The organism is Bacillus sp. Root131, assembly GCF_001429475.1.
In the GTDB taxonomy this organism is placed as follows: domain Bacteria; phylum Bacillota; class Bacilli; order Bacillales; family Bacillaceae_G; genus Bacillus_A; species Bacillus_A thuringiensis_S.
On the sequence record NZ_LMJQ01000001.1, the window covers coordinates 418,558 to 476,228 of the forward strand.

Here is a 57,671-nt window from a genome sequence, read left to right on the forward strand (position 1 = left end):
ATTGTCAGCTTAATACTACAGTATGCATATTATAAGCTTTCATGGCAAAAGAAACGAATTACACGATTAGTTAGTTAAATAGAAAAAATGTCTCTAAGTTATTTGACTTAGGGACATTTTTTTGTAGGTGCAGGTTTACAAATAGCTTTTTAAAGTTATATCAAAATGTTGTCTAATGAGTGTTTTATCACTCATATAAAACTCCCACGCTTTTTCTGGTTCACCGATAATCTCAAAGGATTCCTCTGTAATATATAAAGCGCAATTATCCTCCAGTGCAATTCCTTCTATATTCCCTTGATGATTTTGTAAAAAGGAATGGAAGGCGTTCATTCTATTTAATTGATTATAATGTGGACAAAATCTTTTATTAACAATCCCCCATCCGTTACTCTCTATATAACCAGAACCTTCATAATCTGATCGGATACTAGACGTGAACCAACACATAGCACCAGCGCTATAACCAGCAATAAGTGTTCCTTGTTGCAGAGCCAATAATAATTTTTCATCGAGTCTATGTTCTTTCCATTGCGTAAACATGTGAATATAATTCCCGCCACCTAGATAAATTAAATCGGCTGAATGAATCATCTCGTCTATTTCATACTTAGAAGGTGAATCTGTTGTAGTACGTAAAATTTGTACTTCACAATGTAATTGTTTTTCAAACGTGTCTAAAAATAATTTTATATAGCTTTCATCATCATGACTTGCCGTTGGAATAAACAATACTTTTGGATACTGTTTATTTGTTAATTCTATAAGGCGTTCATTAATAGGCAAGTGATTTGAATCTTGTAAATCACCGCCACCAATGACAGCTAATTTCATAGTAAAGCACCACCTAATCATTTTTGTTATATAAAAATTCGATAGAAGAGAGTTACATTCCTTCTGTAATGTAATCAATAATTAGAAAATGTAGCTTAAGTATATCGGAATAGTAAAGAAAACACTGATTATATATATCAGTGAATTAGAAACCATTCATTGATATATAATATTTCATACTAATGTTTCAAAAAATGGAAAAAATATGTTTAAATAGATATAATGAAGTATTAATTCATATTGAATTTATATTTATATTTTAAAAGGAAATCGGAAATAATAGCGATTTTCCAAAACAGTTTTTACTTTTAATAGGAAGTTGTATTACAATATGGTAAAATTATTTCAATATATTTATTTAATATGAAATACAAAGAAGGAGCGTGAAAAAAGTGGATTTTCGATTTGAATTTACAACGAAGCTGAAAGAATACTTAGACGATGAGAAGGATGAAAAAATAATAAAAGATGGGCACAGAGATGTAATTTTTCACTATTTATATGCGTTAGAGACTGAAATTGGCGTTGTTAAAAATCCTAATTTTACTTTTTTTGCATCAGGAAGACGTTCACATATAGTGTTAGAAAATGTTGAATTTAAAACAGAAGTAAATGTAAAAAGTAATATAATTGAAATTACAAAAATAGTGGATAATGTAGCTATTCCGTTAGATACTATCGTAGCGAAAGATCGGGAATTATTTGCACTTGGGCGTAATGAGAAGTTTAGTGTACAAATATTAGAGCAGTATCTTTTTGATACATTTGGAGATAAGTTAGGCTTATAATTAATGGAATGGCGTACGTATTTATAAGTAGTGAATTTTAGTGTATCTCATTCGTGTTTGACCTTTTATTTAATTTGTACTACAATTCGTAGTGTGAAAGGAGTCATACTATGTTTACTCAAAACTATAAATTAAATGAGCACGGGTTAAATCATTTCTTTGGACCGCTTGAAGCGAAAATTATGGAGATTGTTTGGTCTAACAAAGGTATTACGATTAAAGAAGTGCAGCAGAAATTAAGTGAAGAATCGCCTGTGAATTTTAACACTGTTATGACAGTTATGAACAGGTTAGTAGAGAAGTTACACTTAGAAAAACAGATTGTAAAAAGAAGTGGCATATATCGTGCTGTACAAACAAAAGAAGAATTCTTATCCAAGCAAACGAAGAAAATGACACAGGAATTGATGGGGGAATTTGGAGATTTAGTTGTAAATCATATGTTAGATGAGTTAGAGCAGGCTGATCCGACTTTAATAAAAAAGTTAGAAGACAAATTGAGTCAGTTAAAAAAAGAGGATTAATGAAATGAAATGGCAAATGCGTAAAATCGTATTGTTAGCAGTAATTGTTAGTACCCTCTTTTTCAGTATGTTAGTGTATTACGTTACATATCCATTTCTGTTTCAAAATAAGATGTTCTTTCTTTCAAATTTTTGCTTGTTCCAGTTAGAAAAACATATGAAAGAATTATCGCTGATTCGTATTATAATCGCTGGATTATTATTACTTACTATATTAATCGTGTGCAAAAGAATTTGGCGACAATTTTTCTATAGTAAAAAATTACAAAAAGTACTTATCCCTTTCATCCGAAAAGGAAAACAAATATATATATTGCCGACTACGGAAGTTGCGGCATTTACAATTGGATTATTCCGTCCGAAAGTTGTCATGTCGGAAGGTTTGCTTCAGACGTTTTCAGATGAAGAAATTGATGCGATTATTTTCCATGAAGAATATCATCAAAAGAATTGGGATCCGCTAAAATTATTTTGTTTTACGTTATTAGCAGAAGGAATGATGTACATCCCGATATTAAAAGGGTTGTTACAGCGATATCATACGTATCAGGAGCTAGCTGCTGATAAATATGCGATGCAAAAAATGGAATCTTCATTTGAGTTAGGTAGCGCGTTATTAAAATTAATTAAAATAAAGACAATGGAAAATCGATGTGTTACCGCTTCATTTGCAAAAACAGCAATAAATTTACGAATCGAGCAAGTGTTAAATGAAAAGGTTGTTAAGCTTACTATTCCGTTACATACGAATTCGGTATATGTAACAGTAGGTTTATTCTGTATGTCGGTTGTACTTATTGTCGGAGAGTGCATATAGCCTCTTTTTTTTAAGAATAAACACTACTTATTGTAGTGTTTTAGGGGGAATAAAATGAATGCAGCAGATTTAACAATTTGGCTTGTGGCTGGGGCGGGAGTATTGTCATTTATATCACCGTGCTCTTTACCGTTATATCCATCTTATTTATCTTATATTACAGGTGTGTCTATCCAAGATTTAAAAGAAAATCGTGGGATTATGCAAAAATCAGCGATTATACATACCATATTTTTTATGATCGGATTTTCGGTTATATTTTACGCGTTAGGTTTATCGGTAAGCTGGATTGGAATAACATTTTCATCTAACCAAAAATTGATTCAACAAATTGGTGGGATTTTTATTGTTTTAATGGGGCTATTTATGACGGGCTTGTTTCAGCCTAAGTGGCTTATGGCAGAGAAAAAGGTGCAGTATAGAAGTAAATCGACTGGATATATTCGCTCGATTTTAGTCGGTATGACATATGCAGCGGGTTGGACGCCATGTGTTGGACCGATATTTTCAGCTGTACTCATGCTTGGCGCGACGAATCCTGAAGGGGCACTTCTTTATATTACAGCGTATACTCTTGGGTTTGCGGTTCCATTTTTCGTGATGGCATTCTTTATTGGGAAGGTAAAATGGATTGTTACATATGCGAATGTCATGATGAAAATTGGCGGTGGAATGATGATTGTAACAGGTATTTTATTGTATACAAATCAAATGACGAAAATTACAGCATTCTTTATTCGTCTATTCGGTGGATTTACAGGCTTTTAAAAATGAGGAGGAAGAAAAGTGAAGAAACTAATTGCTATTATACTAGTAGGTGCTCTCGTTTGGGCGGGGGTTAACTTTTATAATTCAAAGAAAGAAGAAAAGGAAAGAAAAGCAAAGCAAGCAGAGTTACAAGAGAAAGAAGTATTACCACAAGTAGGTTTTAAAGCACCTGGCATCACATTAAAAGGATTAGACGGAAAGTTGCAGTCGTTAAATGATGCCAAGGGAAAACCGTATATTATTAATTTTTGGGCATCATGGTGTGGGCCGTGTGAAATGGAGGCACCTGACTTAGTTCATATGTATGATAAATATAAAAAGGATGTTGAAATTTTTGCGGTGAATGCAACTGTTAGTGACCCAGTACAAGAAGCAAGCGCATTTGCTAATCGCTATGGGTTTGAGTTTCCTGTTCTACTAGATATGGACGGAGTAGCTGGACTAGATTATAAAGTATTCTCTTTACCGACGACATTTTTTGTTAATAAAGATGGAATCATAGTAGATCATGTACGAGGTGTATTACCACCAGATCAATTAGAAAAGAAATTTAAGAAATTGATTGAGAATTAAAAGGAGATTTCGTGACGATGGAGTGGATCGTGAGGTTACAACCCATATCTCTTATAATTGGAAGTCTATTTGGATTTATGTTGATGAAACGAAAGATGAGGCATCAAAATGTATCATATGAAAAAATGATGGATGCCGTAACAAATGCTTTTCTTATCATCGTATTTGTATGGAAGTTTGCGCCAGTAATTTTAAATCCTGTATGGGCTTTTGGGGCGCCAGTGCAAGCAATATTAGCTGTTGGGAGTATGCAACATATTGTAGTAGGATGCGTAATTGCGAGTGTATACATTGTTTGGAAAAGTAAAAAGGAGCAATTTTCGCTTCGTATTTTACTTGATGTATTGCCTTTTAGTCTGTGTGTGAGTATTATCTTTTATTTTCTATTACATCATGAAGTAGGCGCACAAACGACACTACCATGGGGAATAAAAATATATGAATCTAAACTTTTATATCACCCTATTTTCGTATATGAGATCATCCTTGCTCTTTGTATAATGGGCTTTTTATGGATGAAAAATGAAAGGCTTGGAAATGGAAAGAATATAAGTGTTTTTCTAATTATTGAGGGGTTTGCTCAAATCATTATTTCGCTTGTTAGTGAACAAAATTCGGTTCTGTTTGGTCTATCAGCACAGCAAATAATGAGCTTTTGTATTATTAGTTTAGGGATTTTGTTAGTGTCGAAAAAATAAAAAATAGCCATGTACAGAGAGTATCTGTGTATGGCTATCTTTTATAAGCATATTTCTTCATCATATGCTAAATCATTATATTGTAGAAATCTAAAAACCCCTTTATTAGGGGTTTTTAGATTTCTATAGGTCTGCATGTGTTTCTTGTTTATCTGTATCCCATTTTGGAAGTTGTTTTGCTTGTTGACTTTCAGTAAAATTATTAAATCCAAAAGCAAGTATGCATGTAAAGGTTAAAATAGCTAAACTAATCTTTTTCATTATCTTAGTGCCTCCTTAGTTAATAATTTTTGTTTTGCTTCGTAAGTTTTGAAAAAATATTTTTGAGATTTCTCTATTTTATTCACTTTATGAAATTCTACTGCTAATAATTCGTAATATTCTTGTGCATAATCGTATAATTCTTTACTGTTAAAATATGTAGTGCCTGCAATGATTGCGTTTTCTAAGTCGTCTAGAATACCAGTGTGTTGTGTTTTTAAGATAGTGAAATGGTGTTTATATTCTTGATTATTTAATTCATTACAAATTTCTAAGCCTTTTTGAACCCAATGGTTTGCAAGTTCTTTTTCATTTAAAATAAAATGTTCTTTGGCTTGTAGAAAATTGGCTTTTAGGTGTTTAGGTAATTTGTTTGTAACTATTGTAAGATGTCTAATAGCAAGGGTTGATAGATTTTGAGAAGAGTAGAGCCAACCTAAGTTATTTCGAACTTTTAAGATTAGTGTATCGTCTTTCAGCTTTTGTAAAATATTGATTGCTGAATTATAGTTCTCTTCGGCTTGTTCGAATTGTTTTAAATAAACAGAACATGAGCCTAAAATGTTTTCGCATAGAGCTATTTTAATTTCATAACGTGGATATTTTGAGAAAATCTCTTTAGCTTGATTTGCATAATTGATTGCTGTAAGTGGTTTGTTTGTATGGTGATTAAATATAGCAAATTTATATTTATATTCAGCTTCTTCTAGTTCGCCTGGTACATGTTTTAAAAGGGATTCAGCTTTTTCGTATTCTTTTTTTGCTTCATCATAATTTCCAATAATGGTAGCATGTTCAGCTTTAAAAAAGTGATAATAATAAGTAATAAAGTCTTCAGTTATTGGATTGTCTAAACGAACAATTTGACTAAAAGTATCATACTTAATGTTTGTCCAATCGGTTAGGACCTTATATTTAAAGTTTAGTAGGGAGTAGTAAAGCGATAGATTTTGATCAGCTTCAATTTTATTAATCTGTTTCTCTATTTTTTCTTTTAATTGTTTCGCTTCAATTAATTGCTCCGCTACCATTACTTGATATAAAATGTTTAATTCGTTGACAATCTGTTCATGCCCTTTTAATAACACACTCATTATATATTCCCCCATCCGATAAAAGTATCCTAATTTAATTATTTCTATAATAACAAAATAGAAGAAGTATAAGAGTGATTTTACCATATTTTTCAACAAAATTCTGAAAAATCAATTAATTTTTACGTATTTCTTATTTTTATGTGAATATTACAAGTGCCTCTGGTAGTGGTGGGATGAATCTGACTCATGATACGTTAGCATCAATGGGAGGGATAGTTTCAGTTGTAAATATGTTTTTAGGAGGATTGTTCGGATTGGGTCCAACTGTTAAGTTTTTAACAAAAATTTCACTTTCTTATTTAATAAAAACAGGATAATCCGCATTTTATAAGAACCATCCTGTTTTTATTTATACATTAAAAAATCGGCGGAGTAACAGAAAATAAAACTATCGCGTTTTTTTCAAAATGATTCACCCATTTATGCTTTAAATAAGCAGGTATCTTTACACTGTCACCAGTTTCTAATACGTATTCTTCCTCGTTTAAATATAATGTGATTTTCCCATCTAAGACAAATGCTAATTCTTCTCCTTTATGTTCTAGCACATTTTCTGATGAAGCTGTATTAGGCGGGACGGTCATAATTGCTGTTGCTAAATTTCCAGTGAAATCAGGTGAAAGCATTTCATATGATAAATTATCGATAATCATTTTCTTTCGTTTATGGGAACGTACAATTAAATCGTCTGTATTTGTATCTTCAAGTAAAAAGCTAAATGTTGGAACATCAAGAGCTTTAGCAAGTACTTTTAATGTTTGAATAGAAGGGTTAGCCGACCCACGCTCAATTTGACTTAACATAGATGGTGTAATATCGGCCATCTTTGCTAGTTCTTTACTAGTTAAACCTTTTTCTTTTCTTTGTTTTTCAATTTTTTTACCAATATCTATATTTTCCATAATGAAAATCTCCTCAAGGATTATTAAATTATATTTAAATAAATTAAATTAAAATTAACTAAAGTGAACGATTTGTGTTAAACTATATTAAAATTAATTTAATTATAATTTATTATATGGTGAGCTACAAGGATATAAGGAGGAAACAAAATGAAAGAAATAGGGGCATTACAAGCAGAATACCCATTAGTGAATAAACTTATTGCAACAAAAGAAGTATTTTGGATAAACCCACACATAGAAAAGTATGAAAGGGCAATAAAAGATTCACCACTTAATGAAGAGAATGTAAAAGATGCGGAAGAGAGATTAAAGCGTTTTGCGCCATATATTGCGAAAGTTTTTCCTGAAACGAAAGGGACTAACGGCATAATCGAATCACCTTTAGTAAAAATACCTTCTATGAAAGAAGCTTTAGAGACAAATTACAAGCAACCTATTTTAGGAGAATTATTATTAAAATGTGATAGTCATCTCCCGATATCAGGATCAATTAAAGCTAGAGGTGGCATTTATGAAGTGTTGAAACATGCTGAGCAACTAGCATTGCAGCACGGAATGTTAACAGAAGAAGATGATTATTCCATTTTAGATAGTGATACATGTAGAGAGTTTTTCTCGAAGTATTCAATTGCGGTAGGTTCTACAGGGAATTTAGGACTTAGCATAGGAATTATGAGTGCGAATCTAGGTTTTAATGTAACTGTTCATATGTCAGCAGACGCAAAAGAATGGAAGAAAAGTTTATTAAGAAGTAAAGGTGTAAACGTTATTGAATATGAAGATGATTATAGCAAAGCAGTAGAAGAAGGAAGACGACAGGCAGATGCGGATCCTAGCTGTTATTTTGTAGACGATGAAAACTCACATGATCTATTTTTAGGATACTCAGTAGCAGCATCACGATTACAAAAGCAATTAGAAGAGTTAGAGGTTGTAGTAGATGAAGATCACCCTTTATTTGTTTACCTTCCGTGCGGAGTAGGAGGAGGACCTGGCGGAGTAGCATTCGGTTTAAAGTTATTGTATAAAGACAACGTTCATTGTTTCTTTGCAGAGCCAACACACTCACCATGTATGTTACTCGGCTTAATGACAGGCCTTCATGACAAAATTGCCGTTCAAGATATCGGAATTGATAATGTAACAGATGCGGATGGACTTGCGGTAGGAAGACCGTCTGGATTTGTCGGGAAAACGATGGAACCATTTTTAAGTGGAAATTATACAGTAAACGATGAAGAGTTATATAGATTGTTAAAAGAACTAGCTGATACGGAGAATATTTATTTAGAGCCTTCTGCACTAGCAGGTATGATAGGGCCAGTGAAAGTGTGTAAAGAAGATGAGTATTTACAAAAGCAACAGTTAACAGAGAAAGTGAAAAAAGGTACTCATATTGTGTGGGGAACGGGTGGAAGCATGGTTCCTAAAGATGTAATGAATGAATATTATAGGAAAGGTTTGGAATTAACGATATAAGAAAAATGAGGCTAGTTGTAGCCTCATTTTTTCATGTACATAAAAATCTTTGTTATTTTCACAATAGTTCTTTATAGTATATATAAAGGATAACTAATATTGAATAAATATAACAAAAAAGCTTTATTTTACATAATAAGAGGATGTGTATACGATGTCATTACAGACTAAATATATAGCGGGTATTTCGCTTGGGGTTATGGGTGTCGGCTTTGCGGCTTCTATCCCTTTTCAAGGAACGGTAGCTGGAGAGATTATACAAGGTGGATTTGAAGCTGGATTGGTTGGGGGACTTGCGGATTGGTTTGCAGTTACTGCTTTATTCCGTCATCCGATGGGAATACCAATTCCGCATACAGCTTTGTTACCTAAAAACCGTAAACGGGTAACGAAAGGGCTCATTCATACGTTAGAAAATGAATGGCTAACGAAAGAAAGTATTACGAATAAAGTAAAAGAGATGCAGTTAGCACAAATGGTACTGCAAATTGCTGAGAGAGAAATGCAGTCTGATGCTGTGAAAAAGGGGATTGTAACGATTGCAGAGAAAGCAATTGTAACAATAGATACAGAAAAGTTAGCTGTTATTATTGAAAAAGAATTAAAAACATATTTACATACAATTAATACAAGTAATATTTTACAAGTGCTTGTTGATCAATTAGTTGTGCAAGAATATGATGAAAAGACACTTGATTACATATTAGTGAAGGTAAAAGATTGGACAGCGCAAGATGAAGCTCGTTACCAGCTCGGTAGCTTAGGTATGAAGGCGATGGAAAATATAAAAGTAGATGGATTCTTGCAGTTTACTTTGAAATCATTTATGAATATTGTAGATGAAGATAAAATTGGCGGTATTTTGCAGAAGTTTATCATTAGTAATATTAACAGCTTACAAGAGGCTGATAATAGCACAAGACAACTTATATTAGCGAAGATTCGTCAAGAGATTATCAATGTAAAAGAAAATGAAGCTTTATTACAGGAATTAGAAAATTGGAAAGAAAAGTGGATTGCGAATTGGAATGCTACTGACAAAATAAAAGAGATGCTAGAGCAAGTACAACAAAGAGCAGTTGCTTTTGTAAATAATGAAGAATTTGCTAATCAATATGTTATTCCATTTTTACAAAAACAAATGAATAAAATAAAAGAAGATGAACAGACAGTTCAAAAAATAGAAGATTGGTTACAAAAACAAGTTGTGAATCTTATTGAGAAGAACCATTCGAAAATTGGTAAGCTTGTACAAGAAAACCTTGATAAGTTAGACGATAAAACGTTAATCGAAATGATTGAAAATAATGTCGGTAAAGATTTGCAGTGGATCCGAGTGAACGGGGCGGTTTGCGGATTTATGATTGGATTAGTGTTAGAAGGAATTAAAGCGATTATATAAGAAAAACCTTCCGCAATTGCGGAAGGTTTTTCTTATTTTTCAATAACGCTCATATTTAAATTATAAGTTTTCTCAATATTTAACTTGTGCGTGCCATTTCCAGTTTTAATTGAATTTTTATACCAATGTTCTTGGTTGTTTAATTCTGGATGTTCTTCTGAAGAAGTATTTTCTTTTTTTGTTAAATCTTCTACTTGTTCCCAAGGTGTGCTTCCGTGTGTTTCTTTTTGATTCGTTACTGCTGTTAAAGAAACATCACTCTCTTTTGCAAGATGGACAGACACTCTTGAGCTTTCTTGTACAAACCAATTATTTTGTAATTGACCTGGATAAAGAGATAGTTCGTTATTTGAAGCACGGATTTCCACATTTTTATTTTGTGGAAGAACAAGCGTTGGTTTCACTTGTGGTGCTGAACTAAATAACGTATGTTGAACAGGTAATGATTTTAAATTGATATACATCGTTTCTCCAGCCGTTTGAACTGAAAGGAAATCATCTTGTTTTAAATTGAGTTTTTCATTTGCTTTCGTCGTCATTTCATAAGTTCCCAAAAGGTGAATTTGATTTGTATTATTTCCCTCTATCGTTAGAGGCTGATGCCCTGCATCTACTACAATTTTTTTGATAGATTCAGGTATATCAAATTGTCCGTCTGGAATATTACTCGTTTGTCTCGTTGTGTTAATAGAATGACGAAATTCTTCTAGTAATCCAGTTGATAATAAACAGTAAAAAGCAATTCCGACGCTTCCTAAAACGCCGATAAAGAAAATGCTGAAAATATCATATTTAATAAATGATTGTTCCTTCTTAGAAAATACAAGGTATAGTAAAACTTCAGCTCCAAGTATGATAAGTAAAACTGGCCACCATGCAGTTAGTGTATCTAATACTTGAATTCCTTTTACGACTGAAAATAGTAAAAAGCATCCTAACGATATAATAGAAAGCCCCATTGAGAATGTTCCAACACGCCAAGTCCTCATTCGCTTGTCCCACCTTTGTTTTCTTTATTTCCAAGTAACAATTTAAAGCCGCCGCCAATTAAAAGGAGCGCAACGATAGATGTTTGGAAATAGCGATAATATAGTTCACTAAGATGAATATTAAATATAGTTACAAAATAATCATTCAAAATAGGAAGGACTGTTTGATCTAATAAATAATAAACACCGAGTGTAATTAATCCGATACCAATCCATCTTTGATGATTTATAAAATAATCGATAATGGGTTCGTCTTGTACTCGTTCTTTTCCGTATTTTGCTGTTTGCTGTAAAGCATCAAAAAAGCTATAGAACCAAATGATTGGCACTAAAAATAAAAACGCAGAAAGTCTTAATAAGTCGAGTAAATAAATAGATAGTAAAAAGGCTGCCATAAGCTGAAGACCACGGCGTTGTAAGCCTAAATACATATGACCTGCTCCGGGGAACATCGCTAAAATAGAAGCAAATGTTTTATTTTTCTTTCCTTGCTCGCGGTGCTCTTCAAACTCTTCGAAAATAGTACGATCATCTAATTGCTCGCCACGTTCTTTTTTCTGGAGTTGCTGAACAACGTCAAAGAAATTGTAAATCCATAAAACAGGTAATGTAATAAGGAAGATAAGAAAACTTTCTTGCGATGTTAAAAGTGCAACGAAAATGATCATACTTCCGATTCCTGTGCAAGCTACTAAAAATGTAAGTCCGCGTTGCATAAGTCCTAATTGAAAATGGCCAAGTCCAGGGATGATGGATAAGAGAATGATATAAAATCGTTCGCTCTCTTTAGAGGATTCTATGAATTCTCCGGCAGCTTGTTTTTTCGATTGATTAATAATAGTGATAACTAAATCTAATAAATTGATTGCCCATAACACGACTAGTAAAAATAGAGAAAGAAAAGCAATATCACGGGCTCCTAATGCTATTGTACAAAATGCTGCAAAGATAAATAGAAATACAGCCCCTCCGCTATATAAAATAAACCGTCCAAATTTCTTTAAATATAAATGTCCAAGCCCAGGAATTAGCCCTAATACAAGTGCTAAAAAGGGATTTTTATTCATGCTTTGAACCTCCGTCCTTTTTCGATGTGTCTACCGATTTGTTTACAATTTGTTGTGAGATAGAAGACTCGTTATGTTTTGAAGATTTCTCTAAATTTGATGTCGCTGTAAAAATATACTGAAATAAACCACTTATCATAAAAATAATTGTAGCCGCAGTCGCAATTATGTAGTGAATGATCGTGCGCTTTAGTGAGGTTGTTTTTATATTTTCATTAGACTGTAGTGTTTCAAAATTAATTTGCGTCATAACTTCGTTCGTAAATGAATCATCATTTATCATTGGAAGGTTTTCATGTTGTTCATCAATACTTTCCATATAAAGTGCTAAACAATGATCACATTCATAAAGATGTTCTTCCATAGATTCACGTTCATTGCTTTCTATAAAATCTAATGTATAATTGCGCCAATCTTCTTTTGAATAATGCATCATAGAAACTCTTCCTCCTTCCAATGTTTTTTAATCCATTTTCTTGCCCGATACAGTTTCATTTCGACTGTTTTTACTTCAATGTTTTCCTGTAAAGCAATTTCTTGATAGCTTTTTTCTTGTAAGTAATGTGCGAGAACGACGTCACGGTAATTTTCAGGAAGTTCTCTCAGTTTTTGAGCAATGAGTAATTTCTGCTCTTTCGTCAATAATAAAGCCTCAATATTATGAGAGGACTGTATATTTTCCTCATTTTCTTTACATAAGGAGAGTTCTTCACTTTCTCGAGCTTTCTTCCTCTTATAATCAATAGCGTGATTGGTGGCAATACGTGCCATCCACGTTTTTAATCCGCGAAATTGATAATTTGGGAGAGAGGCGTGAATTTTTACGAATACTTCTTGTGTAACATCTTTCGCATCTTCTTCATGTCTTACAATAGAAAAGATAACTTGAAAAATATAATGACGATATGTTTGCACGAGGATACGAAAAGCATGTTCGCTTCCTTGTTGTGCTTTTTCAATTAATTGTTTTTCCTCAATGGGTCTCTCCCTCCTTTTTGACGCATTCTATTATATAGACGTAAAGAATGATAAGTCACCCTACACATTTTGTAAAAAAAGAATAATATATTTTTTGCAGAAGAGCTAGATGAAAAAAGTGTGAAAAAATGGTAAGCAGAAGTATATAATGAGCAAGTAGGAAATGTTATACGGAGAAAGGATGTGAATGTTAGTAGGAGGAAGGTCCATACTAACAAACATGAAAATTAAAATATTAATAGCAGACGATAATTCTTTTATTAGAGAAGGCATGAAAATTATTTTAAATACATATGAAGAGTTCGAAGTGGTAGATACAGTAAATGATGGAGAAGAAGCTGTAGCATATTGTAAAAAGCATGAAGTTGATATTGCTCTTTTGGATGTTCGTATGCCAAATATGAACGGTGTAGAGGCGACGAAGTTTATTTGTGAAGAGACGAAAACAAAACCGCTTATTTTAACGACGTTTGATGATGATGAATATATTTTGGATGCAGTAAAAAACGGAGCGAAAGGGTATTTATTAAAAAATAACGATCCGGAGCGTATTCGTGATGCAATAAAAGGGGTATATAATGGCCAAACTGTTATGCAAGATGTAGTTCTCGATAAAATTAAGTCCAATTTAATGGAAAGTAAAGAGGAAGAATGTAAAATAGATAAAAGTCTTTTTACTGAAAGAGAGCTTAGTATTATCGCATTAATTGCAAAAGGTTTCTCAAATAAAGAAATTTCGAAACAGCTTTTTATATCTGAAGGAACAATCGCAAATTATATTACATCAGTTTTAGGGAAAACGGGACTTGAACATCGCACACAAATTGCGATTTACTACTTAACAGGGAAAGTAGATTAATGATATGGAATTTTGGTTAACTGTAAGTAAATTAATTGTCTTTATATATATTGTGTTCAGTTACATACATTCAAATGTTACGAACTTACCATGGGTTATATTTGCTTTGCTTTTATATCTTTCTGTAAACGTGCTAATCTCTATATTAAAAAAAGATACGTACAAAAAAATATTGATTTGTATTTCAATTAGTGTAGTTATGTTATTAACATGGAGGGTTCATCCGTTTTTTATTTTGTTTTTACCTTTGAATTTATACGAAATTACATTCCATTACATAGACAAGAATTGGTCACGCTTTGTTATTATGATGCTTCCAATTACAATTACAGATGAAAGCATTCGAATGACTTATGGATTAATTGTTGCATTTTCTTTTCTCGTTTTAACTATGGCAGATCGATATATATCACGTGTAGTAAAGCTTGAATCGCAAAATGATAAGATGCGAAAAGATATGCAACGACTTACGAAAAGCTTACATGAAAATAAAGAGTACATAAGACAATCAGAATACACATTTAAGCTAGAAGAGAGAAATCGGTTATCACAAGAAATTCATGATAAAATTGGTCACTCGATGACAGGTGCATTAATTCAAATGGAAGCTGCAAAGAGATTAATGGGGATAGATAAAGAAAAATCTGCGGAGTTATTACAAAATGCAATTCATATTTCAAAAGATGGAATTGAAAGTATTCGCATTACATTAAAAAATATGAAGCCACCAACTGAGCAAATTGGCATTCACCGTATGAAATTATTCATAGAGGAGTTTGCTAGTAAGCATGATGTAAACATTCCTTTCGTATATAAGGGAAACTTAGATATGATTTCTCCCATTCAGTGGAAAATTATTGGTGAAAATGTTACCGAGGCACTAACAAATGCGATGAAATATGCTGATGCGACAGTTATTTCTATAGATATTCATGTACTTAATAAGATGGTTAAGGTGCAAGTGAAGGATAACGGAAAAGGCGCAGCTCTTGTTAAGAAAGGTCTCGGTATTATGGGGATGGAGGAGCGAACAGCGTCTGTAAATGGGAAAATTATTGTAGATGGAACAAGTGGTTTTTCAGTGACGATGTTGTTGCCGATATAAGAGAATGGGACGAAGATGAACCATCTCATATGAAAAAAGTGAATAATCTCATGTGAAAAGAATGAACTTCTGCACTGAGCAGGTTCATTTTTTTTGTTTATACTAAAAGCAGAGAAACCGAAATAGGGGTGAAATGATGAATACATTAGAAATTAAAAATTTAACGAAAAAATTTGGTGATTTCATCGCGGTAGATAATATGTCTTTATCTATTAAAGAAGGAGAGATATTTGGCTTTTTAGGATCAAATGGTGCTGGTAAAAGTACAACGATAAATATGATTGCTGGGTTGTTAAGAAGTAATGAAGGTGAAATTAGCATATTAGGAAAAAATATAAAAAAACATAATCGATTTGCGAAGATGAATATCGGTATCGTTCCGCAAGATATTGCGATTTATGAAGAGTTAACTGCCTATGAAAATGTGAAATTCTTTGCTGGATTGTACGGTTTAAGAGGAGCAGAGCTAAAAGCAAGAGTAGAGGAAGCGCTTCAGTTTGTGGGGCTTAGTGATAAACATAAAAGTTATCCGAAAAACTTTTCTGGCGGGATGAAACGAAGATTGAATATCGCTTGTGCGATCGCTCATAGACCGAAGTTAATTATTATGGATGAGCCGACAGTGGGAATTGATCCACAGTCAAGAAACTATATTCTCCAGTCTGTTCGAAAATTAAATGAAATGGGAAGTACCATTATTTACACGAGCCACTACATGGAAGAAGTAGAAGAGATTTGTACGAAAATAGCAATTGTAGATCACGGTAAAGTAATTGCAGAAGGTACGAAAGAACAGTTAAAAGCGATTATTACTGATACGAAAGATATTTGGGTTGAAGTGAAGTCAGTAGAAAATTTAGATGTAAAAAAGTTAAAAGAGATAAACGGTGTGAAAGCTGTTCAAATTGAAGAGAACGTAATTAAAGTAAACTCGGATGCAGGAGTAAACAATTTAAATAAAATTATTCAGCACTTCATTAATCATGATATTGAAATTCGTTCGGTAGAGGAGCAGGCCCCGAACTTAGAAACAGTATTCCTTACGTTGACTGGAAGAAACTTACGAGATAAATAAAAGGTAAATGAAGAAAAGGTAAAGGGAGGTTCATCAATTGAACATCTTCAATATTGCAGTTATGCATATTAAAAGAGATTTCAGAGACGTAAGAACTTTAGTTTTTATGTTAGCATTTCCGGTTGTACTTATGCTTGTGTTAGGAACAGCGTTAACGAATGCATTTGATAGCGATAGTCAAGCGATTAAAGATATACAAGTGCTCTACAAAGATGAAGCGAGTAGCACATTTTCTCAATCGTTCGAAGCATTTACGAAAGAAGTCGATAAATCGGGTATTCATTTTAAAAAAGCTTCCGAAGGTATAGATGGGAAAGAAGAAGTGAAGCAAAATAAATATGCTGCTTATGTAGAGTTAAATAAAGATGGTGCAAAATTTTATGGAAGTGACAAAAGTAGTGTTGAGGGAAGTATTGTGGAAGGCATGCTTACAACATTTGTTGATAAGTACAATGTAGCGGCCGAAGTTGCAAAAGTAGATCCTAGTAAGGTGAGCACAGTTTTTTCAAGCGGAAATCATAATGATTATATAAAAGAAACATCTTTACAAGCTGCGAAAAAACCAGGTTCTATGGATTACTACGCGGTTGTAATGACAACGATGATTGCACTATATGCTGCGATGGGAGCGAGTTCTTTAATTCGAGGAGAACGAATACGTAAAACAGGAGATCGTCTCATTGCTGCACCTATAAGTAAGGCTGAAATATTCATTGGAAAAGTACTTGGTAGCCTAGTAGCAAATGCTCTGTGCATATTACTCGTCATGTTATTTAGTAAATTTGTTTTTCAAGCGAATTGGGGCGACCATCTTGGAATCATATTTCTTATTTTATTAACACAAATTTTTCTAGCAATTAGCTTCGGTTTAGGAATTGGATATATTACAAAAACACCGGAATCATCTAGAGCAATTATTATGGTTATTGTGCAATTATCCTCTATTTTTGGTGGTGCATATTTCGTAATAGAAGAAAATTTCGTTACGAATTTATCACCATTAACGTGGGCAAACACAGCTGTTATGAAAATTATTTATGCAAATGATGTAGGAGCAGCACTACCGGTAATATGTTTAAACCTTGGCATTTCAGCACTCTTTTTATTAATTGCAATTATTGCATTACGTAGACGGGAGGGGCTATAGTATGAAAGATATTTTATGGCTCATACAAAAAACGTTATCTGTACTTTTGAAAAATAAAAAAGGGTTATTCATTATTATTAGTTTGCCGATAATTGGAACACTAATCTCCTTCTCGATGTATGGGAATATGGGGCAAGGGACGTTAAATATCGGGGTTATTAATAAAGAAAATCAATCTATAGCAAATGATACGGTGAAATTTTTAGAAGGATTAAATCATGTAAAGGTAAGTAAAATTAAAGAATCTGAAGTAGAAGATAAACTCACTTCCAAAAAACTTGATGGAGTTATTACATTAGATTCTGGTTTTTCAAAAAGTGTTCGAGAAGGGAAACCAAATCATATTGAAATTTCATCGATTAAAGGTGATCAAGTAACAGGATTTATAAAATCATATTTATACAATTATATTGATAATGTAGCAGCTATTAGTAAAGTAGCAGGAACAGATCAAAGTGCATTTGATACTATGTACGCAGGATATCAAAAAGGTTCATTTAAAATGAAAACTGAGACGCTAGAAGATACTTCGAAAAATAAAGATATGACAAACCAAACGATGGGTTACCTTATTATGTTTATGCTATTTTCAGCAGCGAACTTATCAGGTTATATTTTAAAAGAAAAAGAAAATAGAACGTATTTTAGACTCTTATCAACGCCGATAGATGGGAAGAAATTCATATTATCTAATGTCGGGGTAAATATGCTGCTATTAACAGTACAAATTCTGATTACAATCTTATTCCTAACGAATATTTTTCATATAAATATCAATATGCCTTTCATAGTGATGATTGGTGTACTCATGCTATTTGCTTTAATAGCGATTGGAATATCGTTAGTCCTTGTCGCTTTTTCGAAAAACTCAGCATCAGCAAATGCACTGCAAAATATGATTATTGTACCAACATGTTTACTGGCTGGATGTTATTTTCCTTATGACATTATGCCAAAAGCGGTACAAAAAGTAGCTGATTTTCTTCCGCAGAGATGGCTATTAGACACAGTATCAAAACTACAACAAGGAATTCCAATTTCAGATTTGTATTTAAATATTTTAATCTTATTTGCCTTTGCAGTAGCATTCTTCTTAATTGCTATTTATAAGTTTGGAAGAAATAATGATGCGAGAAACTTTGTTTAATATGAAAAGGGTGTGACGTTAAGTCGCATCCTTTTTTGTATGAAGCATGAAATCTAAATTTGAATGACAAAATAGAAAGGTGGAAAGAAAATGAGCGGAAGGAAATCAAAATGATTAAAAAAATATTGCGAGTTACTTCTATTGTAATTACTATTTTCGTTTTTGTTTTAATTTGGATGCATATTGACGTTACGCTCGGAAGAAAAATGGAAGTCGGGAAAAATATGCCGACAGAGTACGCTCCTCATTATAGTGATTTTCAATTATATGTAGAAGGAAAGTCATTTTATAAACAGTTATTTACTGATATAAGAGAGGCGAAGCAATCTATTTACACGTACTTTTTCATTTTGTCGGATGATAAAAGTAGCCATACTTTTTTAAACTTATTAAAAGAGAAGGCGAGAGAAGGAGTAAACGTATATTTATCTGTCGATTTACTTAACGATTTATCATTTGAAAGAAAGGTGAAAAAAGAATTACAGGAAAGTGGCGTGCATTTTACATATAGTAGAAAACAGGAATTACCATTCGGGTTTTATTCCCTACATCATCGTAATCATCGCCGTATTACGACGATTGATGGAGAAATTGGCTATACAGGCGGATTTAATATAGGAGATGAGTACTTGGGGAAAGATAAGCGATTTGGATATTGGCGTGATTATCATGTACGGCTTAAAGGAGAAGGAGCAAAAGATTTAGAGGAGCAATTCGCTTTAGATTGGAAGCGAGATACGAAAGAAGATATAAAGAGAAGTACGAATAAGGCTAGCAAAGGGAATACATTACATACTATGACTAGTTACAATGGCCATTACGTTGCTGAGAAATATATAGAGCTCATAAAACAAGCTCAGCACTCAATTGTAATTGCAACGCCGTATTTTATAGCGAAAAATAAAGAATCTATGAATGCTTTAATCGCGGCGCAAAAGCGTGGTGTTACAGTAAAAATACTTTGGTCATATAAACCAGATCTACCTCTTATAAAAGAAGCGGCGTATCCATACATACGTCAGGCTGTTAATAATGGGATTACTGTATATGGGTATAAAAAAGGAATGTTTCATGGAAAGTTAATGCTGATTGATAATGAGTTAACTGTTATAGGTACAACAAACTTTACTTCGCGTAGCTTCAATATAAATGATGAAATGAATTTTTATATTTATGGTGGTCCTATTGTAGAACAAGTTAATAAGGCGTTAACAGAGGATTTTCATGATTCGAAAGAAATGACGAAAGAGTTTTTTGAAAAGTTATCTTTTTGGGAGCGTTGTAAGGAGAAAGTAGCGGGATTGGTTGACTTCTATTTGTGATGATGAATTAGGAAAGGGTGCCTACAAAAGACACCCTTTTTTGGTGGGAAATCATTATTTTTCATGCACCAGCAATGAAGCATCATCATTAATCAACGTCCCTACATGCTCCCCTAAACAAATTCGTTTCATCACTCCAGGCTCATCAAAGTTAAAGACATGTGCTGGTAAATTGTAGTCTCGGGCAAGCAGTAATGCTGCTTGATCCATGACTTGTATATTTTGTCTAACAACATCATTATAGTTTAGTTTGCTGTACATTTTTGCTGATTTGTTATGCTTTGGATCACTTGTAAAAACGCCGTCGACACCTTGTTTTGCGACTAATATGGCATCACTATTCATTTCAATAGCTCTTTGTACGCTTGGATAATCTGTCGTCACGAACGGTTGCCCGTTTCCGCCTCCAAAGATAACGATATAACCGTTATCTAAATGGTGGACTGCACGCAAACGAATGTATGGTTCAGCTACTGCATTAAATGGAATGGAAGTCATAACGCGCACTTCTCTATTTGTTTTACTTGTTAAAACACCGCGAAGCATTAAGCTGTTAATAATTGTACCTAACGTACCGATATTATCAGCTTCTACGCGATCAATTCCCCATTCTTCAGCTAGATGACCTCTAAAAATGTTACCGCCACCGATGACGATGGATACTTCGATACCTAAATCAACAATGGATAAAATTTCGTTTGCGATATGTTCTAATCGTTTGGAGTTAAAGCTATTTCCAGTTTGATCGGCAAGTGCACCGCCGCTTAATTTAATTAAGACACGTTTATATGGTCTCATAACTATTCCCCCTATATAGATCGCAATAAAAAAGGAACAAAGGCGAATGCCTTTGTTCCTTTTTAAGAAAATGAAAAAGAAAAGAAGAAGATAGGACGAATTTCTTTGTATAGTTTCTCATAACATCCACTCCTTTTCATTTCGATTTTTTTTAAGTATATATCTTTTTGATTATACGAAATAATCTGATTACTTATCAAGTTTATTTTATCGTTTTTTAACAAAATGGTGTCAATGAAAAAAAGAAGAAAAATATTTGAATTTTTTGTGACGAACTTGTAGGTTTTTGTATGATTTTGTAGGTTCGCTTATAAGATGTGTAAGTAGCTTTTATAAATTCAAATTGAAAGCGTTCGCATGAAGGGGATGAACATAAATGAAAAAATTCGGATTGGCAACACAAATTTTTGTAGCGCTTGTTTTAGGGATTGTAGTAGGGGCAGTCTTTTATGGCAATAAAACGGCGATTTCTTATATCACACCAATTGGAGATATATTTATTCACTTAATTAAGATGATTGTAGTACCAATTGTTATTTCAGCATTAATTGTTGCAGTAGCTGGTGTAGGAGATATGAAAAAGCTTGGGAAACTGGGCGGTAAGACAATTCTTTATTTCGAAATTATTACGACAATTGCTATTTTAATGGGATTACTTGCAGCGAATATATTCCAACCAGGTACTGGTGTTGATATGAGTAATTTACAGCAAAGTGATATTTCTTCTTATAAACAAACTGCAGATGCAACCGAGAAGAAAGGTTTTGCTGAGACAATTGTTCACATTGTACCGAAAAACGTATTTGAATCGATTGCACAAGGTGACCTATTACCGATTATATTCTTCTCAGTATTATTCGGCTTAGGAGTTGCGGCAATTGGGGAAAAAGGAAAGCCTGTCTTTAACTTTTTTGAAGGCGTACTCGAAGCCATGTTTTGGGTTACAAATCAAGTGATGAAATTTGCACCATTTGGTGTATTCGCATTAATTGCCGTTACGGTTGCAAAATTTGGTGTAGCGACATTACTTCCGCTAGGAAAACTAGTGCTAGCTGTATACGTAACTGTTATACTATTCGTTGTGATTGTATTAGGTATTAATGCACGAATGGTTGGCGTAAACATTTTTACATTAATGAAAATTTTAAAAGAAGAACTGATTCTTTCGTTTACGACAGCAAGTTCAGAAGCTGTTTTACCTAATATAATGAGAAAAATGGAAGAGTTCGGTTGTCCAAAGGCAGTTGCCTCTTTCGTAATTCCGACAGGTTATACATTTAACTTGACTGGATCGGCTATTTATCAAGCGTTAGCGGCATTGTTTGTTGCACAAATGTACGGTGTGCACATGTCATTAACGGAGCAAATAACGTTATTATTCGTTCTCATGTTAACATCCAAAGGTATGGCGGGAGTTCCAGGTGCATCGTTCGTTGTTGTATTAGCAACGTTAGGTTCAATGGGGTTACCACTAGAAGGTATCGCGTTAATTGCGGGAATTGACCGCATTTTAGATATGATTCGCTCATCTGTCAATGTATTAGGAAATGCATTAGCGGCCATTGTTATGTCGAAGTGGGAAGGCGAATTCGATAATGAGAAAGCAAAACAATATGTAGAAACAGTCAAAGAAACAAAAGCAGCATAAGAAATCGTTAAGGAGTGAATAATCATGGCAACATTAACTGAAGTTAAAAATGGTGTTCGAATTGAAAAAGATTTTTTAGGTGAAAAAGAAGTGCCAAACTATGCATACTACGGCGTACAAACAATGCGTGCAGTAGAAAACTTCCCAATTACAGGATACAAAATCCATGAAGGCTTAATTAAAGCATTCGCAATTGTAAAAAAGGCTGCAGCGCTTGCTAATACAGATGTAGGAAGATTGGAATTGAACAAGGGCGGCGCGATCGCAGAAGCCGCTCAAGAAATTCTTGATGGAAAATGGCATGATCATTTCATCGTAGATCCAATCCAAGGCGGAGCAGGTACTTCAATGAATATGAATGCAAATGAAGTCATGGCCAATCGTGCTCTTGAATTATTAGGAATGGAAAAGGGAGACTATCATTATATTAGTCCAAATAGTCATGTAAACATGGCGCAATCAACAAACGATGCATTCCCAACGGCGATTCATATTGCAACATTAAATGCATTAGAAGGCTTATTACAAACGATGGGTTATATGCACGATGTATTTGAATTAAAAGCAGAGCAGTTCGATCATGTTATTAAAATGGGTCGTACACATTTACAAGACGCTGTGCCAATTCGTCTTGGACAAGAATTTAAAGCATATTCTCGCGTACTTGAACGTGATATGAAACGNAAGGCTTATTACAAACGATGGGTTATATGCACGATATATTTGAATTAAAAGCAGAGCAGTTCGATCATGTTATTAAAATGGGTCGTACACATTTACAAGACGCTGTGCCAATTCGTCTTGGACAAGAATTTAAAGCATATTCTCGCGTACTTGAACGTGATATGAAACGTATCAAGCAATCACGTCAACATCTATATGAAGTAAATATGGGAGCAACTGCAGTTGGTACAGGCTTAAATGCAGATCCAGAATATATTGAAGCAGTTGTAAAACATTTAGCTACAATTAGTGAACTACCACTTGTTGGTGCAGAAGACTTAGTAGATGCAACGCAAAATACGGATGCATACACAGAAGTATCAGCAGCACTGAAAGTATGTATGATGAATATGTCTAAAATTGCGAATGACCTTCGCTTAATGGCATCAGGTCCACGTGTTGGCTTAGCGGAAATTATGTTGCCTGCTCGTCAACCAGGTTCATCTATTATGCCAGGGAAAGTAAACCCTGTTATGCCAGAAGTAATTAATCAAATTGCGTTCCAAGTAATTGGTAACGACCATACAATTTGCCTTGCTTCAGAAGCAGGACAGTTAGAATTAAACGTTATGGAACCAGTACTTGTTTTCAACTTACTTCAATCTATTAGCATTATGAATAACGGTTTCCGTGCCTTTACAGATAATTGCTTAAAAGGAATTGAAGCGAATGAAGATCGCTTAAAAGAGTATGTTGAGAAGAGTGTAGGAATTATTACAGCCGTGAACCCTCATATCGGTTATGAAGCAGCAGCTCGCGTTGCGAAAGAAGCAATTGCAACAGGTCAATCCGTTCGAGAACTTTGTGTGAAAAACGGTGTACTGTCACAAGAAGACTTAGAGTTAATTCTAGATCCATTCGAAATGACGCACCCAGGGATTGCAGGAGCAACTCTTTTAAAGAAAAATTAAAAGAAGAGGGGGGACAATCCCCTCTTTTTTGTTTACAATATAGAAATGCTATATATGAATAGAGGTAGGGATGTTATGAGTAAGTTTACAGTAGCTTCTAATGGTTCATTAGAAACGACATTAAGAGGAGTAGAAGTATTATCGACACCACTTTTAAATAAAGGGGTCGCTTTCACGCAAGAAGAGAGAGAAGAATTAGGTTTAAAAGGGTTATTACCGCCAGCAGTTTTAACATTAGAAGAACAAGCACGCCGAGCATATGAACAATTCTGTTCTCAGCCGGATGATTTATTAAAGAACGTATATTTAACAGCGTTACATGATCGAAATGAAGTATTATTTTATCGTATATTAACAAATCACTTACGTGAAATGTTACCAATTGTATATACACCAACAGTCGGTGTAGCAATTCAAAGGTATAGTCATGAATACCGTAAACCGCGTGGTGTGTATTTATCAATTAACGATCCGTCGGGTATCGAAGAAGCATTCGCCAATATCGGTGCAACAGCTGAAAACATTGATTTAGTCGTTGTAACAGATGGAGAAGGCATACTTGGAATTGGTGACTGGGGTGTTGGTGGTATAAACATCGCAATCGGGAAATTAGCTGTTTATACGGCCGCAGTTGGTATCGATCCTAGCCGTGTATTACCGGTAATTTTAGATGTGGGTACAAATCGTGAGGAACTATTAAACAATCCATTTTATATTGGAAATCGTCACCCTCGTATAACTGGTGAAGCTTACGATGAATTTATTGATACATTTGTACAAGCAGTGAATAAACAATTCCCGAAAGCACTTTTACATTGGGAAGATTTTAGTTCTCGAAATGCACGAAAAATTTTAGATAAATATCGTCATGATATTTGTACATTTAATGATGATATTCAAGGTACAGGTGCAGTTTCACTTGCTGCTGTGTTATCGGCAGTGAAAGCTTCTGGTGTACCATTAAGTGAACACCGCGTTGTTGTATTTGGTGCTGGTACGGCTGGAATCGGTATCGCAGATCAAGTTAGAGATGCGATGGTCCGCGTAGGCGTATCTGAAGAAGAATCATATAAGCGTTTCTGGTGTATTGATCGTAACGGATTAGTTACAGATAATATGGAAGACCTTCTTGATTTCCAAATTCCGTACGCAAGAAAAGAAGCGGAAGTAAGTGAGTGGAAGCAAAATGATATGATCGGACTTGCTGAAGTTGTGAAACATGTAAAACCGACAATTTTAATTGGTACATCTACTGTTGCGGGCGCATTTAAAGAGGAAATTATTAAAGAAATGGCTTCTCACGTAGAAAGACCAATCATTTTACCAATGTCGAATCCAACACCGCTTGCTGAAGCAAAGCCAGCAGATGTAATCGAGTGGACAGAAGGAAGAGCATTAGTTGCAACAGGAAGTCCATTTGAACCAGTTACATATAACGGTGTAACGTATGTGATTGGACAATCAAATAATGCACTTATTTTCCCAGGGCTTGGTCTTGGAACAATTGTAGTACGTGCAAGCGTTATGACGGATGGAATGTTCGCAGCAGCTGCTGAAGCAGTTGCAAGTATGGTAGATACAAGTCAGCCAGGAGCACCTATTTTACCAGAGGTCGAAGAATTACGTAATATCTCAGAAATGGTTGCAATTGAAGTAGCTAAAGTTGCAGTTGCAGAAGGTGTTGCAAGAGTGAACTTAAGTGATAACGATATTAAGATGGCAGTGAAAGAAGCAATATGGGAGCCGGAGTACCGCCAAATAAAAGCGGTAGAAAAGGTTAGAATATAGAAAAAAAGCCCGTTTATAACAATAAGCGGGCTTTCGCTTTACTACTGAAAAAAAGTATAGGAAGTGGCACCTTTGAATTGGAATCAATTATGGAAGAAAGATATGTCCCTTTTAATTATATTAATGGTCGTTGTTCCTATTGCTGGGGAGCTGAACTTTCATCCCTTTAATGATACGTTTCGAGTTAGCTTCGGTACACCGCTATTTTTCTTTTTATTATTATTTTTAAGAAGAGTACCAGCAGGAGTTGCAGGTATTCTTGTTGGTATATCTGTAGTCTTATTCCGAGTATGTCTTGACTGGATCATGCAAGGTTCATTTCATATGACAGAATCATTTTATTTGCGTTATCCTGTGTTCTTCTATTATTTTATTTATGGCAGTCTTTTTTCGCTTTGCAGGGTAAATAAGTTCCATCAGAAACCAATCATTATTGGATGCCTTGGCATTTCAATTGAAATTGTTGCAAGTATGTCAGAACTTGCGTTCTATCACATGTTAGTACTCGGTACAACAATAACGATTTCTGAAGTAAATAAACTTATTATTATTGCTATTTTTCGTAGTTTCTTTGCACTTGGTTTTTTAAATATGATGAATTTATATGAAACGAAATTAAAAGAATCGCAAGTTCGAAAAGAAAATGAAAACATGTTAATGCATCTTTCTAATTTATATGTGGAATCTGTTCATTTGAAAAAGACATTACAAAATGCAGAGTTAATTACACAAGAAGCATATCAACTATATCGAAATTTACAAGCGAACGATGATCCCAATAATAAAACAGCATTGAAAATAGCAGGAGAAGTGCACGAAATAAAAAAGGATAATCAAAGAATTTTTGCGGGATTATCTAAACTCTTATTAGATAAAAATGTAGCTGAGTATGTAGACGGACATGAGCTTACAGAAATGATTGTAAGAATAAATGAAAAGTACGCTGGAATGCTAGAGAAAGATATACGTTTTTCTAAATATATAGAAGGTGAACACGCTGCATATCACGTGTATACAGTGCTATCAATCTTTAATAACTTAGTTGCCAATGCAGTGGAAGCAATTGAAGATAGAGGTCTCATTCATATTGATTTATATAAACGAGAGCAACATGTAATATTTGAAGTAATTGACGATGGCCCTGGTATTGCACAAAAGTATAAAAAATTAGTATTTAAGCCCGGGTTTACTTCCAAGTATGATCAAACAGGAACACCGTCAACAGGCATTGGACTTTCTTACATACATGAAATGGTAACAGAGCTAGGCGGAGAAGTAAGATTAGAAGACAATGAAACCGGAAAAGGGTGTAAGTTTATCGTTTGTTTACCGGAGTGCAGTTTAAAGCGGGAAGGGGAATAGATTTGTTTTATTATATCGTAGACGATGATGAAGTTTTCCGTTCAATGCTGTCGCAAATTATTGAAGATGGAGATCTTGGAGAAGTAATTGGTGAGGCGGATGACGGAGCTTTTATTGAAGCGGATCAACTAAATTTTAAAAAAATAGATATTTTATTTATTGATTTGTTGATGCCGATGAGGGACGGAATTGAAACAGTTCGTCACATTGCGTCAACTTTCACGGGGAAAATTATTATGATTTCTCAGGTGGAATCGAAGCAGCTTATAGGTGAGGCATATACATTTGGTGTAGAATATTATATTACAAAACCATTAAATAAAATCGAAGTTGTATCTGTTGTACGCAAAGTGATAGAGCGTATTAGATTGGAGCGTTCTATACATGATATTCAAAAATCATTGAATAACGTGTTTCAGTGGGAAAAACCGCAATTGCGTACTGAACCAGTACAAGAAGGAAAAAAGATAGGGGATTTAGGGCGCTTTTTACTATCAGAACTCGGTATTGCGGGAGAGAATGGAAGTAAAGATTTACTTAGTATGCTGGAATATTTATATGGTCAAGAAAAGGCACAGACATTTGACTTTGGCTTTCCTGCGTTAAAAGAAATTTTTCATCATATTACGATAAGGAAATTAGGGGATATAGCTTTAGAGGCGGATATTGATAAAGAGAAAAAAGCGTCTGAACAAAGAGTACGTCGAGCTATTTATCAGTCGTTAAATCATTTGGCTTCTTTAGGACTAACAGACTTTTCAAATCCAAAATTTGAAAGCTATGCTCCAAAATTTTTCGATTTCACTGTAGTTAGAAAACGGATGACAGAAATGACGAAAGATGAACTTGCATCTTCTGGTCATACGCGAATTAATACAAAGAAGTTTATTCAAGTGTTGTATTTTGAGGCGAAGAGGTTGATGGAAATAGAGTGAAGAAGATGCTTATAAATAAGCATCTTTTTTGTTAAATCAACATTTTATATTTTCTCGTGGAGCATGTAAAATGTTAAGTAAGAGAAAATGGTTTTATATTAAGGAAGTGTCAAAGCGATGAGTTTCACATTGAATAAATCGATTATTAAAGAAGTGTGCGGAGAGACCTCATATAAAAGAGGTGAAGCCTATTATAAATCAAATAAAGTGATAATAAATCATTATGATAAAAATAAAGAAATTTGCGAGGCTACAGTAAAAGGGAACGAGGATTTCCATGTTACAGTAGAAAAAGCTAAAAAGGGTGATGTTGTTGCAAAATGTAGTTGTCCTTCATTATCGTCTTTTCAAACGTATTGTCAACATGTTGCAGCAGTATTAATACAAATAAACTATAATCAACAAACAGGTGGAATGAGCTCCACTAGTAACAGAAACGATCAATTGACAAGTGGTATGTTTCAGCTGTTTGCGGACAAACCACTGAGGCCAAAAAGTAAACAACACCGTTTTGATACACGCGAAATATTAGATGTTGAGTTTATATGTACACCAGTAGCTACGAGAAGTGGTGGGGCTCTACTTGGAATTCAATTGAAACTTGCCAAAGTGTATTTCATAAATCATATTAGAGAATTTCTTTCTAAGGTGGAGAAAAGAGAGTCTTTTCATTGTTCAAATGAATTTACATATACGCCAGATGTACATAGTTTTAAACAAGAAACGGATGCGATTATCCAGCAGCTCATTAAAATGTATCATAACGAAAAAATGTATGAGGATGCGCTAGAAGTACATGCGAAACAAGATGAAAGTATGATATTCATACCACCAGCTTCATGGAAAGATATGCTCTCTTCACTTTCTAAAGTTGAATATGTACAGCTGAAACAAAATGAACAACTGTTTCAGGGATTACAAGTTTCAAAAGGTTTGTTGCCGTTACACTTTGAATTTACAAAGGGAAATAATGGCGGATTTACACTTCATATAGATGGTCTAAATCGTGTACGAGTTATGGATATGTATAACAATGCACTTTACGATGGGAAATTATATCACTTACACATTGAAGATTGTATGCGACTTATTGAATTACAAAAGATGATAAGTCGCTCAAATAGTAATCAGTTTTATATTCCAGAAAGTAAGATGGAACATTTCGTCGGGAAAGTTGTACCAGGATTAATGAAGCTCGGAACTGTACACATTGATGAAGTAATATCGGATCGTGTTGAAACACCTTCGCTAAAAGCGAAATTGTATTTAGACCGCGTGAAAAATCGCTTATTAGCAGGTCTTGAATTTCACTATGGGAACGTCATGATTAATCCGCTAGAAGAGGATGGACAGCCGTCTGTTTTTAATCGTGATGAGAAAAAGGAAAAAGAGATTTTAGACATTATGAGTGAAAGTGCCTTTGCAAAAACAGAAGGCGGTTACTTTATGCATAATGAAGAAGCTGAGTATAACTTTTTATATCACGTCGTGCCAACATTAAAAGGTTTAGTTGATATTTATGCGACGACAGCAATTAAATTGCGAATTAGTAAAGGGGATGTAGTTCCTCTTATTAGAGTGAGAAGAAAAGAAAGAATTGATTGGTTGTCATTTCGTTTTGATATAAAAGGAATACCAGAAGCAGAAATTAAAGGTGTATTAGCGGCTCTTGAAGAGAAACGTAAATATTATCGATTGGCGAACGGTTCTTTTTTATCGCTAGAGAGTAAAGAGTTTAATGAAATTAATCAGTTTATAAAAGAATCAGGTATTCGGAAAGAATTTTTACATGGAGAAGAGGTAAATGTTCCGCTTATTCGGAGTGTAAAATGGATGAATGGACTTCATGAAGGCAATGTTTTAAGTGTGGATGATTCTGTTCAAGAGTTAGTAGAAAACATTCAAAATCCGAAAAAATTAAAGTTTGCTGTGCCAAATACTTTAAATGCAGAAATGAGAAAGTATCAAGTATATGGGTTCGAATGGATGAAAACACTTGCTTATTACCGTTTTGGCGGTATTTTGGCAGATGATATGGGACTTGGAAAAACGTTGCAAAGCATTGCTTTTATAGATTCTGTTTTGCCTGAGATTCGAGAAAAGAAGCTGCCTATATTAGTCGTTTCACCATCATCTCTTGTTTATAATTGGTTTAGTGAATTGAAAAAATTCGCCCCGCATATTAGAGCGGTTATTGCAGATGGAAACCAAGCAGAGCGCCGGAAGATTTTGAAAGATATAGCGGAATTTGATGTCATAATTACGTCATATCCATTACTGAGAAGAGATATAAGATTATATGCAAGACCATTTCATACACTATTTCTTGATGAAGCACAGGCGTTTAAAAACCCTACAACACAAACGGCAAGAGCTGTGAAAACAATTCAAGCTGAATACCGTTTCGGACTAACGGGGACACCTGTAGAAAATTCATTAGAAGAGCTATGGTCTATCTTCCATGTCGTTTTCCCGGAATTATTACCAGGAAGAAAAGAGTTCGGTGATTTAAGGCGTGAAGATATAGCGAAGCGAGTGAAACCATTCGTATTAAGACGGTTAAAAGGGGACGTATTAAATGAGTTGCCAGAGAAAATAGAGCACTTACAATCATCGGAGTTATTACCCGATCAAAAGAGTTTCTATGCTGCTTATTTAGCGAAGTTAAGGGAAGAAACGTTGAAGCATTTAGACAAAGACACGTTACGTAAAAATAAAATTAGAATTTTAGCTGGTTTAACGAGATTGCGACAAATTTGTTGTCATCCCGCTTTATTTGTTGATGATTACAAAGGAAGTTCAGCTAAATTTGAACAACTGTTAGAGATTCTAGAGGAATGTAGAAGTACAGGGAAGAGAATATTAATTTTTTCTCAATTTACGAAGATGCTTTCTATTATTGGTCGTGAGTTAAATCGACAAGCAATTCCATACTTTTATTTAGACGGGAGTACACCAGCGCAGGAACGTGTAGAGCTGTGCGATCGGTTTAACGAAGGAGAAGGAGAGCTATTTCTCATTTCTTTAAAAGCTGGTGGTACCGGACTTAATTTAACTGGTGCAGATACAGTAATATTATATGATTTATGGTGGAATCCAGCTGTTGAACAACAAGCGGCCGATAGAGCGTATCGAATGGGACAAAAAAATACAGTGCAAGTTATAAAGCTAGTAGCTCAGGGAACAATTGAGGAGAAAATGCATGAACTGCAAGAAAGTAAGAAAAATTTAATCGCTGAAGTGATTGAGCCGGGAGAAGAGAAATTGTCCTCAATCACAGAGGAAGAAATTCGAGATATTTTAATGATTTAATATAAAAAAGCTATGCCTTCAAATTGATGAGGGCATAGCTTTTTTGTTGTAATAATTATATTTTGTTTTGTACAAAGTAAAGAAATCAAATGTTATTTAAATTACTTCTTTGTACCTTTACTTTTGTATGGTTTGGCAGCTGCCTTTTTCTTTGCACTTGATTGCCAACGGTTCCATCCTTTACTTCCTGTACCTTGTCCTACACCTTTTTTCGGTTTTGCTTTCGTTTTACTCATATGATCACTCCGTTATATAAAAATCTTATTTGATAATAGTCAATGATTTAGAAAATACTCTTTATAAATGACTATGATTACTTTAAGTAAAAATAAACTGCTTGAATGCTATAGTATATCATGAAATTGCAAGTAAACTGAAAGGAATTATAAAGAAAATGAAAATAATAAGAAATACTGCGGATTCTATATTCCGAACGATCACATTAATTGTTGTGTATACGTTAGTTTCGATCAGTGAAACATTTTTTGGATTGACGAGGCAGAAAAAGTAAAGATGTTAAATTAACAACAATCAATAAAGCCGTAAAATAAAGAATTGAAAAACATTTTAAAACTTTTTGTTGACTTTCTTTATTTTTTGTATAGAATAATCATTAATAAAATGTTTCAGAGATGTGACAACAAAACGACTATGAAAGGACGAGTAGTAGTAGGACGTAGTTTAAGCGAGTCAGGGGTGGTGTGAGCCTGATACGAAGCCTATTATGAAGAACCTCCTGGAGTTGCTAACCGAAATCCTTTATAGGAAAGTAGACTTAGCCGGGAACTTCGCCGTTACAAGAAGAACAGTATCGAGATATTTTATCTCCGTACTGTATAAGTGAGCAACCTCTGTTGCTAATTTGGGTGGTACCGCGGAACCAAAGCCTTTCGTCCCAGTTTTTTGGGAAAGAAGGGCTTTTTTTGTTGGCTTCTTTTCACAACATCCAAACATTTTAGGAGGAAACCACCATGTATCAATCATTAATGACAGTAAGAGAGACTCAAATCGCAATTAAGGAAGTTAAAACATTTTTCGAGGACCAATTAGCAAAACGCCTTGAACTATTCCGCGTATCTGCACCATTATTCGTAACGAAAAAATCAGGATTAAACGATCACCTAAACGGTGTAGAACGCCCAATTGAATTTGATATGTTACATTCAGGAGAAGAATTAGAAATTGTTCATTCACTAGCGAAATGGAAACGATTTGCATTACATGAATACGGATACGAAGCTGGTGAAGGTTTATATACAAACATGAACGCGATTCGTCGTGATGAAGAACTTGATGCAACGCATTCCATTTACGTTGACCAATGGGATTGGGAAAAAATCGTTCAAAAAGAATGGCGTACTGTCGATTACTTACAAAAAACAGTACAAACAATTTATGGAATATTCAAAGATTTAGAAGATCACTTATTTGAAAAATATCCGTTCCTTGGAAAGTATTTACCAGAAGAGATTGTTTTCATTACTTCTCAAGAACTAGAAGATAAATATCCAGAATTAACACCGAAAGATCGTGAACATGCAATTGCGAAAGAACACGGTGCAGTCTTTATTATTGGAATTGGTGATGCACTTCGTTCAGGTGAAAAGCACGACGGACGCGCAGCTGATTATGACGATTGGAAATTAAACGGTGATATTTTATTCTGGCACCCAGTACTACAATCTTCATTTGAATTATCATCAATGGGAATTCGTGTTGATAGTAAATCACTTGATGAGCAGTTAACGAAAACTGGTGAAGACTTCAAACGTGAGTATGATTTCCATAAAGGTATATTAGAAGACGTACTACCATTAACAATCGGCGGTGGCATTGGACAATCAAGAATGTGCATGTACTTCTTACGTAAAGCACATATCGGTGAAGTTCAATCTTCTGTATGGCCTGACGATTTACGTGCAGCTTGTAAAAAAGAAAACATTCATCTGTTTTAATAGAAGTGAGGGAATAGCTTAAATATAGAGCTATTCCCTCTTTTTTACAAAACGTCACTTGCTTACTTATTACCGAGTTCTTCCGCCAAACCGATTAAAATTCCTTCGACTCCACGAATGTAGCAGAGACGATACGAGTTCTCGTACTGAACAACTTCGCCAACGAGCTCTGCACCATGCTTAGTGAGTCTCGATACCATTTCGTCAATATCTTCAACGGTGAACATGACGCGTAGATAACCGAGGGCGTTTACAGGAGCTGTTCGGTGATCTGCTATAGTAGGAGGGGTGAGAAATCGCGAAAGTTCAATTCGGCTGTGGCCATCTGGAGTGGCCATCATAGCGATCTCTACGCACTGAGAACCGAGTCCAGTTACGCGACCAGCCCATTCACCTTCGACATTGGCTCGACCTTCGAGATTCAAGCCAATCTCCTCAAAGAAAGAGATTGCGTTATCAAGGGATTCTACAACGATGCTGACATTGTCCATTCGTAGTAATTTGTTTTTTGCCATAGTCTTATCTCCTTATGTATAAAAGTCTATTATTTAATTATCCTCATAATTATACTACTAAGTAGTTACAAATTCCTTTCAGTTAAAAATACCTTGTCACAGTATAGGAAAATGTGACAAGGTGTTTTTTAATATGTCATATAGCATCGTGTTAACGAACAGCTTTTTATTTAATAGGAATGTAATACATTAATATGATTTTTTTAGTATTACTAAATAGATGAGATTAGCTCATTTGCACGAAAGGCTCAATTTTCGCCATAAATGATTGATGCAGCGCCTCAACGCCTGTTACTAAATGAAGGCGGTCAATAACGACAGACACTTTAATTTCTGATGTACTTACCATTTTAATATGAATATCTTCTTCTTTTAAAGTAGTGAACATATTTGCAGCGACACCTGGGTTAGATACCATGCCAGATCCTACGATTGATACTTTTGCTAAGTGATTTTCATGTTCTACAGATTCATAGTGAAGAGTTTCTTGATTTTGTTCCAAAACTTCTAAAGTTTCTCTTAAATCATTCGAATGAATGGAGAAGGAGAGGTGTACAGTTCCTTCATTTGTAATACTTTGAATTATGATATCTACATTAATGTGTGCTGCTGCTAATGTAGAGAAAACTGTTGAAAGCGAGCCTTGTTCTAATCCTTTAATTGTGACACGTGTAATGTTATCCTCAAATGCAATACCTTTAACGATTGATTGTTGTTCCATGTTACATTCTCCTTTTACAATTGTTCCGTTTTCTTGTTCCATACTTGAGCGAACTTCTAAAACTACGTTATGATTTTTAGCAAACTCAACAGCGCGCGGGTGTAATACGCCGGCACCGAGATTAGCAAGCTCTAACATTTCGTCATAAGAAATTTCGTCTAATTTGTAAGCATCTTTTACAACTCGTGGGTCCGTCGTATATACGCCTGTCACGTCCGTATAAATATCACATTTTTTTGCTTTAAGTGCAGCGGCTAGTGCGACAGCAGTCGTATCAGAACCACCACGGCCAAGCGTTGTAATTTCATTTTCTACACTTATACCTTGGAAACCAGCTACGATAACAATCGTGCCTTCAGCAAGATAAGATTGAATACGATCTGTATGAATGTCAGTAATCCGTGCACTACTATGTACAGATTCTGTCGTAATACCTGCTTGCCACCCTGTTAATGAAATTGCATGATAGCCTTTTGCTTGCAGTGCCATTGTTAATAATGAAATAGTTACTTGTTCTCCTGTAGATAGAAGCATATCAATTTCACGTTTACTTGGATTTTCTGTGATAGCGTTAGCGAGTGCGACAAGTTCATCTGTGCTTTTTCCCATTGCTGAAACGACAGAGACAATGCTATGACCTCGTTCATATTCTTCAATAATTAAATTTGCTACATGTTGAATGCGTTCGACGCTTCCGACAGAAGTGCCACCAAATTTTTGAACAATTGTTTCCATTACAAATTCCTTCTTTCGTCTATTTTTAAGAATAGATTAGGAAATATATAAATCCCAATACTCCTGTAGTTACCAGAAAGACAAACAAAAAACACCATCTCAAATAAGTGAGGATGGTGCTGTTACAGGAAAAGGGAAACAGAAAACGGAGCTAATAAAAAAACCGCCAAAAAAGGAATATCATAAAAAAATGATATCTCTTTTTTGTAGATAGCTCTTCATACGTACACGTCTGTACATATGACAGTTCTGTTTCTATTCGAAAACAGCCCCAATTGACAAATGCAGAGAAATTTATCAATTTCGGCAATACTTCCTTTCATCTAAGTTCATAGACATCTCTGTGTCTCCATTAGAATACTCATAAGTATCGCAACCTCTATCTCACGTTTTAGGCGAGAGTGTTTGATTTATGAAGTTATTGGTAACATTTGTTTTATAATAATTTAAATTTTTCGTGGAATCAAGTGTTTTATATATATTTTAAAAATTCTTTCTTTTTCCAGAAAAGTTTGTGAAAAATGTAGCAAAATAAATTCATTGCATGTACATTAAACTTATAGTGCATAGGAGGTGGGAGAATGAAAAGGAAACAGCCTATTTATGTTGCGACAAAAATGAACACGACGATGGAAAAATTATGGAGATATACGCAAGAACCAGATATACATACAGAGTGGGATGCTCGCTTTACTGAAATTTCGTATTTAGGGAAAAAAGAAGGAGAACCACAGAAGTTTTTGTATAAAACAAAGATTGGATTTGGGCTTGAAATAGCTGGAGAAGGGGAATCAATAGGTGAAATAAGAAAAGAAACTGGTGAAAGAATTTCCTCTTTAAAATTTTGGACGGATAATACATTATCTCTTATTCAAATAGGACGTGGTTATTGGAAGTATACGCCGAATAAAGAATACATCCATTTTGAGACACAATATGATTATGATACAAGATTTGGTCGTATAGGAAATGTAATAGATTCCTATATTTTTCGTCCGTTATTAGGTTGGGCGACCGCTTGGAGTTTTGATGCCTTAAAATTATGGTTAGAAAAGGGGCTTCATCCTAGGTTACTAATTAGAAGAACAATGACGTATTGGCTCGTATGCTTTTTATTTGCTTTTGTATGGATATATCAAGGGATAGTGCCGAAACTACTGTTTACTCATTCAGAAGAAGTAAAGATGCTTTCTGTATTAATTGGTTCAAATGAAAGTAGTGTATATATACTTAAAATAATTGGGGTGTTAGAAATAATTTTCGGTGTCGTATGGCTGTTGCCACTAACAAAACGAAAATTATTTATACTGCATATTATTGTATTACTAGTTTTAACGTTAGCGGCAGGATTTACGAATATCGCAAGCTTTACAGGGCCGTTTAATCCGATTACATTAAATGTTCTTCTAATGGGGTTATCAATTGTCGGTTATATAAATAGTTTCGATTTACCAAGCGCGAAAAATTGCAAGAGGGCGAGAAAGGGATAAGTGTATGGCTAATATGTATGAACGATTATTAGGGGATACCTATAAAAATCTTCATCCTGAATTGCAGAAGCGTTATGCCATTACAGAAGAGAATAGTTTTACAGGGGAAGGAAAGATGGATGAAATTTACGGTGGCTCTTTTTTCGTGAAATTTATATTGAAAATTGCATCGAAGTTTCGAATGTTTTTCTCGGAACGAGGAGAGGAAATTCCATTTACGATACAAAACATAGCTGAGCGAGATGAATATGGACAAGAATTAGTAAGGTGGAACCGTACTTTTTATTTTCATAATAAGAAAAGATATTTTAACGCAGTTATGCAATTGGATGAAAACGAAAATGAAATTGTAGATTATTTTGGCGAACCACATTTACTCGTTTCTACACTACATTTTCATATCGATGAGTTAGGGGCAATGCATATTGCTTCAAAGAAACAATGGTTTTATATGTTTGGAAGAAAAATTCCGTTGCCAAAATTCTTGTATGGTGAAGCAAAAATTGTTGAAAGTTATGATGCAACACTACAGTGTTTTCGAATTCATGTACAAGTACGAAACCCGTTAATTGGCTCGCTTTTTTCATATAAGGGAACATTTGTGGAAAGGAAATAAACGATATGAAAAATATAATATTTGGGCTTGCTGGTTATGTTGTTTTTCTATTATGTGAGCGGTCGAATATAAATCCTGTTGAAGCAATTATATTATTATCTGTTTTATTATTTATACCAATGTCACTTTGTATTATTGATAAAAGAAAAAGAGATGGATCGTATTTATTATTTTATAAATTCGTATCGTTTTTATATCCAATTGCAGCAATTTGTGCAATGCTAGCTTTCGTCACAAATCACTATGTATTTGCGCTAGTTTGGTTTGTATATACAGGAATTGTTGCGTTATTTGGTGTAAGTAGATTGCTAGAAAGAGGATGGAAGCCGTTAGAAGAGACCGCCATAGATAGTGCGTTTATTTATTTGTTTTTAGGTGGTTTTTGGTTTTTTGCTTCAGTAGCAAAACTTTCAATTATGCAGTTTAGCTCTGACATTGTTTTACTCACAGCTGCACATTTTCATTATTCGGCGTTTCTATTGCCATTATCAGCTGGTTTAATAGGGAGAAAAAGAGAAAAGAGAAGTAAAGTGTATGATGTTATTATGTTTATCATCATGATTTCACCTATGACAGTCGCAATAGGAATTACATACTCGAGAATATTTGAATTTTTTGCAGTGTTTCTATATTTATGTGCGATTTATGGGTATGGATTTTACGTTTGGAGAGCAAAATTTAATGCTATCAGTGCAAAGATTCTACTAATCGTTTCGTCTAGTACACTCATGGTTACAATTATGTTCTCACTTATATACTCATACGGGAATTTGAAGCATGTAATGACGATTACAATTGCTCAAATGGTTTGGATTCATGGTGTTGTCAATGGAATTGGAGTAGCGTTACCGGCATTTGTCGGCTGGATGATCGAAAAGAGTGTTCCGAATTATAAATACTATGGGAAACCAATGAGTAAATTAAGAGGAAGTGTGGCAATTGGTGAGGCTTTTTTATATAGCGGCAATTTAGTAGGCAGTAAGGAATACAACGGTTTAGTTGATCAAATAACTGATTTTCATAGTGAGTCATTTGACGTGACGAAGGTACCTTTAAGTATTATTCGTTTTTATGAAAATACAACAGAGTATGAGTTGCAATCAAATATTAAATGGGCTCGTTGGTTCCGCCCATTTGCATTTTGTTATGAGAAAATGAGTAAGCGTGTAGGACAAATACATTTAGGGATGGGCGGCAATTGGGAAACGATGCATGGCTCTATCATTAATGTAATAGATGAGAAAGATGGAAGAGAGAATGTAAGGGCTTGGCTAAGGAAAAATGAAGCAGGTGAATCTATTTTTGTAGCTCTTTATTCAAAGCATACAAATAAGAATGAGACATATATGAATATCGCCTTACCTTTACCTTATTCGAATATGACTGGTATTTTGAAAATATATAATGATAGTCATGATTTAATCATTACTAGTAAGTTAAGAGAAAATGGTCAGGGAGATGAGGGTATTTATTTACATACTCAGTTCTTAACAATCCGTTTACCGTTAGCAGAGACTTTCGTCATTACAGAGGATAAGGATAAAATGTTAACAGCTCATCATAGCATGTGGATATTTGGACTTAAATTTTTACATATTCATTATAAGATTGAAAAAATTACTTAGAAGTAAGAAAGGCTTGGACAGGTTTCCAAGCTTTTTTATGTATGGGTAATTGTCATAGAAATTTGTTTATTTAGCTCATTATCCCAAACACGTTGAATTTCAAAAGTGCCTGTTTCAAAAAATAATGGGAATCTCTCTTTAAACCAATCTTGCATAGGAAGATGTAGTGCTGTATCGATTGGTATCCATAATAATTCGCCCTCAGGAGGGTTTAAAAGAAGTTCACCTTCAAATGAGTCTGTCCAGTAGTTAAATACCATGTACCGAACATTACCTTTCGGATTTACATATTCATCTAATCCTTTAAAAGTTAAATTCGAAACAAGTAATCCAGTTTCCTCTTTTACTTCTCTTATAGCGGCTTGAACGATACTTTCGGGGAAATCTACTTTGCCGCCAGGAGCGATGTAGCCAGGGAAACCTCGATGGTTGGGGCGTTTTATGAGTAAAACTTCATTGTTACGTTGGATCATACACATTGTATAGATCTGGTGTTCGATGTTATGTGAATTTAGAGGCATAATGATGTATTCTCCTTTATATTTTTTTGATAATTTTACCATAACATAATTGTTTCTTATATAATTATAAATTGAATATTATAAAATTTAAGTTATAAATTATAAATTCTATAGTCATTCGAAAAGAGGGAAGAGACATGCAAGGAGAAATACAAAAGGAGAAAAGTTTAGGTTATGTTGGTAAATTATTATTACCGGTTAAAGTATCACCACACTTTAAATTTTTATGGATTGGACAATTACTCTCGGCCTTAGGTAGTTCGATAACTATGGTCATACTCCCAGTTGTTGTGTATTCATTAATTGGCTCAACAGTTGTGATGGGAATGACAATGGCAATGTACATGCTACCTAATATTCTCGCTTTACCGTTTGCAGGTTTAATTGTAGACCGAATTGATCGGTTTAAATTAATGTTATTTACGGATATACTCCGCTGTATATTAATGCTATTACTTGCATCGCTTATATTTATGGATTTATTAACAATTACAGTTTTATACATTCTCGTTGCCTTATACGGACTTATGGAAGGGATATTCCAACCAGCATATTCTGCTGTAAGGGCGAAAGTATTCGTTCCTGAAATTCGTAATGCAGCTAACGCACTCACTCAAATGAGTAATCAAGGTATACGATTAATTGGACCAGCACTTGGTGGGTTAATCGTATCGGTTGCGTCTGCAGGGATAGGTTTCGGACTAGATGCAGTAACGTACTTATTATCATTTTTATGTTTATTATTTTTAAAAGAAATTAAGTTTGAAAAAGTAAAACCCATTGAAAAGAGTAAGCTTAATTACAAACAAGAGTTTATGGAAGGTGTATTAGTTTTAAAAAGTCATCCGTGGCTGTGGATTACAATTTTAGTTTTTTCTTTTATAAATATTTGTTATGCCGGCATTATCGTCGTATTAATTCCGTGGTTATTTAATGTTCATCATCATTTTGAAGCTTACGTGTATGGACTTGGCATGGCCTTTTCTGGTGGTGGGGCTGTAATTGCTGCATTAATATTTGGTGGGAAAGAGCGGTGGCATAAGAGAGGATTACTGGCTTATGGAGGTGTTTTAATGAGTGGTATTGCTTTATTAATTATGCCATTCATTTCTTGGGCACCCGCTTTAATATTCTTAATGGCAATTGAAGGATTTGGCATGATGATATTTGGACTCATTTGGGAAACGAGTTTACAGGAACTTGTACCAGAAGAAGCATTCGGAAGAGTGGCAAGTCTTGATATGTTGGGTTCTTTTGCTTTATTGCCATTAGGGTATGTAGTTGTAGGCTGGTTAGCTACTGTCATAGGTGGCGAGATAACTATTATAACACTAGCTAGTTTAGTAATTTTAACAATTGGAATAGCATTGTCTGTACCGAGTATTCGTCGATTTAATTGATTATATGGGAAAAGAGGGCTAGACCTATATAGAAAATAACCTAGCATATAATCAACCAGTATTAATAAAACAACTTTGTAATGAAAAGCCTTCCATACATATTTGGCGCAAAAAATTAGTATCGAAGCAACAAAATTAGAAATCACAAAAGAAGTGACGGAAGCGATACAAGCAGGTTTCAAAAAAGAAGAATAAGCCCTAAAGAAATTAGGACTTATTCTTCACTAAATACAAATGTTTGTTTCATTTTTTTACCTTCATTTACCGGATGGCCGTTATAAGAGAAATTCTTTTCTTCCCAAGTGATCACAACTTTAAAATTATGACTATTAAAGTCTAATGGGAATACCATGTACTCAAAGCTTGTATGACTTTTAGAAATATTTTCATTAGGTGTAGTAGGTTTAAAGGTAGCCTTAGAGGTAGGATTGTTATCAAGTATTTCCACAGATACGTTTGATACATCATGACCGATGTTTTTTACGAGTAAACTATACGTATCAAATACACCTTGCTTTGGCTGGATTGCTTGCTTGTTTGAGTTATGAGATTTATCAATTTCGACATACCATTGTTTAGACTTTGACGCAATCGGTAGTGACTGAAATGTGTAAGCACTAGCTTGCATTGGTAGTGCTAAACATATAAGCGTAAAGAGAGTTAATATTTTTCGTTTCATTTTTTGAGAGCTCCCATTCTTTAATGGATTTACTTGTTATTATCTTCTTTTTACGAGTAAATATACCATATAATGTAAAGTGAGTATTGTGAGTAGTGAATCAATATCTTATTCACTACTCTTATAGCTGGCATAATTACGTATGTAGTAAGAAAGAATAAATTTGTTTTTTCTATACTTAGATTACTGCCCTTTTTAAAAGGGCTATTTTTACGTTTTAAAAAAAGAATATACTAAGAGTTCCGTATAAATTATTTATTTTAATGTAGTTAAATGTGCTTGTAGATGTGAAATTAGAGAAGGAAGCTGTGTAGAGATGTTTCTACACAGCTTTTTAGGATATGAAAAAAATCCCAAAAAATATGTTAAAATAACATTGTCATACAACAAGGGGGCTTTGTTTTATGGAAAATGTACATCTTGCTAAAGTAGATTTAACGAAAAAAATTGAATCAAAATCTAAGTACAACAAGAAACTCGAAAAATATCAAAGGCGCTTATTAGCATTACAGCAAATTTTGAAAGAAGAAAAAATCGCAGTTATGCTTGTTATGGAAGGATGGGATGCGGCTGGTAAAGGTGGGGCAATTAAGCGGGTGACGGAACATCTTGACCCACGTGGGTTCCAAGTAGATCCAATTGGAGCGCCTGCACCTCATGAAAAACGTTACCATTATTTGCAACGTTTCTGGCGCAAAATTCCACAGTACGGGCAAATTAACATTTTTGATCGCTCATGGTACGGTCGTGTGTTAGTTGAGCGTGTTGAAGGTTTTGCTACAAAGGAAGAGTGGATGAGAGCATATGATGAGATTAATGATTTTGAAAAACTACTAACAGATGACCATTACATAATAGGGAAGTTCTTCTACCATATAAGTAAAGAGGAACAGTTAAAGAGATTTAACGATAGAGAGAAAAATCCTTTGAAAAGATGGAAAATTACAGATGAAGATTGGCGTAATCGTGAAAAATGGGATGAGTATGTTGAAGCGATGGAAGACATGTTTGAAAGAACAAGTAAGCAAAATGCGAAGTGGCATATTATTGAAAGTAACGATAAATTGTATGCCCGTGTGAAAACGTTAAAAATCATTATTTCATTCATAGAGGATTATTTCTTAGAACATGGTATAGAATTGCCTTCTTATTATTATGAAATGAAAGAGGATATTGAAGTTTTGCAAGATGTAGGTGTGAAAGAGTAAATAAGAAAATGGCCCTGTGAATTGGTAAAACCAAATTATGGGGCTTTTTTATTTAGAAACATTTTACAAATAACAAAATAAGGTATATAATCGATAATCATATTAATATTGTTAATATGATTATCGATTATATACTATGTGGGGGTTTTACTTTGAAGGGAAGAGATGTTGTTTTAGGTTTATTAATGGAAAAGGAATTGTCTGGTTACGATATTAAAATTGTTTTTGAAGACGTATTTACTCATTTTTTTGATGGAAGTTTTGGAATGATTTATCCAACGTTACGACAATTGGAGAATGAGGGGAAAATAAAAAAAGAAGTTGTCATGCAAGAGGGAAAACCGAATAAGAAAATGTACTTTATTACAGATGAGGGGCGTGAAGAATTTTATCAATACATGCAGACGCCTGTAGAGAAGGATGTTTTACGTTCGGATTTTTTAATGAGAATGTATTTTGGTAACTATAGTGATGATGTAACAATAAAAAAATGGATTAAAGATGAAATTGAAAGAAAAGAAGCGTACATTGCAGATCTTCGATTGAAATATGAAAAGTGGAGAGTAGGTATTACTTTCGTCGAAGAAATTTCACTAGATGTAGGTATTGCATCGTATAGTGCACAAGTGGAGACTTTGAAGAAAAAATTAGAAGAGTTAGAGGCGAAAGAAAACAATAAAACAGAAGAATGAAAAACGCGTTCACAATAAATAAAGGGGTATATAAAGATGGAGCAAACAAAGGGTATTAAGATTGTCTTTTTAATGTGTCTAGGTATCTTTCTTTGTATGATTGATACGACAATTATGAATATAGCTTTACCGGCAATACAATCGAGTGTAAATACTTCATTAGAAAAGATGTCTTGGGTATTAAATGTTTATACAATGACGATTGCAGTACTCGCCATTCCGTTAGGGCGGATAGCTGATATCTTTGGAAAAGCAAAGATGTATATTCTTGGTTTGGTGATTTTTGGTGGTGGATCGGTACTTTGCGCTTTTGCTAATACAGGTGATTTTCTTATTTTTTCTCGTTTTATACAAAGTATTGGTGCGGCGATTTTATTTCCAACAAGTATGGTAATTGGTGTATCAGCTATGCCATTAGCTAAGAGGCATGTTGCGCTTGCGATTTTAGGAGTAACACAAGGATTGTCAGCTGCTATGGGACCAGTGATAGGTGGAATTATTACGCAAAATTTAGGATGGAGATGGGTGTTCTTCGTTAATGTTCCGGTTTGTATAATAGGAATCGTGTTATGTTGCATCATGCTACAAATAAAAAATGAAGAACGTATTATCTCAAAAATAGATTGGATAGGACTACTATTAAGTAGCACAGCAATTTTTTCATTTACTCTCATATTAGTAAAAGGTAATACATGGGGATGGCAAGGTAATATTGCTTTGTCTTGTTATGCAATTAGCACTATTTCTCTTATTCTATTTGTTTTAGTAGAACGAAAGATTCATAACCCAATGGTGAATTTAAAGTTATTTCAAGATCGAATGTTTGTCGGAGCGTCTATCGTTGTTATATTAAGTAATTTATTTTTAATTGGAGTTACTGTATTGCTTCCAACGTTCTTGACGAAACTACAAGGTCGGACGGAAATTGAAGCGGCTTTTTTAGTGACACCTATTTCAGCAATGATATTTTTAATCTCACCAGTTGCAGCAACTTTAATTAAAAAACTCGGAAAAGTAACTATTATTTTGTCAGGATTTCTTGTTATGGGGCTTTCCTACTATTGGTTGCAAATGATTGATGTTCATTCAACAAATATAGAAATTATTATTCCGTGTATGATATTAGGTGTTGGATATGGTTTAGTAGTGGGGCCAATTACAGTTTTAAGTGCTTCTTCATTTGAAGGAGAACTGTTAACTGCTTCTCAAAGTGTTGTATCAATGTTACGACAAGTTGGAATTGTATTGGCGGTTGCAATATTTGTCTCTAACTTAACTCACAATTTAACTGTAAATAAAGAAAAAGTATATCGTTATGCAGAAGAAAAGGTGCGTAATATTCATGTGAATAGTGCTGAGCAAACTGAAATTTTACAAATGACTAAAGAGAAAATAGAGAATCAAAGTTTAGAGTCGAATATAAATAAGAAACAAAATGCAATGACAATAGGATTAAGTAAAGAGAAAAAGGAAGAATTGATTCGCGACAAGACGGATGAAATATTAAGAGAAGTTCCAGTAGAATATAGAGATGTAAAAAGAGAAGAAGTTATGAGGCAAGTGACAAAAGAAGTTGAAAAACAAGAGGAAAGTATAAAGAAAGAGGTACTCACATTTTCAAATGATGTGAATCATTATGCCAAGAATCAGATGGCTATGAGTTTTACAGATTTATATAAAGCAAGTGTGCCAATTATTTTAATTTGTGCTTTCGTAAGTTTGTTGTTTTGGGAAGGGAAAGCTTTGAGTAAAAAGAGAATGGGAAGATTAGTAGAAGAAGCGTAAAGAAAAACAGGCTATAGCAGCCTGTTTTTTTCATTGTTTCCTCCTTGCATATTGTGAATAGTAGTATTTTTAATATAGCATGGGATAAGTCGAGTATGATTAGAAAGTTTTTTAGAATGAAAGGGATGAATGGAAAATGCCATTGAATATGTAACGTTATACATAGTACATTAACAAGAGGGCTTAATTTTAAAAGGAGGATGGGGAATTGCTAGATAAGGCAGGGGCTTTAATAGATAATCATGTGTACACAGAAGAAGAGCAACAAAAACTATACAAACGAACGTTAATAATCGTCAGCATTTCACAAATGTTTGGCGGTGCAGGACTAGCTGCTGGTATTACAGTGGGAGCACTTCTTGCGCAGCAAATGCTTGGAACAGATGCATTTGCAGGATTACCAACTGCTATGTTTACATTAGGATCGGCATTAGCAGCTTTCATAGTAGGGAAGCTTTCGCAACGATATGGACGCCGGATAGGTCTTGCAACAGGGTTCATAGTAGGTGGATTTGGAGCAATTGGTGTTGTAATGGCAGCTTTAACAAATAGTATTATTCTTTTACTTATTTCTTTACTCATATATGGTGCCGGTACAGCCACGAATCTACAAGCTCGTTATGCAGGTACAGATTTAGCAGATAAGAAGCAGAGAGCAACGGCTGTTAGTATTACGATGGTAATGACGACTTTCGGTGCAGTTGCAGGACCAAATTTAGTAGGGGTAATGGGAAGTTTTGCTCATTCAATTGGAGTTCCTAAACTTGCAGGTCCGTTCATACTATCGGCAGCAGCATTTATACTGGCGGGTCTAGTTCTTTTTGTTATGCTTCGTCCAGATCCGTTAATTATTGCTAACATAATAGAAAGATATAAACAGGAACATACATATAAAGGGCAACCAGTAACAGAAGAAGCGAAAGAAAATAAACGAGGTATTACAGTTGGAGCAATCGTAATGATACTTACGCAAATAGTGATGGTTGCGATTATGACGATGACACCAGTTCATATGGGACACCACGGTCACGGTTTAAGTGCAGTAGGACTTGTGATAGGTTTTCATGTAGGTGCAATGTATCTTCCATCTCTCGTTACAGGAATGTTAATTGATAAAATTGGCCGAACTACAATGAGTATAGCTGGTGGAGTGATTTTACTTGCAGCGGGTGTCATAGCTGCGATAGCGCCAAGTGATTCTTTATTATTATTAATCGTTGCTCTTTCTTTACTTGGGCTAGGATGGAACCTCGGATTGATAAGTGGTACAGCACAAATCGTTGATTCCACAACACCGTCTACACGTGCTAAAACACAAGGGAAAATAGATGTTTTTATTGCGCTAGCTGGAGCTTCTGGTGGAGCGATGTCAGGTATGGTAGTAGCGAATTCAAGTTATGCGGTATTGTCATTGGCTGGAGGCGTGTTAGCGTTATTACTTATTCCTGTTGTGATATGGTCTCGAAAAGGGGCAAGAAATTAAATGAAAAAGAGGTTCTAGTTACTGACTAGAGCCTCTTTTTATACACTTAAATTAAATTCCACTCTACAATAAGCCCTAAATGTGTAAGACCACCACCGAATCCGTATAGTAAAAGTGTGTCTCCATTATTTAACTTCCCTTCTTTTATAGCTAAATCTAGAGCGAGTGGAATGGTGACTGAAGAGGTATTCCCCATATATTCCACGCTCGTTAATGTTTTTTGTATTGAAATTTGAGATTTTTCGCAAATAGATTCGATCATTCGTAAGTTAGCGCTGTGGGGTATGAACCAGTCTATATCATCTACTGGCATATTTGCGGTATGTATTAAATCTTTTATGCCTTTTGGCACTGTACGTGTTGCCCATTTATATACTTCTCTTCCATTTTGAACGATTTTTTCATTTGTTTGCAGTGGTGTGCCATTCATAGTAGTAGATAAGTTTGTTCTATATAGATGAATGCCGCCATCACCGTTTGTTCCCATGTGAGCAGCGATAAAGCTTGGGGTGTCTTCATCTCTTTCTAATAAAATAGCTCCAGCACCATCACCGAATAAAATACAGGTCGTTCTATCGGTATAATCAGTAACTTTAGATAATGTCTCTGTCGCTACGACAAGTACTTTTTTATGTGATCCAGAAGTGATTAAGCTATTACCGACGTGTAGTCCATATGTAAAACCAGCACAAGTTGCATTTAAATCAAAAGCTAGTGTATGAGGTATGTTGAAGTATTGTTGTATTTGGCAAGCAACGCTAGGGAAAACGTAATCAGCAGTAGTAGTAGCGACAATGATACAGTCGACATCTTCTAAGTTTTTCTTATATGTTGTACATAAATTTTTAATTGCTTTAATGGCTAAGTTTGAGGAATATTCTTCTTCGCTAGCGATTCTTCTTTCCTTCATTCCTGTTCTTTGTACAATCCATTCATCATTCGTATGGACCATCTTTTCTAAATCGTTATTAGACAATATTTGATTTGGAACATAAGTACCAATTGCAGTAATACGAGATTTAGAATGCATAGGAACATCTCCTGATTTTTATTTTTATAACCTGATACTAATATTAGGTTATAAAAATGTCAATATAGATTTTTGATGTATTGAACGACTTAACTTACTATGAAGGAATTTAGCGAGTGTTGTAAAAATAATATACGAGAAGTTTCTAAAATTGATAATTGCTTTTGTTATTTTTATTGTGAGAAAAATTCGCAAAAAATGACGATTAAAGTAAAAATATAACGATTTTCTTTAGTGTGATATAGGTTGTTAAACCTTGTGAAAGCGAATTACTTATGCTACACTTTATGTAACTTAAAATGAACGGAGGGGCTTCCTTTGATCTTAATCAGATTACGTCTCAATACTTTGTGCCAATAATTGAATAGCGCTCAAAGGCTCTGTCTGTGTACAGAGTGAACGGGATTGGTCTGCCTATTTTAAAGGAACCCTTTATTAAGCTTATATGTGAAAAAGAGGGAGGGACGAATACGCCCTCTTTTTGTTTTGCCTTTATAAATAGAATGGGATTGTATAGGTGAACACTTATTGTGGATACGTATACGATTTTGGGACTTTTTTTACTATGAGATAGGATGAAAGCACAGCTTTCTTCTATTTCTTTGATGAACCCTTATCCGTTTACGAAAACACAGGCAGCGACCTGTGTTTTTTATTTTACGTAATCGAAATGGAGGAATAAATATATGGAAGAAGTATTACAAAGAGCAGTTTTAGTTGGAGTAAATGTAGGTAATGAAGATGATTTTGCATATTCGATGGAAGAGTTAACAAATCTTGCGGAAGCTTGTGATGTAGAGGTAATTGGGCAAGTAACGCAAAATTTACAACGAGTAAATCCATCGCATTATATCGGAAAAGGAAAGATTGAAGAAGTAGCAGCGTATGTACAAGAAATAGATGCGAATATGGTCATCTTTAATGATGAATTATCTCCTTCACAAATTCGAAATTTAGAAGAGGATTTAGATTGTAAGGTAATTGATCGTACCATTTTAATTTTAGATATTTTTGCGCAACGTGCGAAAACGAAAGAAGCACAGCTACAAGTAGAAGTAGCCCATCTTCAGTATATGATGCCTCGTTTAATCGGTCTTCGTGAATCGTTAGGAAGACAGAGCGGCGGCGTTGGTACGAAAAATAAAGGTGTCGGTGAGAAGAAGTTAGAGTTAGACCGTCGTAAAATTGAAGAACAAATTTCAGTTTTAAATAAAGATTTAGAAGCGCTCGTTGCCCAGCGTCAAACGCAGCGAAAGCAACGTAAGAAAAATGAAATACCTGTTGTAGCATTAGTAGGTTATACGAATGCAGGAAAGTCAACGACGATGAATGCAATGCTTGAAATTTATAATGGTACAGAAGAAAAACAAGTATTTGAAAAAGATATGTTATTCGCGACGTTAGAAACATCTGTACGAAATATTGATTTGCCAGATAATAAATCATTCTTATTAACAGATACAGTTGGATTTGTAAGTAAATTACCACATCATCTTGTGAAGGCGTTCCGTTCAACGTTAGAAGAAGTAGCGGAAGCAGACCTACTTATTCACGTCGTAGATTACGCAAATTCAAATTATGAACAATTAATTGATATTACAAATGAAACGTTAAAGAAAATTGGAGTAGAAAATATTCCAACGATCTATGCTTATAATAAATCAGATATGGTAGATGTTGAAATTCCGAAAGTGCAAGAAGATCGCGTTTATTTATCAGCGAAGAAACATGTTGGAATTGAAGAACTTGTAGAAATGATTCGCTCACACATCTATAAAGAGTATACGAAGTGTGAAATGTTAATTCCATATGATCAAGGACAGGTAGTTTCGTATTTCAATAATCATGCACACGTTTTATCTACGAGTTACGAAAACGAAGGTACCAAATTAGAAATAGAATGTAAGACGAGTGATTACGAGAAGTATAAGCATTTTGCAATTTAATGTAAGAGGCAACCCAGTATGTGATTGGGTTGTCTTTTTTTGTACTGTTTTACCGCTGAAAGTTACAAGGATGCAAGCCAATGACGGGAGTTAAGTTATATTTCTGGAAAAAGAAATGAAAGCAGTATAGAATAGAAATGTTTCAAAAGTCAGAATTTATTACACCTACTGTAATAAATATATATTTTGTACAGAAAGGGGAGATTCACATATGCAGGCAGTTTCACACAAAAAAACTGTAGAAACACCGACAATATATCGAATTTTATTTGCGATTAGCTTTGGGCATTTTTTAAATGATTCGATGCAAGCAGTTGTGCCGGCGTTGTTTCCTATTTTGGAAAAAACGATGAATTTATCCTATATGCAAGTAGGGTGGATTGCGTTTGCTTTAAATATGACGTCATCGATTATGCAACCGGTGTTTGGTATGTATTCAGATAAGAAGCCATCACCATTTTTATTACCACTCGGTATGTTTTCAAGCATGCTTGGAATGATTGGACTCGCGTTTGCACCAAACTTTATTATTGTTATTATTTCTGTTTTATTTATTGGTTTAGGTTCCGCAGTTTTTCATCCAGAAGGCGCTCGTGTTGCGTATATGGCGGCAGGTGCAAAACGAGGGTTAGCGCAAGCGATTTATCAAGTTGGGGGAAACACGGGGAATTCCTTAGCTCCTATTTTTACAGCGCTAATTTTCGTTCCACTCGGTCAAATTGGTTCATTAGGTTTTACAGCATTTGCAGCAGTAGGAATTGTATTATTAATTTTCGTATCGAATTGGTACAAAAATGAATTAGCAACCGGCGCTGTAAGAAGGAAGAAGAGGGCTGCGCTTGAGGCGGAAAATGCAATTGTAAGTACACACATTAAATTCGTTATTATACTTCTTGTTTTTCTTACTTTTGTACGTTCTTGGTACGGTGCTGGTATCGGGAATTTCTATCAATTTTACTTAATAGAGCATTATGGTTTATCTATAAAAAATGCCCAGTATTTCGTATTCGCATTTATGATTGCTGGTGTGTTAGGAACTTTCTTCGGAGGACCGTTAGCAGATCGATTTGGTAAGAAAAATATCATCGTATTTTCAATGTTAGGTTCAGCGCCACTTGCACTGTTATTACCACATGTCTCACTTGTGTGGGTCGTACCGTTATTTTTATGTATCGGTTTTATTAGTTCAAGTAGTTTTAGTGTAATTGTTGTATATGCACAAGAGCTTGTACCTGGAAAAGTGGGAATGGTGTCAGGATTAATCGTAGGTCTTGCGTTTGGACTTGGAGCATTAGGTGCAGTAGTTCTTGGGAAATTAGCAGATATATATAGCCTGCAATTTATTATGCTATTATGTAGTTGTCTACCATTAATTGGACTCACTTCATGGTTACTGCCAAGTGATAAGAAAACGATAGAATAGGGGATGCGCTATGAAATTATGTGAAAACGTAACAGAATTAATAGGCGATACACCTGTCGTCCGATTATCTAAATTTATTCCGGAAGACGCAGCAGATGTGTATGTGAAACTAGAAATGTTTAATCCATCGCGCAGTGTGAAAGACCGTGCTGCTTATAATTTACTTCACGTTGCAGAAGAAAATGGTCTCATCAAACCAGGAGATACAATCATTGAACCGACAAGCGGGAATACAGGGATTGGTTTAGCGATGAATGCAGCAGCTAAAGGGTATAAAGCGATTTTAATTATGCCAGACAATATGTCAAAAGAGCGTATTAATTTATTAAAAGCATACGGGGCAGAAGTAGTTTTAACACCAGCAGAACAAAGAATGCCAGGAGCAATTGCGAAGGCGTTAGAATTGCAAAAGCAAATACCGAATAGTTTTATTCCGCAACAATTTGAAAACCCAGCTAATCCGAATATTCACCGCTATACGACTGCGCTTGAAATTTATGAACAAATGGATGGAGAGCTTGACGCCTTTGTTGCAACGGCAGGAACAGGCGGAACGATTACAGGGACTGGTGAAACGTTAAAAGAGAAATTACCAAACTTATATATTGCAGTAGTGGAACCGAAAGGATCTCCCGTTTTATCAGGTGGTGTACCAGGTCCTCATAAACTAGTAGGAACAAGCCCAGGGTTCATCCCGAAAAACTTAAATATAGAAGTGTATAACGAAATTATTCAAATTGCAGACGAAGAGGCTTTAACGACAATGAGAAACTTAGCTAGACAAGAGGGATTATTAGTTGGGCCGTCTTCTGGAGCATCTGTTTACGCTGCAATCATGATAGCGAAACGTCTAGGCGCTGGTAAAAAAGTTTTATGTATTGCGCCTGATACAGGGGAACGTTATTTGAGTATGGGGTTATTTGAATAAAAAGGATAGAAACACCTTAATAGTGAATAGCTGCTATTAAGGTGTTTGTTTTATGGAATGAAGAAGGGGGAGAAGAACAATGAAACTATTAAAACCAATCCATGAATATAGTGAGCATATTACGGCGTATAGACAGGCATTTTTACAATCAGGGGAACAACCACATGGAAGTAGTTCTTTACAAAACTTTGATTCTCTTGATGAATGGTTTGAAAAAGTGAGTAAACAAGAACTAGGAGAAAATATACTAGCTAATCGAGTGCCATCTAGCCAGTTTTTAAGTTTTGAAAAAAGGGAACTTATAGGTTTTGTGAATATTAGACATAGATTAAATCCAGAATTATTACGGGAAAGCGGTCATATTGGATATAGTGTCCATCCAAATAAGCGTCGCCACGGTTACGCTACGAAACAACTACAACTTGCATTAGCTGAAGCACAAAAATTAGGATTACAGAAAGTGTTAATAACTTGCGATAAATCCAATATCGGTTCTGCTAAAACGATTCAAAAGGTTGGCGGTGTGTTAGAAAATGAAGTAGTTTCTTCTCGTACTGGTGAAGTTATTCAGCGCTATTGGATAGAAATATGATGTAGTAGGAATTTGAAAAGGTAATGCAAGCTGTAAAATCGAAATAGATAAATGAAAAGTAAGGGGATTACTGCAATTTTAGGAGGAAATGAATTGGGATTAAAAGAGAAAGCAATAGAGATGGCAGAGATTTATAGGAAAAATCCGAAAGTGGAAGCTATTATTTTAGCGGGTTCAGTAGCTAGAAAACTTGAAGATGAACATTCAGATATAGAATTACATATTTTATGGTCAACACCGCCGGAAGATGAGGATCGTAGGGCCCCTATTTATCATATTGATGGGAAAATATTATCGTATCATCCGTATGAGGAAGAAGAATGGTCGGAAACGTATTTAACGAAAGAGGGAATTAAATTAGAGATTAGTAACTTTTTAACAGAGACAGTAGAGAAAGTGATTTCGGATGTGGTGGATCAATATGATATAAGTTATGAAAAACAATGTATTGTATCATCTGTTCATGATGGTGTTAGTTTGTATGGAGAAGGGAAAGTGAATGAATTAAAAGATAGAGTAGCGGCATATCCAGATGAACTAGCAAAACGGATGATTTCAGAAAATCTATGGTTAAGTAATCGTTGGCACAATCGAAAGGCGCTTTTAAAACGGAAAGATTGGCTTATGCTTTATGACGTTATTTGTGAAGTACAAAGGAATGTATTTGGTGTTTTATTTGGTTTGAATAAAATGTACGTACATCATCCAGCGTTTAAATGGATGCCTAATAATGTGGAACGAATGACTATTAAACCTGAAAAATTATATAAACGTATGGCAGATACATTAATAGGGAGTCCAGAAAATAGTGTGCAGGAGTTAGAGTTGCTAATAGAAGAAGTATTGCAACAAGTTCATACATACGCGCCAGGAGTAAATGTGGATGAGCAAGAAAAATCTATTTTTTATTTTGTGAAATAGAAAATAGTAATAAGGGGGAAGTTATGGGTTTTTTTAATAGGTTTTTTAAAAAAGTTGAAAAAGTAAATGAGCAAGAGGCCACTCTTCATGAATTAAGTGAAGAATTGTATGTTGAATCACCGGTAGAGGAAGCGACTAGTTACTGGGTATCAATGGCACAAAATATAATTATTAATGCTGTAAAGGCAGCTGACAATGATGTGGAACGTGCCTTCGTATTATTGAATTTGAAGAAAGGTGAGGCTTCATTTGATATTTTTTATCAAATAAATGGGCAATTGTATTTCTGGGATCAGCTAGAAAATGAGAAGATAAAAAATAGAATTCAGAACGAGTTGTTACCGCAAGCTCCAGAAGTTTCAAATGCAGTAAATGAGCAATTTCGTGAAGCTGATCACCCTATAATTTCGTTCGCACAATTGCAGTTTGAATGGGAAACGAAAGCCTGGTTCTCACATATAATTTGGGAAGATAACCTTGCTGCTCAATTGCCAAAAACTCAAATTTTAAATGAATGGTTTCGTGTAATTAAAGAAGAAACGAAAAATAGACCACTGGATAGTGATGCGAAATTTTCTTGGTATCCATCAAACTCTTAAAAAATGAATACAGAGAGACAGGTTATGTTTCTAGATGATTTGTATTATTGAATAAGTATCAATAATACGTAATTCTTTTTCTATTGCCTGTTAGAATTCGTTATGTACTAATCCACTTGTTTTCTAAACTAAAACTTATATTTCGAATTTTTAAATAGATTGTAATACATAAAAATTCAAAATATAAGTTGACACTATTTTTAATGTGTGATAAAAATGATAGTAATCAATTCGGAAAATAATATTTGGGCAATGAAAGGGTATAGTAGTGAATATCTCCCTATTTCAGAGAGCTGATGGTTGGTGTGAATCAGTATATAGATTATTCATGAAGTTCGTCCTGGAGCATCTTTCATAAATCTCGCATTATGAGGAAATGAAAGACGGTAGTTTATACCGTTATCAAATAAAGTGGTGAAGATTGTTTCACAACTAGGGTGGTACCGCGATATTTATCGTCCCTACGTATTTACGTAGGGACGTTTTTTATTTAGGTCCTAACTTTGGTGTGGCTTCATAACTAGGGTGGTACCGCGATATTTTATCGTCCCTACGTTTTTGCGTAGGGGCGTTTTTATTTAGGTGGTTTCTTAGTGTTCTTCACAACTAGGGTGGTACCGCGATATTTTTGTCGTCCCTACGTATTTACGTAGGGACGTTTTTTTATTAGGGAGGAAGTGAACGTATTAGAAAAGAGTATTGATAGAACAATATAAATACCGAATTGTAACAAAGAAAAAGAGGTAGAGAGGAGATTAACAAATGAATTCACAGCAATGGACATCGAAATTAGGTTTCGTATTAGCTGCAGCAGGTTCGGCAATTGGTCTTGGGGCGATTTGGAAATTCCCATATATGGCCGGCATTGGAGGAGGCGGAGCATTCTTCCTAATTTTCATCGGTTTCACATTATTAATTGGTTTACCGCTATTATTAGCTGAATTTGTTATTGGAAGAAGTACACAAAAAGAGGCTGTCGATGCATATAGAGAGATTGCTCCTAAAACGTTATGGCCTTGGTTAGGTAAATTAGGAATTGTAACATGTTTCATATTACTTTCTTTCTACAGTGTTGTAGGAGGCTGGATTTTATTATATTTATGGAATGCAATTACAGGTAGACTATGGGAAGGAAATGGAGCATACGAAGCTACGTTTGGTGAAATCATTTCCAATCCATATTTAGCAGTTGGATCACAGCTATTATTCATCCTTATTACTATTTTCATCGTAAGTAAAGGTGTACAAAATGGTGTTGAAAAAGTAAATAAATATTTCATGCCAGCACTATTCGTTTTATTCTTTGTATTAATCGTTCGTGCACTTACATTAGATGGTGCTGGAGAAGGCGTTCGTTTCTTCTTACAACCTGATTTCTCACATGTAACATCAGAAGTTATATTATACGCAATGGGGCAATCGTTTTTCTCATTATCTGTCGGGGTAGCCGTTATGGTAACGTATAGCTCATACTTACCGAAAGAAGAAAGCTTACCACGTTCAGCATTTTCTATCGTAGCCTTAACTCTTGTTATTACATTACTTGCAGGACTTGCAATTTTCCCAGTTGTGTTCGCATTTGGAATGGAACCATCTCAAGGGCCGGGACTATTATTTATCGTGTTGCCAGCTATTTTCAGTAAAATGGCATTCGGAAAATTATTCTTCATCGTTTTCTTATTACTATTCTTCTTCGCTACGATTACATCAGCAATTTCGATGTTAGAAATTAGTGTTGCATCGTTAACATCAAAAGGTAAAGGGAAACGTGAAAAAATGGCCTTAATCGTAGGGTTATTAATCTTCGTTGTTGGGGTACCATCAGCATTATCATTCGGTATATTAAGTGATCTGAAGATTTTCGGAAAGACAGTCTTTGATTTAGCGGACTATGCAGTAAGTAACGTTTTAATGCCACTTGGTGTATTATTAGTTTCTATCTTTGTTCCTTTAAAAATGAAGAAAGATGTATTAATGAAAGAGCTAGGTGTAAGTAAAAATAAAGGTTATAAACTATTCGTATTATGGTTATTCTTACTTCGCTTTATGGCACCAATTGCGATTATTATCGTATTCTTAAATGTACTTGGCATTATATAAAAAGAAAGGTGGCGTATCATACAAAGATACGCTACCTTTCTTTTTATTTTGCTCTTTTTTGCAATTCATTTACTGTTACGAACTGATAGCCCTTCTTAGATAAAGAATCTAAAATACCTTCAATCGTTTTTAAATTGTCATCAGACTCATCATACATAGAATGCAGTAAAATGATAGAACCTGGTTTTACATTTTTATTAACATATTTAATTTTATCAGCCGCAGATTTATAAAAAGTATCGGGCTCAAGATCCCATATAATCGTTTCAATATTATTTTTATTTAAATAATAGGGTAGTCCAATTAATTTTTTTCCGTTAGGCGGTCTAAAATCAATTTCGTCTGTAAATCCTGTTTGGCGGATTAATGAATTCGTTTTTTCTATTTCATCTTTAATAAAAGAAGGTGTTTTGAAAATCATTCTTTTATGAGAATATGTATGGTTTCCAAGCTGGTGCCCAGATTGCGCGATAGCTTCTCCTAATGATAGACTTTTCTCTAATTCATTTCCAATTAAAAAGAAAGTAGCTTTAGCGTTGTATTTATCTAGTAACGGTAATATTTGTTTTACATTGTTAGTAGGGCCATCATCAAAAGTTAAAGCGATCACTTTTTCATTTGTTTCTACGCGTTGTGTTAAATCTCCAAATAATTGAAAGCTTCTTGCGTTCATCAATTTGTATGTTCCGAATAATGCCGTGATAATAAAGAATAGTGTAACGATTGTAATGATAATTTTTTTCCTCATAACGTAACCTCACAATGATTTTTGATTCAATAAAAAGTATTATATCAAAATTAATTATTTATTGCTGAAAAAGTATGAAGATGCAAGGAGAGGGATTTTATCATATAATAAAATGCAAAAGGTATATTAGGAGGTGTTTATATGGCGATTATAATTCAATTGCCAGACACTGCAACGTCTCATGCAAAGCCAAGTATGGAAATGGCGATACTTTGCGTGAGGTAGACAAGTAATATACAATCGCCTATATGAGCTCGTATCATTTTTTATATTTGGCTTTGCACCTTATTGAAATGAACCATAAAAAATAAGGGGCGAGCAGAAATGAAATACGTAAAAGCTAATGCTGTTTTACCAGAGAGTTTAATTACTGAAATTCAAAAGTATATACAAGGTGAAACAATTTACATTCCGAAACAAGAAACGAAACATTATAAATGGGGTACACGATCTGGCGGAAGAAAACAACTAGATGAAAGAAATAAAGCAATTAAAGAAGCGTTTAAAAGTGGGATTGCTATTCATCAACTTGCAGAAGAATATTTTCTTTCTGGGGAAACGATTAAAAAGATTGTGTATTCTAAATAAGAGGAAAAGAGTCTGATTCATATATTACTTTGAATCAGACTCTTTTTGTTTTGTATTTA

54 protein-coding genes, 1 pseudogene, 1 riboswitch and 2 other annotated features (1 of these 58 running past the window's edge) are annotated in these 57,671 nt (G+C 34.5%); of the genes and pseudogenes, 39 read left to right on the forward strand and 16 right to left on the reverse strand.

The window, feature by feature from the left end:
- On the forward strand, positions 1–78 hold the 3' portion of the coding sequence (locus tag ASE54_RS02180; protein WP_000804121.1) for an MATE family efflux transporter. 1,332 nt of this gene lie to the left of the window's left edge; the window shows 78 of its 1,410 coding nt (coding positions 1,333–1,410); the start codon falls outside the window, past its left edge; the stop codon is at positions 76–78.
- A gap of 57 nt (positions 79–135) precedes the next feature.
- Here ASE54_RS02180 and ASE54_RS02185 read toward each other — a convergent pair whose 3' ends face one another.
- The gene (locus ASE54_RS02185) at positions 136–834 is read right to left on the reverse strand and encodes a peptidase E (protein WP_000762125.1); all 699 of its coding nucleotides are present in this window, start codon (positions 832–834) and stop codon (positions 136–138) included.
- A gap of 392 nt (positions 835–1,226) precedes the next feature.
- Here ASE54_RS02185 and ASE54_RS02190 point away from each other — a divergent pair, with 392 nt between their 5' ends.
- The 6 genes from ASE54_RS02190 (at position 1,227) to ASE54_RS02215 (ending at position 5,002) form a co-directional block, all read left to right on the forward strand.
- Positions 1,227–1,622, forward strand: a complete 396-nt coding sequence (locus ASE54_RS02190; RefSeq protein WP_000347524.1) for a DUF3942 family protein — start codon at positions 1,227–1,229, stop codon at positions 1,620–1,622.
- Positions 1,623–1,732: 110 nt separating this feature from the next.
- Complete coding sequence (locus ASE54_RS02195) at positions 1,733–2,146, forward strand: BlaI/MecI/CopY family transcriptional regulator (RefSeq protein WP_000495050.1); 414 nt, start codon at positions 1,733–1,735, stop codon at positions 2,144–2,146.
- A 4-nt stretch (positions 2,147–2,150) separates the two neighbouring features.
- A complete protein-coding gene (locus ASE54_RS02200; RefSeq protein WP_000871954.1) occupies positions 2,151–2,963 on the forward strand; it encodes a M56 family metallopeptidase in 813 nt (270 codons plus the stop codon).
- A gap of 54 nt (positions 2,964–3,017) precedes the next feature.
- A complete protein-coding gene (gene ccdA / locus ASE54_RS02205) occupies positions 3,018–3,731 on the forward strand; it encodes a cytochrome c-type biogenesis protein CcdA (protein WP_000990435.1) in 714 nt (237 codons plus the stop codon).
- An 18-nt stretch (positions 3,732–3,749) separates the two neighbouring features.
- Positions 3,750–4,304, forward strand: a complete 555-nt coding sequence (locus ASE54_RS02210; protein ID WP_000733184.1) for a TlpA disulfide reductase family protein — start codon at positions 3,750–3,752, stop codon at positions 4,302–4,304.
- Between the two features lie 17 nt (positions 4,305–4,321).
- Positions 4,322–5,002 (forward strand): prolipoprotein diacylglyceryl transferase family protein, encoded by a 681-nt coding sequence (locus tag ASE54_RS02215; protein ID WP_000454851.1) that lies wholly within the window; start codon positions 4,322–4,324, stop codon positions 5,000–5,002.
- 123 nt (positions 5,003–5,125) lie between these two features.
- On the opposite strand, the gene ASE54_RS36180 is transcribed toward ASE54_RS02215, so the two are convergent.
- Positions 5,126–5,263 carry a hypothetical protein gene (locus tag ASE54_RS36180; protein ID WP_000724012.1) on the reverse strand — a complete coding sequence of 46 codons (138 nt, stop codon included), beginning with the start codon at positions 5,261–5,263 and terminating at the stop codon, positions 5,126–5,128.
- Complete coding sequence (locus tag ASE54_RS02220; protein ID WP_000114844.1) at positions 5,263–6,357, reverse strand: tetratricopeptide repeat protein; 1,095 nt, start codon at positions 6,355–6,357, stop codon at positions 5,263–5,265. The genes ASE54_RS36180 and ASE54_RS02220 overlap by 1 nt, the downstream gene beginning before the upstream one ends.
- A gap of 143 nt (positions 6,358–6,500) precedes the next feature.
- Between ASE54_RS02220 and ASE54_RS02225 the strand changes: the two genes are divergently transcribed.
- Positions 6,501–6,677, forward strand: coding sequence for a hypothetical protein (locus ASE54_RS02225; RefSeq protein ID WP_003309331.1), 177 nt, complete (start codon positions 6,501–6,503; stop codon positions 6,675–6,677).
- 39 nt (positions 6,678–6,716) lie between these two features.
- Here ASE54_RS02225 and ASE54_RS02230 read toward each other — a convergent pair whose 3' ends face one another.
- The gene (locus ASE54_RS02230) at positions 6,717–7,262 is read right to left on the reverse strand and encodes an XRE family transcriptional regulator (RefSeq protein WP_000427637.1); all 546 of its coding nucleotides are present in this window, start codon (positions 7,260–7,262) and stop codon (positions 6,717–6,719) included.
- A gap of 150 nt (positions 7,263–7,412) precedes the next feature.
- Between ASE54_RS02230 and ASE54_RS02235 the strand changes: the two genes are divergently transcribed.
- Together ASE54_RS02235 and ASE54_RS02240 are read left to right on the forward strand one after the other, a co-directional pair.
- Complete coding sequence (locus tag ASE54_RS02235) at positions 7,413–8,744, forward strand: D-serine ammonia-lyase (protein WP_000658546.1); 1,332 nt, start codon at positions 7,413–7,415, stop codon at positions 8,742–8,744.
- Positions 8,745–8,898: 154 nt separating this feature from the next.
- Positions 8,899–10,146, forward strand: a complete 1,248-nt coding sequence (locus ASE54_RS02240; RefSeq protein ID WP_000058309.1) for a DUF445 domain-containing protein — start codon at positions 8,899–8,901, stop codon at positions 10,144–10,146.
- Between the two features lie 32 nt (positions 10,147–10,178).
- Here the strand turns inward: ASE54_RS02240 and exsE are convergent, their stop codons facing one another.
- The 4 genes from exsE to ASE54_RS02260 are packed head-to-tail and all read right to left on the reverse strand — an operon-like array spanning position 10,179 to position 13,117.
- Positions 10,179–11,135: an exosporium protein ExsE gene (gene exsE, locus ASE54_RS02245; RefSeq protein WP_001261433.1), complete on the reverse strand. Its 957-nt coding sequence runs from the start codon at positions 11,133–11,135 to the stop codon at positions 10,179–10,181.
- Positions 11,132–12,202, reverse strand: a complete 1,071-nt coding sequence (locus tag ASE54_RS02250; RefSeq protein ID WP_001039098.1) for a hypothetical protein — start codon at positions 12,200–12,202, stop codon at positions 11,132–11,134. The genes exsE and ASE54_RS02250 overlap by 4 nt, the downstream gene beginning before the upstream one ends.
- A complete protein-coding gene (locus tag ASE54_RS02255) occupies positions 12,195–12,638 on the reverse strand; it encodes a hypothetical protein (RefSeq protein ID WP_000972350.1) in 444 nt (147 codons plus the stop codon). The genes ASE54_RS02250 and ASE54_RS02255 overlap by 8 nt, the downstream gene beginning before the upstream one ends.
- Positions 12,635–13,117, reverse strand: a complete 483-nt coding sequence (locus ASE54_RS02260; RefSeq protein WP_001195483.1) for an RNA polymerase sigma factor — start codon at positions 13,115–13,117, stop codon at positions 12,635–12,637. The genes ASE54_RS02255 and ASE54_RS02260 overlap by 4 nt, the downstream gene beginning before the upstream one ends.
- Positions 13,118–13,400: 283 nt before the next feature.
- Here ASE54_RS02260 and ASE54_RS02265 point away from each other — a divergent pair, with 283 nt between their 5' ends.
- The 6 genes from ASE54_RS02265 (at position 13,401) to ASE54_RS02290 (ending at position 19,835) form a co-directional block, all read left to right on the forward strand.
- Positions 13,401–14,039, forward strand: coding sequence for a response regulator transcription factor (locus tag ASE54_RS02265; RefSeq protein WP_000694093.1), 639 nt, complete (start codon positions 13,401–13,403; stop codon positions 14,037–14,039).
- A gap of 4 nt (positions 14,040–14,043) precedes the next feature.
- Complete coding sequence (locus tag ASE54_RS02270) at positions 14,044–15,144, forward strand: histidine kinase (RefSeq protein ID WP_000397660.1); 1,101 nt, start codon at positions 14,044–14,046, stop codon at positions 15,142–15,144.
- 136 nt (positions 15,145–15,280) lie between these two features.
- Complete coding sequence (locus ASE54_RS02275; RefSeq protein ID WP_001093814.1) at positions 15,281–16,219, forward strand: ABC transporter ATP-binding protein; 939 nt, start codon at positions 15,281–15,283, stop codon at positions 16,217–16,219.
- 37 nt (positions 16,220–16,256) lie between these two features.
- Complete coding sequence (locus ASE54_RS02280) at positions 16,257–17,366, forward strand: ABC transporter permease (RefSeq protein ID WP_001020189.1); 1,110 nt, start codon at positions 16,257–16,259, stop codon at positions 17,364–17,366.
- A gap of 1 nt (position 17,367) precedes the next feature.
- Positions 17,368–18,513: an ABC transporter permease gene (locus tag ASE54_RS02285; protein ID WP_000651861.1), complete on the forward strand. Its 1,146-nt coding sequence runs from the start codon at positions 17,368–17,370 to the stop codon at positions 18,511–18,513.
- Positions 18,514–18,623: 110 nt separating this feature from the next.
- On the forward strand, positions 18,624–19,835 hold the full coding sequence (locus ASE54_RS02290; protein ID WP_000591942.1) for a phospholipase D-like domain-containing protein: 1,212 nt from the start codon (positions 18,624–18,626) through the stop codon (positions 19,833–19,835).
- A gap of 54 nt (positions 19,836–19,889) precedes the next feature.
- Here the strand turns inward: ASE54_RS02290 and pyrH are convergent, their stop codons facing one another.
- Complete coding sequence (pyrH, locus tag ASE54_RS02295; protein WP_001248060.1) at positions 19,890–20,633, reverse strand: UMP kinase; 744 nt, start codon at positions 20,631–20,633, stop codon at positions 19,890–19,892.
- A 376-nt stretch (positions 20,634–21,009) separates the two neighbouring features.
- On the opposite strand from pyrH, the gene ASE54_RS02300 reads away from it, so the two are divergent.
- The 6 genes and pseudogenes from ASE54_RS02300 (at position 21,010) to ASE54_RS02330 (ending at position 31,312) form a co-directional block, all read left to right on the forward strand.
- Positions 21,010–22,281 (forward strand): cation:dicarboxylase symporter family transporter, encoded by a 1,272-nt coding sequence (locus ASE54_RS02300; RefSeq protein WP_000713293.1) that lies wholly within the window; start codon positions 21,010–21,012, stop codon positions 22,279–22,281.
- A 684-nt stretch (positions 22,282–22,965) separates the two neighbouring features.
- A pseudogene (locus tag ASE54_RS02310) lies at positions 22,966–23,915 on the forward strand (lyase family protein); the annotation flags it as partial.
- A 75-nt stretch (positions 23,916–23,990) separates the two neighbouring features.
- On the forward strand, positions 23,991–25,703 hold the full coding sequence (malS, locus tag ASE54_RS02315) for an oxaloacetate-decarboxylating malate dehydrogenase (protein WP_000033289.1): 1,713 nt from the start codon (positions 23,991–23,993) through the stop codon (positions 25,701–25,703).
- 63 nt (positions 25,704–25,766) lie between these two features.
- Positions 25,767–27,065, forward strand: a complete 1,299-nt coding sequence (locus ASE54_RS02320; RefSeq protein WP_003256022.1) for a sensor histidine kinase — start codon at positions 25,767–25,769, stop codon at positions 27,063–27,065.
- 2 nt (positions 27,066–27,067) lie between these two features.
- Positions 27,068–28,000: a response regulator gene (locus ASE54_RS02325; RefSeq protein ID WP_000500296.1), complete on the forward strand. Its 933-nt coding sequence runs from the start codon at positions 27,068–27,070 to the stop codon at positions 27,998–28,000.
- Positions 28,001–28,117: 117 nt separating this feature from the next.
- Complete coding sequence (locus tag ASE54_RS02330) at positions 28,118–31,312, forward strand: DEAD/DEAH box helicase (protein WP_000011068.1); 3,195 nt, start codon at positions 28,118–28,120, stop codon at positions 31,310–31,312.
- Positions 31,313–31,413: 101 nt separating this feature from the next.
- Here ASE54_RS02330 and ASE54_RS33465 read toward each other — a convergent pair whose 3' ends face one another.
- Positions 31,414–31,548, reverse strand: a complete 135-nt coding sequence (locus ASE54_RS33465; protein ID WP_000047588.1) for a DUF3934 domain-containing protein — start codon at positions 31,546–31,548, stop codon at positions 31,414–31,416.
- Positions 31,549–31,954: 406 nt separating this feature from the next.
- Positions 31,955–32,213: a binding site (T-box leader), on the forward strand.
- Positions 32,214–32,283: 70 nt separating this feature from the next.
- Between ASE54_RS33465 and asnA the strand changes: the two genes are divergently transcribed.
- Positions 32,284–33,267, forward strand: coding sequence for an aspartate--ammonia ligase (asnA, locus tag ASE54_RS02340; RefSeq protein WP_000284912.1), 984 nt, complete (start codon positions 32,284–32,286; stop codon positions 33,265–33,267).
- Between the two features lie 62 nt (positions 33,268–33,329).
- Here asnA and ASE54_RS02345 read toward each other — a convergent pair whose 3' ends face one another.
- Entirely contained in the window at positions 33,330–33,782 is a 453-nt protein-coding gene (locus ASE54_RS02345) for a VOC family protein (RefSeq protein WP_001107256.1), read from the reverse strand.
- Positions 33,783–34,008: 226 nt separating this feature from the next.
- Positions 34,009–35,238: an aspartate kinase gene (locus ASE54_RS02350; protein ID WP_000448026.1), complete on the reverse strand. Its 1,230-nt coding sequence runs from the start codon at positions 35,236–35,238 to the stop codon at positions 34,009–34,011.
- 203 nt (positions 35,239–35,441) lie between these two features.
- Positions 35,442–35,628: riboswitch (Lysine riboswitch) on the reverse strand.
- A 191-nt stretch (positions 35,629–35,819) separates the two neighbouring features.
- Here ASE54_RS02350 and ASE54_RS02355 point away from each other — a divergent pair.
- From ASE54_RS02355 to ASE54_RS02365, 3 genes are read left to right on the forward strand one after another with little or no spacing between them, the layout of a single operon-like run.
- Positions 35,820–36,728 carry a DoxX-like family protein gene (locus tag ASE54_RS02355; protein WP_000823953.1) on the forward strand — a complete coding sequence of 303 codons (909 nt, stop codon included), beginning with the start codon at positions 35,820–35,822 and terminating at the stop codon, positions 36,726–36,728.
- Positions 36,729–36,732: 4 nt separating this feature from the next.
- Entirely contained in the window at positions 36,733–37,344 is a 612-nt protein-coding gene (locus tag ASE54_RS02360) for a DUF4166 domain-containing protein (RefSeq protein WP_000002648.1), read from the forward strand.
- 5 nt (positions 37,345–37,349) lie between these two features.
- The gene (locus ASE54_RS02365; protein ID WP_000789396.1) at positions 37,350–38,969 is read left to right on the forward strand and encodes a YndJ family protein; all 1,620 of its coding nucleotides are present in this window, start codon (positions 37,350–37,352) and stop codon (positions 38,967–38,969) included.
- A gap of 35 nt (positions 38,970–39,004) precedes the next feature.
- Here the strand turns inward: ASE54_RS02365 and ASE54_RS02370 are convergent, their stop codons facing one another.
- Positions 39,005–39,490 (reverse strand): 8-oxo-dGTP diphosphatase, encoded by a 486-nt coding sequence (locus ASE54_RS02370; protein ID WP_001130579.1) that lies wholly within the window; start codon positions 39,488–39,490, stop codon positions 39,005–39,007.
- A 137-nt stretch (positions 39,491–39,627) separates the two neighbouring features.
- Here ASE54_RS02370 and ASE54_RS02375 point away from each other — a divergent pair, with 137 nt between their 5' ends.
- Positions 39,628–40,890, forward strand: a complete 1,263-nt coding sequence (locus ASE54_RS02375) for an MFS transporter (RefSeq protein ID WP_001161166.1) — start codon at positions 39,628–39,630, stop codon at positions 40,888–40,890.
- A 214-nt stretch (positions 40,891–41,104) separates the two neighbouring features.
- On the opposite strand, the gene ASE54_RS02380 is transcribed toward ASE54_RS02375, so the two are convergent.
- Positions 41,105–41,569: a hypothetical protein gene (locus tag ASE54_RS02380; protein WP_000823339.1), complete on the reverse strand. Its 465-nt coding sequence runs from the start codon at positions 41,567–41,569 to the stop codon at positions 41,105–41,107.
- 404 nt (positions 41,570–41,973) lie between these two features.
- On the opposite strand from ASE54_RS02380, the gene ASE54_RS02385 reads away from it, so the two are divergent.
- From ASE54_RS02385 to ASE54_RS02400, 4 genes are all read left to right on the forward strand, one after another.
- Entirely contained in the window at positions 41,974–42,777 is an 804-nt protein-coding gene (locus ASE54_RS02385; RefSeq protein ID WP_000432452.1) for a UDP-galactose-lipid carrier transferase, read from the forward strand.
- A 152-nt stretch (positions 42,778–42,929) separates the two neighbouring features.
- Complete coding sequence (locus ASE54_RS02390; protein ID WP_000678333.1) at positions 42,930–43,469, forward strand: PadR family transcriptional regulator; 540 nt, start codon at positions 42,930–42,932, stop codon at positions 43,467–43,469.
- 36 nt (positions 43,470–43,505) lie between these two features.
- Positions 43,506–45,254, forward strand: a complete 1,749-nt coding sequence (locus ASE54_RS02395) for an MFS transporter (protein ID WP_000438378.1) — start codon at positions 43,506–43,508, stop codon at positions 45,252–45,254.
- A 208-nt stretch (positions 45,255–45,462) separates the two neighbouring features.
- The gene (locus ASE54_RS02400) at positions 45,463–46,737 is read left to right on the forward strand and encodes an MFS transporter (RefSeq protein WP_000884518.1); all 1,275 of its coding nucleotides are present in this window, start codon (positions 45,463–45,465) and stop codon (positions 46,735–46,737) included.
- A gap of 46 nt (positions 46,738–46,783) precedes the next feature.
- On the opposite strand, the gene ASE54_RS02405 is transcribed toward ASE54_RS02400, so the two are convergent.
- Entirely contained in the window at positions 46,784–47,767 is a 984-nt protein-coding gene (locus ASE54_RS02405; RefSeq protein ID WP_000555772.1) for a ketoacyl-ACP synthase III, read from the reverse strand.
- Between the two features lie 686 nt (positions 47,768–48,453).
- Between ASE54_RS02405 and hflX the strand changes: the two genes are divergently transcribed.
- The 7 genes from hflX to ASE54_RS02440 all read left to right on the forward strand — a co-directional run bounded on the left by hflX (position 48,454) and on the right by ASE54_RS02440 (position 56,276).
- The gene (hflX, locus tag ASE54_RS02410) at positions 48,454–49,713 is read left to right on the forward strand and encodes a GTPase HflX (protein WP_000393288.1); all 1,260 of its coding nucleotides are present in this window, start codon (positions 48,454–48,456) and stop codon (positions 49,711–49,713) included.
- Positions 49,714–49,924: 211 nt separating this feature from the next.
- Entirely contained in the window at positions 49,925–51,136 is a 1,212-nt protein-coding gene (locus ASE54_RS02415; RefSeq protein WP_001149399.1) for an MFS transporter, read from the forward strand.
- 10 nt (positions 51,137–51,146) lie between these two features.
- Positions 51,147–52,064, forward strand: coding sequence for a cysteine synthase A (gene cysK, locus ASE54_RS02420; RefSeq protein WP_000762269.1), 918 nt, complete (start codon positions 51,147–51,149; stop codon positions 52,062–52,064).
- A 79-nt stretch (positions 52,065–52,143) separates the two neighbouring features.
- On the forward strand, positions 52,144–52,656 hold the full coding sequence (locus ASE54_RS02425) for a GNAT family N-acetyltransferase (RefSeq protein ID WP_000771276.1): 513 nt from the start codon (positions 52,144–52,146) through the stop codon (positions 52,654–52,656).
- A 93-nt stretch (positions 52,657–52,749) separates the two neighbouring features.
- Complete coding sequence (locus ASE54_RS02430; RefSeq protein WP_000523164.1) at positions 52,750–53,577, forward strand: DUF4037 domain-containing protein; 828 nt, start codon at positions 52,750–52,752, stop codon at positions 53,575–53,577.
- A gap of 23 nt (positions 53,578–53,600) precedes the next feature.
- Positions 53,601–54,176 (forward strand): hypothetical protein, encoded by a 576-nt coding sequence (locus ASE54_RS02435; RefSeq protein ID WP_000505537.1) that lies wholly within the window; start codon positions 53,601–53,603, stop codon positions 54,174–54,176.
- A gap of 243 nt (positions 54,177–54,419) precedes the next feature.
- Positions 54,420–54,642: a binding site (T-box leader), on the forward strand.
- Positions 54,643–54,938: 296 nt separating this feature from the next.
- Positions 54,939–56,276 (forward strand): sodium-dependent transporter, encoded by a 1,338-nt coding sequence (locus tag ASE54_RS02440; RefSeq protein WP_001088186.1) that lies wholly within the window; start codon positions 54,939–54,941, stop codon positions 56,274–56,276.
- A gap of 43 nt (positions 56,277–56,319) precedes the next feature.
- Here the strand turns inward: ASE54_RS02440 and ASE54_RS02445 are convergent, their stop codons facing one another.
- The gene (locus tag ASE54_RS02445) at positions 56,320–57,024 is read right to left on the reverse strand and encodes a polysaccharide deacetylase family protein (protein WP_001227581.1); all 705 of its coding nucleotides are present in this window, start codon (positions 57,022–57,024) and stop codon (positions 56,320–56,322) included.
- A 324-nt stretch (positions 57,025–57,348) separates the two neighbouring features.
- Between ASE54_RS02445 and ASE54_RS02450 the strand changes: the two genes are divergently transcribed.
- A complete protein-coding gene (locus ASE54_RS02450) occupies positions 57,349–57,612 on the forward strand; it encodes a CD3324 family protein (RefSeq protein WP_000878325.1) in 264 nt (87 codons plus the stop codon).
- Positions 57,613–57,671 lie beyond the last annotated feature (59 nt).

Excerpts from the sequence above, each read along its gene's own strand:
- ASE54_RS02250 (WP_001039098.1), bottom strand. The coding sequence starts at position 12,202 with ATGAATAAAAATCCCTTTTTAGCACTTGTATTAGGGCTAATTCCTGGG.
- ASE54_RS02450 (WP_000878325.1), top strand. The coding sequence starts at position 57,349 with ATGAAATACGTAAAAGCTAATGCTGTTTTACCAGAGAGTTTAATTACT.
- ASE54_RS02230 (WP_000427637.1), bottom strand. The coding sequence starts at position 7,262 with ATGGAAAATATAGATATTGGTAAAAAAATTGAAAAACAAAGAAAAGAA.
- cysK (WP_000762269.1), top strand. The coding sequence starts at position 51,147 with ATGAAATTATGTGAAAACGTAACAGAATTAATAGGCGATACACCTGTC.
- ASE54_RS02240 (WP_000058309.1), top strand. The coding sequence starts at position 8,899 with ATGTCATTACAGACTAAATATATAGCGGGTATTTCGCTTGGGGTTATG.
- ASE54_RS02285 (WP_000651861.1), top strand. The coding sequence starts at position 17,368 with ATGAAAGATATTTTATGGCTCATACAAAAAACGTTATCTGTACTTTTG.
- ASE54_RS02270 (WP_000397660.1), top strand. The coding sequence starts at position 14,044 with ATGGAATTTTGGTTAACTGTAAGTAAATTAATTGTCTTTATATATATT.
- ASE54_RS02360 (WP_000002648.1), top strand. The coding sequence starts at position 36,733 with ATGGCTAATATGTATGAACGATTATTAGGGGATACCTATAAAAATCTT.
- ccdA (WP_000990435.1), top strand. The coding sequence starts at position 3,018 with ATGAATGCAGCAGATTTAACAATTTGGCTTGTGGCTGGGGCGGGAGTA.
- ASE54_RS02195 (WP_000495050.1), top strand. The coding sequence starts at position 1,733 with ATGTTTACTCAAAACTATAAATTAAATGAGCACGGGTTAAATCATTTC.
- ASE54_RS02395 (WP_000438378.1), top strand. The coding sequence starts at position 43,506 with ATGGAGCAAACAAAGGGTATTAAGATTGTCTTTTTAATGTGTCTAGGT.
- ASE54_RS02445 (WP_001227581.1), bottom strand. The coding sequence starts at position 57,024 with ATGAGGAAAAAAATTATCATTACAATCGTTACACTATTCTTTATTATC.
- ASE54_RS02365 (WP_000789396.1), top strand. The coding sequence starts at position 37,350 with ATGAAAAATATAATATTTGGGCTTGCTGGTTATGTTGTTTTTCTATTA.
- ASE54_RS02290 (WP_000591942.1), top strand. The coding sequence starts at position 18,624 with ATGATTAAAAAAATATTGCGAGTTACTTCTATTGTAATTACTATTTTC.
- ASE54_RS02345 (WP_001107256.1), bottom strand. The coding sequence starts at position 33,782 with ATGGCAAAAAACAAATTACTACGAATGGACAATGTCAGCATCGTTGTA.
- ASE54_RS02235 (WP_000658546.1), top strand. The coding sequence starts at position 7,413 with ATGAAAGAAATAGGGGCATTACAAGCAGAATACCCATTAGTGAATAAA.
- ASE54_RS02265 (WP_000694093.1), top strand. The coding sequence starts at position 13,401 with ATGAAAATTAAAATATTAATAGCAGACGATAATTCTTTTATTAGAGAA.
- ASE54_RS02435 (WP_000505537.1), top strand. The coding sequence starts at position 53,601 with ATGGGTTTTTTTAATAGGTTTTTTAAAAAAGTTGAAAAAGTAAATGAG.
- pyrH (WP_001248060.1), bottom strand. The coding sequence starts at position 20,633 with ATGAGACCATATAAACGTGTCTTAATTAAATTAAGCGGCGGTGCACTT.
- ASE54_RS02440 (WP_001088186.1), top strand. The coding sequence starts at position 54,939 with ATGAATTCACAGCAATGGACATCGAAATTAGGTTTCGTATTAGCTGCA.
- malS (WP_000033289.1), top strand. The coding sequence starts at position 23,991 with ATGAGTAAGTTTACAGTAGCTTCTAATGGTTCATTAGAAACGACATTA.
- ASE54_RS02415 (WP_001149399.1), top strand. The coding sequence starts at position 49,925 with ATGCAGGCAGTTTCACACAAAAAAACTGTAGAAACACCGACAATATAT.
- ASE54_RS02370 (WP_001130579.1), bottom strand. The coding sequence starts at position 39,490 with ATGCCTCTAAATTCACATAACATCGAACACCAGATCTATACAATGTGT.
- ASE54_RS36180 (WP_000724012.1), bottom strand. The coding sequence starts at position 5,263 with ATGAAAAAGATTAGTTTAGCTATTTTAACCTTTACATGCATACTTGCT.
- ASE54_RS02350 (WP_000448026.1), bottom strand. The coding sequence starts at position 35,238 with ATGGAAACAATTGTTCAAAAATTTGGTGGCACTTCTGTCGGAAGCGTC.
- ASE54_RS02375 (WP_001161166.1), top strand. The coding sequence starts at position 39,628 with ATGCAAGGAGAAATACAAAAGGAGAAAAGTTTAGGTTATGTTGGTAAA.
- ASE54_RS02330 (WP_000011068.1), top strand. The coding sequence starts at position 28,118 with ATGAGTTTCACATTGAATAAATCGATTATTAAAGAAGTGTGCGGAGAG.
- exsE (WP_001261433.1), bottom strand. The coding sequence starts at position 11,135 with ATGAGGACTTGGCGTGTTGGAACATTCTCAATGGGGCTTTCTATTATA.
- ASE54_RS02220 (WP_000114844.1), bottom strand. The coding sequence starts at position 6,357 with ATGAGTGTGTTATTAAAAGGGCATGAACAGATTGTCAACGAATTAAAC.
- ASE54_RS02385 (WP_000432452.1), top strand. The coding sequence starts at position 41,974 with ATGGAAAATGTACATCTTGCTAAAGTAGATTTAACGAAAAAAATTGAA.
- ASE54_RS02425 (WP_000771276.1), top strand. The coding sequence starts at position 52,144 with ATGAAACTATTAAAACCAATCCATGAATATAGTGAGCATATTACGGCG.
- ASE54_RS02405 (WP_000555772.1), bottom strand. The coding sequence starts at position 47,767 with ATGCATTCTAAATCTCGTATTACTGCAATTGGTACTTATGTTCCAAAT.
- ASE54_RS02275 (WP_001093814.1), top strand. The coding sequence starts at position 15,281 with ATGAATACATTAGAAATTAAAAATTTAACGAAAAAATTTGGTGATTTC.
- ASE54_RS02300 (WP_000713293.1), top strand. The coding sequence starts at position 21,010 with ATGAAAAAATTCGGATTGGCAACACAAATTTTTGTAGCGCTTGTTTTA.
- ASE54_RS02380 (WP_000823339.1), bottom strand. The coding sequence starts at position 41,569 with ATGAAACGAAAAATATTAACTCTCTTTACGCTTATATGTTTAGCACTA.
- hflX (WP_000393288.1), top strand. The coding sequence starts at position 48,454 with ATGGAAGAAGTATTACAAAGAGCAGTTTTAGTTGGAGTAAATGTAGGT.
- ASE54_RS02215 (WP_000454851.1), top strand. The coding sequence starts at position 4,322 with ATGGAGTGGATCGTGAGGTTACAACCCATATCTCTTATAATTGGAAGT.
- ASE54_RS02200 (WP_000871954.1), top strand. The coding sequence starts at position 2,151 with ATGAAATGGCAAATGCGTAAAATCGTATTGTTAGCAGTAATTGTTAGT.
- ASE54_RS33465 (WP_000047588.1), bottom strand. The coding sequence starts at position 31,548 with ATGAGTAAAACGAAAGCAAAACCGAAAAAAGGTGTAGGACAAGGTACA.
- asnA (WP_000284912.1), top strand. The coding sequence starts at position 32,284 with ATGTATCAATCATTAATGACAGTAAGAGAGACTCAAATCGCAATTAAG.
- ASE54_RS02355 (WP_000823953.1), top strand. The coding sequence starts at position 35,820 with ATGAAAAGGAAACAGCCTATTTATGTTGCGACAAAAATGAACACGACG.
- ASE54_RS02255 (WP_000972350.1), bottom strand. The coding sequence starts at position 12,638 with ATGATGCATTATTCAAAAGAAGATTGGCGCAATTATACATTAGATTTT.
- ASE54_RS02185 (WP_000762125.1), bottom strand. The coding sequence starts at position 834 with ATGAAATTAGCTGTCATTGGTGGCGGTGATTTACAAGATTCAAATCAC.